Here is a 49,804-nt window from a genome sequence, read left to right as displayed (position 1 = left end):
TTATTTATAGACAGAGTTAAGTCTTTAAAATAACTACAGGGGTGTAGCTCCAACTGGCAGAGCAGCGGATTCCAAATCCGCGTGTTGGGAGTTCGAATCTCTCCACCCCTGCCATATTAAAAAAGGCTCATATCGAAAGATATGAGCCTTTTTGATATCTGCAGTTTAAGAAAAGATCCGCGGATTCCGACCACCATAAGAACACGCGTGTAGGGAGTTCGAATCTCCTCATTTCTGCCATATTAAAGAAGGCTCATATTGAAAGGTATGGACGACTTTATATGTCACCTACGTCCTATAATATTACCAACACCCTGAACTATTACTTAAACCCACACCACCAGCATTTAAAGTTAAAGTGCCACATCTATCATTATTCTGGCCAAGAGTAGGTTGTGGAGTGGCTGTTAGAGTATAAATATTCATACCAGAATCAGTTAAACTGTAAGAAAGAAGGTATCTATTATCATCAATTTTACAGATATCTTCTTTTAGGCAAGAACCATTATTTTTATCTATGGTCTTTTCTAATAATGCTTTATATTTTTCCTTTGAAGTACTTTCTGCTGTGGTTGAGTAGAGGCTTTCTATATGAAGTTGAGTTTTCGTTAGCGCTTCAAGAGCTTCTGTTCTATAGCTTTTTAATACATAGGAAGTATAGCTTGGATAAGCTATTGAACTTAGGAGTGCAATGATTGAAGTAACAATTAGTAATTCGACTAATGTCACGCCGTGATGAAACTTGTATGTCTTTACTTGGTTAAAAATTCGAATCATTACGATAACTTATTGAAATAAAATATACCTATTTTTAATCGGTGTTACTCTCTGTAGCAAGATGAAATTTCCATTATGGAATGTTGCAAAGGAAATTGCGAAATGCCTCGCGGGTTTACTCTGTTTGAATTAGTTATAGTTATTGCTGTGCTTTCTACTTTATTGGTAGCAGCAGGGCCTAGTTTTTCACATCTATTAGAAAATCAAAGTATGAAGAGGTTTGCAGGTGAAGTTGAAGGTTTTTTTATTCAAGCAAAATCAGAGGCTGTATTACAAAATAAAGAATTAAAATTATTTTATCTTAATGAATCTACAGATTGGATTATATCTTTAAACCCCGTAGGTAGTACCGCAACAACAATTTCAGGCATAAAATTAACCTCTTTATCTTATATTGATTCAATAAATCATCCTAATATAAAAATCTCCTCGAGTGTGTCATCAATTATTTTTGATTCAGTTAGGGCAACTCCTAACTTATCAAGAAGTTTCTATTTTTATAAAGATAATGGTAAGCAATTAAAACTATCAACTCATAATATTACAGGGCGTATTAAATTATGTGGAAATGGAGGTACTTTTTATGGTTACAAGGAGTGTTAATCATAAACAATCAGGTGCATCTTTAATTGAACTTCTTGTTGCATCAAGTCTTGGTTTAATTGCTTTAATGTTAATTGGTAATGTTTTTGTTGAGGGACAAAAAATATCAGCAAATAGAAGTCAAAAGTTATTATTAATTCAAGACTTAAATGATGCATTACGTTTTATAAAAGAAGAGAGTCAGAGGGCTGGTTATAATCGTTCCGGTTCTTATTCTGAAATATTGTCAGGAGCGAATGATGTTATTCATATATCAGGTGCTCAGCTAAGTTTTATTTATCAATCTGAATCAGGTTCACCTTCTGAGTGGCGCTTTGCTCGTTTTAAATATGAATCTGAAACATTAAAAATATGCTCAAGGAAAAATATATCATTTATCCCTGATATATATTTTTCACCACAATGCTTGTCACTTGTTGATAATAATCTTATTAAAGTAACTGATTTTACATTGAACTATACAGCACTTGGTAGTTCTGTAAGTTCTGCATATTTATCTATATTAACAACCGCAGAATTAAAGAATACAACTCATCAGTATTCTTCTGAGATCAACATTAAGCAAAGGAATTGGAAATAATGAAAAACCAAAAAGGTGCAATAACCCTTCTTGTTTCTAGTTTCATTTTAATGGCATCACTTATTTTTTCTTTAGGTAGTTATAAACATATTTTTTATCAAGTGAAACGGGCTCAGAATGAAGTAGAGGCGAGAAAAGGATATTGGGCAGCAGAAGGCGGTGTTGAATGTGCATTTACAAAGGTATCGACGACAGGATCTGTTCCTAGTACCCCAATTCCTGAATGTGCCTCTTTAAAGCTAACTGATTTGCAGATTACACAAGAGATGAATTATCAAATTAAAGCAGATAAATTATCACAAGTCGTAAAAAAAGATTTTACAATAGGAGGTTCTGGTGGGGATGGTGCGATTCAATCGGCTTCTAATTTGTATTTTTATTCAAGTATTACTTTCACATCTCCTGATCCTGTAAAATTGGGGGCAGATGGATGGGAATGTGTAGCTGTAAGGTATAAAGATAAAATTGGCGCTTTTGGTTCAGTTAGCAATGCAGGGGTGAATCATAGCATTAAACCTAGTAGTGACTTTGATAATCAAGGTAAAGACTGTAGCCTAGAGCATAAAACAAATTCTGCAGCTGGCAGCTCTAATTTTAAATCTGATTTTTTAAGAGATGATAAGATATCACCGTTTAAAGATCTATTTGGTATAGAACCAAGTGACCATAACACGATTCGAGATAATGGAAAGTTTGATATTTTGTATGGTTCAGGGAGTGAGAATGATAAACGTTTATCTGAATGTGGTACCAAATTAAAAAATAGAATTAATGCAGGTGAAGTATATATTTGGGTTGAAGGTAGTTGTGAAATCACTTCGGCGCAATATGAAGGTTTTTCAGAGGCTATGAATAATAGTTTGAATGGAGCTTTTATTGTTATTCATGACGGTTCTTTATCAATAATGGGGGCTCCTTCAGGTGCGATTGCCAAAGATATGAAAGGTGTTATTTTTCATTTTAATCATGATTATTCAGTTCCTACAGATGGGAGTAATTGGGATGGGAGTGATGCATATAGTAAGTTATATCCTCATGGAGGAAAGCCTAACTCATTATATCCATCAGAATTCTTATCTACGGCCTCTTTTTATCAGCATGGAGCATTTACTCTGTTAGGCGGGCAATTTTTTGATACGAAAGATCAATCTGCTATTTTTTATACTAGTTCAAATTTTAAATATAACAGTGATATTGTAAATGAGTTAGTTTCCGGTCTTGTACAACCACGTTGGGTAAAAGGATCTTGGCATGATTTCTAAACAAAATGGATTTAGTTTACTTGAAGTCCTTATTTCATTTGTATTGCTGGTTGTAGGTGTTATGGGGCTGATTAAACTACAAGTTTACGTTGATAAAAAATCAGAATATGCAGCAAATAGTATTCAAGCATTGTATGCGGCGGAATCTAAACTTGAATATTTTAGGACTCGTTCAATAGATGGTGAAGATGGGACAATTCAGTTTAAGACGATAGTTACTCAAGCTATACCAGAGGTTATTAATGGCTATAAAGTTAGTTGGGATGTGATTGATAACATGCCAATTGTTGTTTCGGGTGCAAATGTAACTACATTAAAAGAAATTAATATTAAAGCTGAGTGGAGTGACAGATGGAATGAAGTTCAAGAAGTTACTTTGCAAACAATGGTATCAAGATACAGTGAATTTTATTAGGTTCAAACATTTGCTTGAACCTAATTTATTATAAATCACCCAACAAAAGGCAGTACAGCACCAACAGCAATAAAGAAACTCACTAAACCTACAATCGGTAGTTTAAGTACCTTCAACAATGCAAAGCCAACAATAACGAGTGCGATATCTAAACCAGAACCTACAGCGCTGGTAAATACAGGGTTATATAATGCCGCTATAAGTAAGCCGACTACAGATGCATTAATCCCTGTAATTGCTCCTGCTAATGCTGGTTTTTGAGCAAGAACCTGCCAATGACTAAATACTCCAAGTACTAATAAAAAACCCGGTAAGAAGATAGCTACTGTTGCAATTAAAGCACCAAGAACCGGTTGCTCACTCCACAATTCATAGCCTAAGAATGTCGCAAAGGTAAACATTGGACCAGGAACCGCTTGTGCAGCAGCATAGCCAGTTAAAAAGCTATCAGTGCTAATTTGGTCGCCAACAATATTTTGCAGTAATGGAAGTACTACGTGACCACCGCCAAAGACTAAACTACCTGCTTGGAAAAAATCAGAAAAAAGCACAAACAAAGGTGAATGATTAACAATAGCCGGTAAAGCAAAGAAACAAAGACCAAAGATAACTAGCGGTATCCAATTAATACCTTTAGATTCTTTCTTAACGTCAGTTGATTGGTCTGATTTTAGATAAATTCGTCCAACGATAGCGGCAATTAATAAGGCCATTAATTGAGTGCTTATTGAAGGAAGTATTAATAACAAGCTCGCCGTCATAATACATAAAAGTACGGTGATTTTGTCCTTACAAAAACTCTTATACATTCCCATGATTGCATCAGCAACGACAACAACCGCTAATAATTTTAATCCATGAATAATGCCTTTAAAGATGTCATTGCCAAAGAATGAATGGCTTATGTTTGCTAATAAGACCATGATAAGAATAGAAGGCAATGTAAAACCAATTGAGGCGAGTAGAGCGCCAAAGAGCCCTTTTCTGTGATAACCCAAAGCAAAACCTACTTGGCTTGAACCTGGTCCTGGTAAGAACTGGCTTAAAGCGATCAGTTGAGCGTACTCTTCTTCACTTATCCAACCTCGCTTTTGAACAAATTCATTGCGGAAGTAACCGATATGAGCGGCAGGTCCACCGAAGCTAACCCAACCTAATAAAAAAAATCGCTTAAATATTTCAAACATAATCTACTCAACTTTTGACGTATCATCCAAATTCGGACATTCCATTTTGATGGGATAAAGATTACGAGTTACTATCCAATTATTCAAATCGATTAAATTACTACTAACTATGAATGAAATTAATTGGAAGGCGGTAGATCTTAATTTATTGGTCGTGTTTAGTGCATTAATGGACACAAGAAGTGTTTCATTAGCAGCAAATAAATTATTTGTTGGGCAATCAGCGATGAGTCATAGTCTTGCTCGTTTACGTGAATTATTAAATGATCCTTTGTTTGAGCGACAAGGGCATAAAATGATCCCGACAGCCAAAGCTAATCAGCTATATCCAATGATCACTCAGGTATTACAGACAATCTCAGGGGATATTTTAAAAGTAGATACGTTTGAAGCGAATGAGTTTACTGGTACGTTTAAAATAGGAATGACAGATTACGCAGAGCTTCTTTTTGCTGCTGATATTTTTGATGCTATTCATCAGTTAGCACCAAATGCACAGTTATGTTTTACCACAGTAGATAAAGCCAATTACCAAGATAGATTTGATTCAGAGCCACTTGATTTAGTGATTGGTAGTATGAAGCCTGAGCAAAAAGAGTTTCAATATCAAACCTTATATAGAGAAAAACACGTATGTATGTGGGATGGCATGAGGCATCAATTTAAAGCACCAATTAGTCTAGCTGATTACATTTCTTTGCCCCATGCGCTAGTGAGTCCTGATGGCGCATTAAAAACAGGCGTAGATAAAGAGTTAAAAGCGTTAGGGGTGAATCGTGCTGTTAGCGTGGCATCTAAACATTTTTTAACCATTAGGCACTTAATGAAAAAAAGAGATTTGATTTGTGTGGTTCCAGAACTTATGGCTCAGCTCGATCTTTTTTCTGAAAAACTCGTGCACTCAGAGCCTCCCATTAATGTTGGTGAGTTTGATATTCAATTAATTTGGCAAACAAGAAATAAAGAAAACAAACGTTATCAATGGCTCAAAGAACTACTCATTCAAACCATTGAAAAAAGCGTTATAGCCTATAGAACTGAGGGTTAGGCTGTTTTTTTGAGATAAGTGTAGTTGAACTCTATCGTCCTAAAGCGTCTTTAATTTTCTCATCTGTTCTATATTGACTTAGTGCATAAACCGACCAAATGGCGGCAGGGATCCAACCGATTAATGTTATTTGTAAGATAAGACAAATGATGCCGCTAAATGGACGACCTATAGTAAAAAACTGTAACCAAGGCAGTAATAAAGCAAGTAATAGTCTCATTGAGTTTCCTATATAAATAAAAATGGCCAGTAACAATTAAGTTACTGGCCATCATATTATCTTGGTCTCTATGAATGGAGTATGAACATACTCAGATCATTCAATCAAAAATTAGTTATTACTGTGTAATTCGCTGTTTAGTTCAACTGCAGATTTATTTGTTAAACATTCGATTTGACCAGTGATAGAGTTGCGACGGAACAGAAGATCTGTTTTGCCAGCAAGATCGCGAGCTTTCGCAATTTCAACTTCTTTACCTTGGTTATCTAGCATGCTTACTTTTGTGCCAGCAGTAACGTATAAGCCAGATTCAATCGTACAACGATCACCCATTGGGAAACCAAGACCAGCATTTGCGCCAAGTAGACAGTTCTCACCAATAGAGATAACCATCTTACCGCCACCAGAAAGTGTACCCATGATAGAAGCACCACCGCCGATATCAGAGCCATTACCCACAACAACACCCGCAGAGATACGACCTTCAACCATGCTCACGCCAGTAGTACCTGCGTTAAAGTTGATGAATCCTTCATGCATCACTGTAGTTCCTTCACCTACATGAGCGCCTAAACGAACACGTGAAGTATCAGCAATACGGATACCAGTAGGAACAACGTAATCAACCATTTTAGGGAATTTATCAACACAATCGACAGTCAGTGTTTCGCCAGCTAGACGAGCTTCGATTTGACGATCAGCAAGTTCAGGAAGATCGATAGGACCTTGATTAGTCCACGCAATGTTGTGAAGAAGACCAAAAATACCATCTAATACAGTGCCATGTGGCTTAACTAAACGGTTAGAGATAAGTTGAAGCTTTAAGAAACCTTCAGCAACAGATTGAGATTGCTCATCAGTCGCTAGAACAACAAGAACAAGAGGTTGTTTAGATTGAACTGCTTTTTCTGCAAATGCTGCGTTTGCAATATCGCCGTTTGCTGCAAATGCATTAGCAAGTTCAGTACAAACCTCAGAAGAAACTTCGATAGCTTGATTGCCTTCAGCATAACCACTTGCTTGAGCAATAGAATTAACTAGCGCTTCAGAAGGGTTTAATACTGGGTGTGGGAAAAATGCTTCAATGATTTTATTGTCGCGGTTTTTTGTTGCAGTACCAAAGGCAAGAGCAAAATGAGCCATGTAATGATTCTCCATTTCCATATAAATATTAGTATTTAAAAGTAAATCTTACTTCACATCATAAAGAGAGTTGCTGTGATATAGAAGGGCGAAAGTAAGAAATATTTACTAAGAATGAAGAAAGAGTGTAAGAAAAGGCAATTAATAGATAGGGAGCAGAAAATAAAATAGCAGCTCATTAGGCTGCTATTTGTATTTTAATGTATTTTCTTTTTAGAATTAAGCCGCGTCAGATTCTTCGTCTTTTACTGCTTCAATTTTTGCTTTTTTAGGTGCAGGCTTACGTTTAGCACCTAAAGCAACTAAGACATCTTCTTTATGTTTCGCTAAGTAAAGAGACAACTCTTCTTGTTTCCCTTCATCTTCAATTAAATTACTTTCGTTTAGCAGAGTAAAAAGCTCATCTGCAACATCCAGCATTTTGTCATAAGCATCGGCTTCAGTCTTAGAGGTAAAAGTCATCTTCTCTTCTCCGTTGCGCTCAACTACATATTTGACGATAACAGCCATGGTCGTCTCTCCTATTAAATTAACTGGTATTTTATACAGTAATTGAGTTTTTTTGTCCACTTTCACCAGTTAAAGTCAGATAGAGTTAACATTTAATAAAATGATTTTATTATTTTTTAGTTAAAAAAAGTTGAGTAACTAGACTTAAAGTTGTATTTTAAATGCAACTTTAGAAAAGAGTATGCAGCTATGTCAAATTTTGAATTGAAACATAAAGAAACGACAAAAATTTCAGAACGTATTGCTTATAAAATTACACAGTGCTTAAAATTTCTTTTGAATATTTTTTATGGTTCACAGTATGCGAAGAGAGCCGTTATTCTAGAAACGATAGCGGCAGTTCCTGGCATGGTTGCAGGGATGTTTAATCACTTAAAGGCATTGCGTCGAATGAAAGACGATGAAGGTTGGATCTGTGAGTTATTAAGTGAAGCTGAAAATGAAAGAATGCACTTAATGATATTTCTAGATATAGCTAAGCCACGTTGGATAGAACGAACATTAGTTTTATTAGGCCAAGGTGTCTTTATGGTGGTTTATAGTTTTATTTATCTACTTTCATCAAAAATAGCACACCGTGTCGTTGGGTATTTTGAAGAAGAAGCATGTAAAAGCTACACAGAATATTTAGCTAAGATTGATGAGGGAGAGGTTGAGAATGAAGCCGCGCCACAAATCGCGATAGATTATTATCAGCTGCCACAAGATGCGATGCTACGAGATGTGATTCTTAAGATCCGCGATGATGAAGCAAAGCATCGAGATCGTAACCATTCATTTGCAGATGCTTATGAAACTCACGATCTTCCTGCTCATCAACGTTAAGATTGATTTGAAATGAGGCGAAATAGCCTCATTTTTGTTGGATGAAACTCATAAAATATTGCAGTAATGGTGTTTGGTATTTTTCTTTATGTACTAGTAACCAGTATTGTCGAGCTAAATCTTTGTCATAAGGCAATTTAACCAACCGACCGTCATTAATCGCATTTTGAGCGGCAAGTTGAGATAAACAGGCTAACCCCATGTTTTGTGAACAACAATTAATTATTGCTTCAGTGGTATGCAGTTTTAATGATTCATGCCAATCGTTCAAATTAGCTGCGATATGATTAATAAAATATTCTCGACTACCAGAGCCTTCTTCGCGTAATAACCAAGTGGAATGTTCTAAATCATCTAAGCTAATTTGATTCTTAGTTGCCAACGAATGAGAAGGGGCGCACACTAAATACATCTCATCACATTGCCATTCAATTATATTTAATTTTGGATGATGTACTTTACCTTCAACTAAACCTATATCTAATTGAAACTCCAATAATCGATTTATGATTTGTGCAGTATTGGAAATTAATAATTGTTGGATATCACAAGGATGTTGTTGTTGAAATTTATTAAGTAATACTGGTGCTATATGATTGCCTATCGTATCACTGGCACCAATATTTAATGAACCAGTTAGTTGGCTGTCTACAGTAAATTGATGTTCAATAGCTTCTGCTCGTTCTAGTAATTCGTCAGCTAAAGGAAGAAGTTGACGGCCTTCACTATTTAGCACTAAACGATTATTTACGCGATCAAATATTTTGTAACCCAAGTTTTTTTCAAGTTCAGATAATGAAAGACTAACCGCTGGCTTTGTAATAAAAAGTCTTTCAGCCGCTTTTGTCATTGTTTTTTCTTGAGCGATTGCTGTAAATACATTGAGCTGTTTTAGTGAAATTCTCATGACAGGAAGTCCTAAATTATTATTGTTAAATTTATTTTAACTTAGCATTTATTTTATTCAAATTTTATTAATGAAAAGAAAGCGATAAAATAGCTTCATCGTTAAATAGTAAAGAGAACAATGTCATGCTTAATTACACAAAACAAAAAGTAGCGGGTGCTCCAACGCCAATGGCAGGGTTAGCTCTTGGGATTGCGAGTTTAGGTTGGTGTTGGGAGAATGCTCTTCCTTTCCATGGATATGCTCAATGGACTTCAGCAGCAATAGCTTCTGTATTGTTACTTGTTTTAGCGATTAAATTTTTATTACACCCTGCGGTATTATGGAGCGAACTTGCTCACCCTGTTGTCGGCAGTGTAGCTCCAACATTTGCGATGGGCACAATGGTTGTATCAAGCAGTCTTGGGCATTTTTATCCAGCGGCTGGTGATGCTTTATGGCTTGCTGCAATTGCACTTCATCTTATTTTCTTAATCTCTTTTATTTATCATCGAGCAAAAGATTTTGAACTACACCACATGGTGCCAAGTTGGTTCGTTCCACCTGTTGGGTTAGTTGTGGCGGATGTTTCTTTTTCTGGTAACCCTACATTAGCACCAGTAGCGCATTGGATATTAATGTTTGGATTAATCATTTATGCCATCATGCTACCAATTATGATTTATCGTTTAATGTTTTGTAATGAAGTACCAGACGCTGCAAAACCAACGATTGCAATTATGGCTGCACCAGCAAGCTTATCTTTAGCAGGCTATTTAACTGTAACAGCATCTCCATCACCAGTGATTATTGCACTTTTGTTTGGTATTGCCGTATTAATGACAAGCGTAATTTATATGGCTTTCTTTAAATTAATGAGACTTCCATTTAGTCCAGGCTATGCAGCATTTACCTTCCCAATGGTGATTGGTGCGACAGCATTATTTAAAACGGCGAACTGGATGTTATCTCAAGGTGTAGTCGCAGATTATGTTTACCAAGTAAGAACATTAGCGGTTGTTGAGTTAGTTGTTGCTACTTGTGTGGTGAGTTATGTCGCAGCGCATTATCTAGCACATTATCGCCCAATAACACGTATGGCTAATCGTTTAGCAAACCCTAAACACGCACACTAAATTCGTAATCTTTTTCTCTTAAAACACATCCAGTTACGTTAAGCTATAGAGACTTTCATTTCTTTATAAGCGAGCTGGGTGTGTTTACTGTTTATCATTCAAATCAACTTGATGTTCTTAAATCTCTTGTCGTTGAATTAATTCGTCTAAACCCTCTTGATAACCCATTTGAGCAAGAACAAATTCTCGTTCAAAGCCCGGGTATGTCGCAATGGCTTAAAATCGAACTCGCCAAAGAGTTAGGCATTGCCGCTAATCTTACTTTTCCACTTCCTGCTACTTTTATTTGGGACTTGTTTACTCAGGTTCTGGATGACGTGCCAAAGCGCAGTGCTTTTAATAAAGAAGCCATGACGTGGAAGATAGTGACGTTATTACCAGAGTTATTAAAACAAGATGAATTTGCGCCACTGCAACGCTATTTAGAAAATGATGACAAACAACTGAAGTGCTACCAACTCGCTGCAAAAATTGCCGATATCTTTGACCAATATTTAGTATTCCGCCCAGAATGGATCCAAAAATGGGAAGCGGGTGAAGAGGTTATAGAATTAGAAGGCGAACATCCTTGGCAGCCTATTTTATGGCAAGCGCTGTATGATCAAACCCTAGCGCTGGGTCACTCTCCTTATCATCGTGCCAATATGTTCGAGCACTTTATTGAAACCTTAGAAAATTATTTGCAAACGGGAACCTTGCCAAAAGGCATGCCTAAGCGTTTATTTGTGGTGGGTATTACTTCATTACCTCCTCGTTATTTAGATGCGCTAGCGGCTCTTGGGCAACACATTGATGTGCATTTAATGTTTACCAATCCTTGTCGTTATTACTGGGGTGAAATTCGAGATAGAAAGTACCTCGCTCGTTTAGAGGCGCGTAATCGTCTGCAAGTAAAATGGTTAGATGATCACAGTGAGCAAATCGGTGATACGGAGCAATTAAAAGGCTCGCTTGATGCAAATTTTGAAGATGAGCTGCACACTTCAGAAGTAGGTAATTCACTGCTTGCATCATGGGGGAAATTAGGTCGAGATAATCTTTGTCTATTATCAGAAATGGAAGCGCAAGAGATTGATGCTTTTGTTGATGTAAATAATGACAACCTCTTACATTCTATCCAATCTGATATTTTAAATTTAGAAGAACGCAGTCGTGATGATGTGCTTGATAACAGTGAGCACAAACAACCAATCAGCGCTGATGATCGTTCGATTCTTTTACATTCATGTCATAGCCCAATGCGTGAAGTAGAAGTATTGCATGATCAATTATTGGATATGTTTGCTAATGATCCAGAATTAAAACCTCGCGATATTATTGTGATGGTGGCAGATATCAATGTGTACAGTGCGGCGATCCAAGCCGTCTTTGGTAACGCAGCATTCGATCGCTACATTCCTTTTGCTATTTCCGATCAAAGTGCTGAGCAAGAAAATCCAGTGTTATTGGCCTTCATGAACTTAATGGCGTTACCTGAGAATCGTTGTGGTTTATCAGAGCTATTAAGTTTGTTGGAAGTTCCTGCGGTCATGTCACGTTTTAAATTTAATGCCGAGCAGTTTGAAATAGTAAAACGATGGGCAGAAGAAACCGGTATTCGCTGGGGATTGGATAACAGCACCTCTGCACATTTTGATCTTCCTGAACATAATCAAAATTCATGGTTATTTGGTATTCAGAGAATGTTGCTTGGTTATGCTATGGAGCAAGATGCTGGTTTATTTGAAGGCATGGCGAGTTACGAACAAGTGCAAGGCATGAATGCCGAAATTGCAGGTAACTTAGCGCACTTTATTGATCAACTTTTGACTTATCAGATCACCCTAGGCCAAGCGCAAACAATTAATGCATGGCGCACCATTATTAACCAACTAATGGACGATTTTTTACTTGTCGAATTAGAAGGTGAGCTGGTCGTTAAAAGCATTCGAGATCAATTGCAAAAACTGGAAGAAAATTTAGAAGATGCGGGCTTTGAAGCGCCAATTTCAGCAGCGATCATTAATAATTACCTAAAAAATAATTTATCTGGTGGCAAAGCAAGTCAGCGTTTCTTAGCGGGACAAGTAAATTTCTGTACCTTGATGCCGATGCGTTCAATCCCATTTGATGTGGTCTGTTTACTTGGGATGACAGATGGGTCTTATCCGAGAACCATGCCGGTTGAAGGTTTCGATTTAATGCAAAAACGAATGAAGCCGGGTGATCGCTCTCGTCGAGATGATGATAGATATCTGTTTTTAGAAGCACTGCAATCGGCGAATAAAGCGTTTTATCTCAGCTATATAGGTCGCTCTATTCGAGATAACACAGAAAAAGCCCCTTCTGTTTTGGTGAGTGAACTGCTTGAGTATTGTCAGCAAAGTTATTGTCTAGATGGCGATAGTGAGCTGAACCCTGAAGAGTCAGCTAAACGCTTAGTTAAAAAATTAACAATAGAACATCCTTTGGTTCCTTATAGCCAACAGAGTTTTGTGGGTGATAACACCAGTTATGCCAGTGAATGGCTGCCAACCGCAAAACTCGAAGGCCAAGCCGCGCCAGAATTCCAAACTGAACCTTTAGTATTTGCACCAGAATCAAAAGAGCTTGAATTAACCGAACTACAACGCTTTTGGCGCTTACCTGTCGCCTATTTCTTTAATCGTGGTTTAAAAGTATTTTTTGAAACGGTAGAGAGTCGAGTTGAAGATGATGAACCGTTTTCTATTGATGGTCGTACTGGCTATGGAATGAAATCAGAATTGCTAGAAGAGTTATTGGCCTATGATGATCCTAACCAAGTATCTCAACTAAGTCGTGAGTTTTATCAGCAACAAAAAGCGCAAGGAAAATTACCTATTGGTAGCTTTGGTGAGATCGCGGCAGACAAAGAAGTGAACACGGTAAAAGAGTTAGTGGCTCATATTCAGCCATTAACGACATCGCCATTAAAGGATCAAGAAGTGCGTTTACGCTTTACTTTTCATCATGGTGAAATGGAATTGCAAGGTTGGCTAAAACAGCGTTATCAAGCGGGAATGCTGCGTTATCGTGGGGGTAAAATTCGTTCACATGAAATCCTAGCAACGTGGATTGATCATCTTTGTTTGTGTGCGATGAAGCAACAGCAATTTACTCATCTCTTTGGCACCGATGCGATTTATCATTTTGAGCCAATCGAAACAGAAAAAGCGTATCAACATTTAGAAGTTATATTGAGCCTTTATATTTCTGGTAACTGTGCGCCATTGCCTTATTTACCAAAAGCTGCGTTGGCCGGGCTAGAAGCACACATTGATAAAAAAGGTGTGTGGAATGACGATGAAGAAACTCATGAAAAAGCACTGAAAAAAATGGCTGATGAATATAATGGAACTCGTTACGCGGGTGAAAACAGCAATGATTATGTCATGCGTATGTGGCCCGAGTGGAATGACGAATTAGGTCAGACTATTTTTGATAACGCGAAAAACGTATTACATGATGCCTTGTTACACAGTGAGAAAGAAAAGCTGTAGTTTAAAACAAAGTAATGCTTAAGAAAGAAGGTATTGAAGAAAAAGCACGGAAGAAAAAGCACGGAAGAAAAGAGTAGGGTGGCCGCCAGTAAATCATTTTTAGTGTAGGGCGTTCGCTGTACGGCCACAGGTCAGAGGTTGACCGAATCCTTTAATACAAATGCACATTTAATGAGCTCTTTGTAAGTGCGCAGAGTGTAACAAAGCATAAAAAGTGAACCGTGAGAAAGATCTCACATTGGTCGCTTTATTAATTTTATTATCGTTGTTCCTAATGAACTACGATATGGGTCACACAAATAGTCTGTAAAAACAGAGTGTTGATGATAAATAAAAATGGTGATGTTCGATGACGACAATCGCAGCTCCAAATCAATTGAATGCAATGACGTTTCCTTTACATGGGACACGTTTAATTGAAGCTTCCGCAGGTACAGGTAAAACCTTTACCATTGCCAGTTTATACCTACGTTTACTATTAGGGCATGGTGATGAGAACAGTCGCCATAGTGAAGAATTAACCGTAGATAAAATACTGGTAGTGACTTTTACGGAAGCGGCAACCGCAGAATTAAGAGAGCGAATTCGAGCTAAGATCCATGATGCTCGCTTAGCGTTTGCTCGTGCTGTGCATAAAAGTGATTATAAGAGTGGCGATCCCGTTATTGATCCGTTATTAGCTGCTATTTCTGATCATAAGTCAGCAGCTCACATATTATTGAATGCTGAGCGCAGTATGGATGAAGCCTCAATCTTTACTATTCATGGCTTTTGTCAGCGTATGCTAACGCAAAATGCATTTGAATCTGGCGCTCAGTTTGAAAGTGAATTTGTTACCGACCAAGCCAAATTAATGCATCAAGTGGCCGCAGATTTTTGGCGCCGTAGTTTTTATCATCTTCCTAAAATGGTGGCTGAAAGTGTTTATGATTGTTGGCCAAGCCCTTCTGCATTATTAGGTGATATGGGCAATAGTCTTACTGGTGTCCCAAAGCATTTAACGGTTGAACCACTAGAAAGTTCATTGGAAGAGTTTTGTCAGCAGGGCATTGCACGAATAGATGAATTAAAGCAGCAATGGTCGTCACATTGTGCTGATTTTGAAGCCTTAATTTCAGGCTCAGGTGTTGATAAACGCAGCTACACTAAAAAGAATTTACCAAACTGGTTAGAGCAAGTGTCATTGTGGGCCAATAACCCAACAACCTCATTGCAAGTACACGATAAGCTTGAAAAATTTTCTCAATCGTTATTAATTGATAAGACCAAAAAAGGCGAAGCACCAGAACACGCGGTATTTAAATTAATTGATGACTTTTTAGCGCAGCCATTAGAAATAAAACAGCCATTGTTATCTTTAGCCATTCATCGCTGTCGAGACACCTTACAGCAAGCAAAAGAGCAGAAGAACTGGTTATCGTTTGATGACTTGCTGACTCAATTATCTCAAGCGACTGAAAATCAAGAGAACGCTTTACTGCTAGAAAAGATCCGCGAGCAATACCCAATTGCCTTGATTGATGAATTCCAAGATACCGATCCACTTCAATACTCTATTTTTAATACCATCTATCAAGATCAATCACAGTGTGGTTTGTTCATGATTGGCGATCCAAAGCAGGCTATTTATGCTTTCCGTGGCGCAGATATATTTACCTATATTCAGGCTCGTCGCCAAGTGTTGGATCACTACACTCTTGATACTAACTGGCGATCAACTGCCGATATGGTGTCGTCAGTGAACCGTATTTTTGAGCATGGTAAACAACCGTTTTTATACGATGAGGATATTCCGTTTTATCCGGTGAAATACAACCCTGTTAATGCAGAGAAAAAATCGTGGTCGTTAGATAATCAAACTCAGCCAGCAATGACGTTTTGGTTACAAGAAAGCAAAGATGGTAACCCGATAAATAAAGGCAATTACCAACGAGTAATGGCGGAATCGACGGCGGCGCAAATTCAAACCATTTTGACAGGATCTCAACAAGGGTCTGCGCACCTAAAAAATGGAGAGAAAAAAGAAGCGATTAAAGCTGGGAATATTGCGGTTCTGGTTCGTACTGGTAAAGAAGGTAAATTAGTTCGTGAAGCGTTATCAAAACAGGGTATTGCCAGTGTTTATTTGTCGAACCGAGACAGTGTATTTTCTTCTCCTTTAGCTAAAGACATTTTGCGTTTATTGCAGGCTGCAATGACGCCAACGGATGCACGAGCGGTTCGTTCTGCATTAGCCTCGTCTTTGTTTGCTTATACGGCCGATCAACTACATCAATTTAATGTCGATGAAATGCAGTGGGAATTAGCCGTTAATGAGTTCCGCGCCTACCGTAAGCATTGGTTACAACGTGGCATCATGCCTATGTTGCATCAAATTATTACTCAACAAGGTATTTCAGAGCGTTTACTGGCTGAAAATGGCGGTGAACGTCACTTAACCGATTTATTGCATATTGGTGAATTATTACAACAAACAAGCCAAACCCTCGACAGTGACTATGGATTGTTGCGTTGGTTATCTGATGCGATTTCTGAACCTAATGGCGATGCTGAAGAGCAAACGGTACGTTTAGAATCTGAGCGTAACTTGGTGCAGATCGTGACAATTCATAAATCAAAAGGGTTGGAATACGATCTCGTCTTTTTGCCTTTTGTTTGCTCCTATCGAGCCGTGGATAAAAAAGGCGAAGTTAGCTTTTATGATGAAGACAATCGTTACTCGGTGTTGGATTTATTAAAAGAAGATGATTCCGTTGAGAAGGCAGAAAAAGAACGCTTAGCCGAAGACTTACGTTTGATTTATGTTGCGCTGACTCGTGCTGTTTATGCTTGTTATATTGGCATGGCACCTATAGGTAAAGGCACGTCGAAAAAACCACCAACGGGTGTACATCTTTCTGGTTTAGGGTATTTGATCCAACAAGCGGATGAATGTGATATTGCTGAGCTTCAAGCGTGTCTTGAAAAATTAATAGCAGGCAATTCGCCTATGGTGATCCAATCACCCCAAACCTTGAGTGATGTGCTTTATCAAGAAGCAGACGATAACTCGTTAGCATTAACGGCCAACAAATTGAATCAGCCTGTAAAAAGTAATTGGTGGATGACCAGTTATTCCGGTTTGGTGAAACAAGGTAATCATCATAATGACACCTCGTTAGAATTAATTAATTTGGATTTAGATTCAGCTGAAGATAAAGATGAAAAAGAGTTAGATTTAGAGCCTGAACGCACTATTTTTACTTTCCCTCGCGGTGCGAGAGCGGGTACGTTTTTACACTCATTGTTTGAAGAGGTTGAATTTACTCAACCAATTAATAGCGAAGAAAATACACAAATAATCATCAAGCTATTAGAAAAAGAAAACTACGATGTAGAGTGGTTAGACGTCGTTCAAAGCATGATGCAACGCGTGCTCGATTGTCCGTTGGATGGTCACGATTTACGCTTGGCAACCAAAGATCCAGCTCAACGTTTGGTTGAAATGGAGTTTTTATTGCCGATAACGCTATTGAACTCAAGCTTGGTCAATAAAACCATCGCTAAACACGATGAAGTATCTGCACGTGCGGGTGAGTTAGGCTTTTCTACCGTGAGTGGAATGTTGAAAGGCTTTATCGATTTAGTGTTTGAGCATGAAGGCAAATATTACGTTCTCGATTGGAAATCAAATCATTTGGGAGATTCCCCAGAATGCTACGGCGGTGACGCTTTAATTGAAGCAATGCGAGATCATCGTTATGACTTCCAATATCAGCTGTATGCTTTAGCGTTGCATCGATTCTTGAAAAGCCGCATTGCAGATTATAATTACGACACTCATTTTGGTGGAGCGTATTATATTTTCTTGCGTGGTATTGAAGAAAGTCATGAGGGGCATGATAGCAATTCAAATGGGGTCTTTTATTCAAAACCAAGTGAAGTGTTATTAGAAGAATTAGAGTTATTGGTAGATGGAGTAGAAGTCGATGCTTAAGCAATTACAATACTTAATGGATCACGGTGTACTTCGCCCATTGGATCTACAGTTTGCTAAGTTTTTAGGTCAACAGGAAAAGAACAGCGATAAAAACTTAATCATGTTGCTCGCAGCAATGACTAGCCATGAGTTAGGTAAAGGCCATGTGTGTATTGATATCGAGCAAGTAGAGCAAGGTGATCTGTTTACGTTGCCTGCAAAATATCGTGATGCATTGTTAGCGTTAGTACCAGAGAAAAATCAGTGGATTAGTGAATTGTCAGCGGCATCGACAATATCTAATGGCACAGAAGCAACGCCACTAGCCTTTGATGGAACTCGTTTATATTTACAACGTTATTGGTCGTTTGAGCAGCGTGTTGCCAACCGTATAACTAAAGCGGCGCAAAGCGTGGCGGTAAACCCTCAGTTATCGAATACATTGGATGAGCTATTTGCTCGCCAATACCATTTTTTATTCAGTGGGCTTAAAAAATTAGAGAATAATAATCAAGTATCTCGTCAGCAATTAGTGTGCGATATGCTCGATGTTGTGGGATCTAGTGATTTAGATTGGCAAGCGATTGATGCTGTTTTACTTGCAGCCACTAAGTCTTCAGAATTAGAGGCGCTGGATAATTTAATCCCAACTAAACACTGTGTTAATTGGCAGAAAGTTGCGGCAGCGGTAGCGTTAACTCGTCGATTCTCGGTGATCTCTGGTGGTCCAGGAACGGGTAAAACAACCACGGTTACTAAGCTTTTGGCTTCCCTAGTGACTCAAGCTCAGCAAGACAATAAAAGCATCGCAATTAAGTTAGTTGCTCCTACTGGTAAAGCCGCAGCGCGTTTGACTGAATCCATTGGTCAAGCGGTGCAATCTATTGGTTTAGCACCAGAAGTAAAAGAAGCGATCCCAACTGATGCGAGTACTCTGCATCGATTACTGGGTTATATTCCAAACCAAGTGGATTTTCGTCATAACAAAAGCAATCCATTGCACCTTGATGTATTGGTGGTGGATGAAGCCTCGATGGTCGATTTACCTATGATGGCCCGACTGCTCGATGCGGTACCAGAACACGCGCGTGTTATTTTATTGGGCGATAAAGATCAGTTAGCCTCAGTTGAAGCGGGAGCGGTGTTAGGTGATATCTGTCAGTTTACTAAAATGGGTTACAGCCAGAATCAAGCACAACAATTATCTCAATTAACAGGCTATGCTTTGCCTGTGCAATCGCACAATAACGCGGTAGCCGATAGCTTGTGTATGCTGCAAAAGAGCTACCGTTTTGATGCGCGCTCAGGAATTGGACAACTTGCCAAAGCCATTAATGAAGGCAGTAAATTTAAAGTAGAAGCAGTATGGGCGAAAGGGTTCTCTGATATTCGGTTTCATGATTTAAGTAATGACAGCTATAACGCAATGATCACCATGATGGTGAATGGCTATCGCAGTTATTTAGGCCATATCCATGCGGGCGATAAACCAGAAGTGGCGCTAAAAGCCTTTAGCTATATTCAATTATTGTGTGCAATGCGCGAAGGCGACTTTGGGGTTGTAGGACTTAATCAACGAATTGAAAAAGGATTAAGAAAATCTGATTTGATTCCTCATGGTGATGAAGTATGGTACTCAGGTCGCCCGGTGATGGTGACTCAAAATGATTATGGTGTAGGTCTTTATAATGGTGATATTGGTATTGCGATGCCAGATCCTGTTGATCAACGTTTACGTGTTTATTTTGATATGCCGGATGGTTCGATTCGTGGAGTATTACCAAGCCAATTACCAGAGCATGAAACTGTGTATGCGATGACGATTCATAAATCTCAAGGATCTGAATTTGAGCATACCGTATTAGCTTTACCTGCTGAGTTCAGCCCAATCTTAACGCGTGAGTTAATTTATACGGGTGTTACTCGAGCGAAGAAAAAACTCGATCTGTTTGCAACAGAGAAAGTGGTGGCGCGAGGTGTAATGATTAAAACTCAGAGGAATAGTGGGTTAGCATCATTGATGAGTTAAATAAATACAGTGGTTAATAAAAAAGATTAACCACTGTATTATTTCATATACGTAATAGTCATTTTCTTTTTTTACTCTAGTAAATATGGAATAAATGATTATAATTGCGCCTCTAAAATTCGGAAGGAATACCGGATCTTTTTTTCTACCAATATCATTAATTAGATGATTGATATAGTTGGTATTAATATGGCTGTTCCGTTATATGTTTAAACTACTTGTTTCAATGCCACCAGCAATGGCGCTTATTATTGCTATTATTTCCGAAGTAATAGCGACCTCTTACATTCCCAAAACAGAACAATTCACGAAATTAACACCAAGCCTTATCGTTGGTGTGGGTTATGCTATTGCATTCTTTTTACTTTCAATAACAGTTAAAAGTATGCCAGTAGGAATTGTTTATGCGATATGGAGCGGGGCTGGGATTGTCTTGGTTGCAGGTATTGGATATTTTGCTTATGGGCAAAAACTAGATTTACCTGCTGTAGCGGGAATAGGTCTTATTCTATCTGGTGTATTAGTCGTTAATCTGTTTTCTAACACTGCTGCTCACTAAAGAGAAGCGAATATATTTTAGAAGGCCGCATTGGATAACACCAATGCGGCCTTTTTTATTTATAGATCTTTTAATACTAAGATCTTCGATTTCCGCTGATAGTTGTATAATTTCTGTTTTTTCATTGGTAGATGTAAAACATCGACCTCGACGAAACCTTGCTCTCTAAACCAATGAAGGCTGCGAGTCGTAAGAACAAATAGTTGTGACAGTTTAAATTGTTTGGCTTTAACTCGTAAGCGGTTAAGTAAGGTAACGCCACGGTCACCATCTCGGTAATCAGGATGAACAGCAACACAACCCATCTCAGCCATTTTGTCTTCAGGGAATGGATAAAGAGCAGCACAAGCGATGACTAAACCATCTTTTTCGATAATCGTAAATTGAGCTATTTCTTGTTCTAATTGTTCACGAGAACGACGAACTAAAATCCCTTCCTCTTCTAATGGGTGGATCAAATCCATGATGCCACCGATATCATCAATTTCAGCATCTCGTACTTGTTCTGAGCTTGCCATAACCACTTGAGTTCCAATGCCATCAAAAGAAAATAGCTCTTGAATTAATGCGCCATCTTCTTTGTAGCTAATTAAATGACTTCGTGGTACACCAGCTTTGCACGCAGTAATCGATCCTTTCAAGAATCGAATGGTTCCGGTGGAGTTACCATCGTTAGGTGATACGTCTTTTTCTAGTCGTTGAAGGATCTCTTCGGCTTCACTAGGAAAAAGTTCTGCTAATATTTGACCATTGTTATTAAGTACGCCTTGTTCAGAACAAAAGCCAATGAGTTTATCTGCGTTTAGTCGAATCGCTAATTGTGTGGCAACATCTTCAGATAAAAGGTTAAAGCACTCGCCAGTTACTGAGCTTGCAACAGGACCGAGTAAAACGATGGATTGTTGGTCGAGCATTCGATTAATACCATTAGTATCAATTCTTCTAACACGGCCACTATGACAGTAATCAACACCGTCATCGACACCAAGAGGTTGAGCAATAATAAAGTTGCCACTGATGACATTAATCTGAGCGCCAGCCATGGGGGTATTGTTTAAGCTCATCGAGAGGCGAGCGGTAATATCGAGTTGTAATTGCCCTGCAATTTGTTTAACAAGCTCTAAGGTTTGTTCATCTGTAACTCTGATCCCTTTATGAAAAGGCGCCTCATGTGATGTTGATTCAAGTTGAGCACGCATTTGAGGTCGAGTGCCGTAAACAATGACAATTCGTAATCCAAGGGAATTTAAGAGAGCAATATCATTAACAATATTGGCAAAGTTTGGGTCAGCAATCGCTTCTCCTCCTAGCATAATAACCACCGTTTTATCGCGGTGAGCATTTACATAAGGTGCGGACTGACGAAAGCCTTTAACTAAAGCAGTACTACGAAACTTCACATTATTCATCCATGAGTGGTTATCTATTCACATATAGTGACTAATTATTTCTTGTTGTACAAGTGTTTAGTAGAAGGTCACATAAGTTTTTCTTAATATTTTTAATAATTGCCGATATCCTTATATATAAGTTATTTTTAGTAGGCAACATAATGAGTCGTGCTCAAGAAAAAGAGTTAAAAAGAAGAAAAATTCGATTGTTAGTTTTAATTAGTTTTGTTGCTATTGGATTAGTTGCTTCTGTTATTGCCGCTATGTATAAATCGGGTGCGTTTGCTCAGATGCCAGCATCTCAATTGTATGGTAATTGGGTTGAGTTAGGCGTTCCTAGTTATGCTCAAGACAGCTTCACGATTAGTGAAGGAGGTATTTATACTCATGGTCGCTTAATTAGTACTAAATTCGAATTTGATGGCACTAAGTTAAGTTATAAACATGGTGAGACGCTGTATGTTTATATGGTTGAAGATAAGGATGGTGCGGAATTACTACGTGTTCAACCAACGCATTATAAGTCTAGTTTTAGCAAAAAATAATAACTAAACCTTCCAAGTAATTATTTTTCATTGTACTTACTTGGCGGGTGGCAGTAACTTTGTGTCAAGTTTTGTCAAAATTCTCCTTTTCTTACATTTATTCTAGTGTAAGGAATTGCTCTCCCTCTATTTGTTTGTCATTCTTCCCTCACTATTTATCAATAAGGCTTTATTGTGTTTCGTAAATTTTCTCTTGTGTGTGTTCTTTTGGCTTTAGCTGGTTGTGCCGATCGTCCTACGGATCGTGCTCAGCAATATCTTGATGGCGGATTCAGCAGTAACTTAAATGAAGTCAGTGAGATTCACTCAGATAACCCTTCTGATTTTAGTGCCTTCAAAAAACAAAGCGCAGAAGTTGTTAATCGTTCGGAATCAATGTCATTACGTTATGAAGAGCTGTATGTACAATTACAAAAGTGGATTGATGAAAGCTCAAATCCAGCAGAGCTTTCAGCTTATGGTATTCAATTTGCTCAAATGGGTGGTGGCGACAAACAAGGTAATGTAATGTTCACTGGCTACTTTTCACCAGTGATTGAAATGCGCCATACGCCAAACGAAACGTTTAAATACCCAGTTTATGATAAACCAGACTGTGGTTCTAATTGCCCTACAAGAGCAGAAATTAATGCAGGTGCTTTATCTGGCTTGGGTCTAGAACTTGGATATTCAGATAATATGATTGATCCGTTTATTATGGAAGTTCAGGGTAGTGGCTTTATTCATTTTGGTGATGATGACAAGCTTCAGTATTTTGCCTACGGTGGTAAAAATAATCACCCTTACGTAAGTATTGGTAAGGTGCTGATTGAGCGTGGCGAAGTTGAACGTAAAGATATGTCACTTAAAGCGATTAAAGAGTGGGTTGCTAAAAATGATGAAGCGACGGTTCGTGAACTGTTAGAAACCAATCCATCTTATGTGTTCTTTTCACCACGAGACGCTAACCATGTGTTAGGTACGGCTGGGATCCCTTTACTTGCTGGCGCGGCGGTTGCAGCTGATCGTACTTTATTGCCTATGGGAACCCCTATACTTGCAGAGGTGCCTCAATTAGATAAAGACGGTAAGTGGACAGGTAAGCATGTACTTAAAGTATTATTGGCATTAGATACTGGTGGTGCGGTAAAAGAAAATCATTTAGACCAATACTACGGCATGGGTCCAGAGGCTGGTATTGCTGCTGGTCACTTTAAACATTTTGGTCGAGTATGGAAACTTGGTTTAAAAGATTCTGAAACTGAAAATCCATGGGAAATGCCAAAAAAGAAATAGAACAGAAATAATTCTGATTTTCTTAAAGCTTGATCTTCTAAAAAAGAGTGCGTATAAATCGTGCTCTTTTTTTGTTTTTGAGTAAGGTAACCCCATGCGCGAATTAACCACTCCTGCTTCTGAAAGTTATGACCAACGTTTTGGTGGCACTCGCCGTTTGTATGGTAATAGTGAAGTAGAAATTATGCGTGCTGCACATGTTTGTGTTGTGGGTATTGGTGGTGTGGGCTCTTGGGCGGTTGAAGCATTGGTTCGTACAGGTCTTGGTGAGATCACCTTGATTGATATGGATGATGTGTGTGTGACAAATATTAACCGTCAAATTCACGCAATGACGGGTACGATTGGCAAAAGTAAAATTGAAGTAATGGCTGATCGCATTAAATTAATTAACCCTGAGTGTAAAATTAATTTAATTGATGATTTTATTACGCCAGAAAATCAAGCTGAATACATCTCTAAAGAGTTTGATTATGTGCTTGATGCGATTGATAGCATGAAGCCAAAAGCTGCGTTATTAGCATATTGTAAGAGTAATAAGATTAAAGTGATTACAACCGGTGGTGCGGGTGGCCAAACAGATCCAACTCAAATTCAAATCACAGATTTAACCAAAACAATTCAAGACCCATTAGCGAAGAAATTGCGTGATACTTTACGTCGTCACCATTATTTCACTAAGAATCCTAAGCGTAAATTTGGCATTGATTGCGTATATTCAACAGAGCATTTGAAATACCCACAAGCGGATGGCTCTGTGTGTGCAACTAAAGCAACTGCGGAAGGCCCTAAACGTATGGATTGTGCGAGTGGTTTTGGTGCCGCTACGGTAGTTACTGCGACGTTTGGATTTGTGGCGGTGTCGAGAATTGTAGAGAAGTTGATTGAGAAACATAGCAAATAGGAACTAGGCTTCAGGACGGTCGCAAGCTTCCTAAAGGTTTCAGGTATAGGCTCTATTATTCCAAGGCTCTCCCTGAATCCTTCAAGCGAAGCGGCCTTAAGCCTGCTCTATTAGTTCATTTATCGTTTCAATAATAGCTTTAAGCCCATTACCACGCGATGGGCTTAAATGTTCAATTAACCCTAATTGAGCAAAATAACCATCCATATCAAATACGCTAATATCTTTAGCTGTTTTATTATTAACAGCAGCCATCACTAATGCGATAAGCCCTCTAACAATACGCGCGTCAGAATCAGCACAGAAATAATAAACACTATCTATAACTTCATGTTGTAGCCACACTTTGCTTTCACAACCTGAAATCGTCACGTTCTCTTGCTGAAGATCTTCTGGCATTTTAGGCAGCTTTTTACCTAATTGAATCACGTTACGATAACGGTCTTCCCAACCTTTCGCTTCACTCATTAACTCCAATACAGTGGTGTGAGTGATGTCAAAACCAAAAGGAGATGAAGGGAATGTAGACATAAATAAAATACCTTTAATTTGAGCTTATAGCATATCTGCGGCTTTATTTAGCGCATCGATAAAACGTTGAACATCTTGCTTTGTATTATACAAGGCAAATGAAACACGTACAGTTCCGGTTAATCCTAGTGCATCTAGCATGGGATGAGCACAATGATTTCCAGAGCGAACGGCAATGCCTTGTTGGTCTAATAGCGTTGCAATATCTTGGTGGTGGACACCATCAATAACAAAAGAAAATAAACTCGCATTATCTTGTAAACCGATGAATTGCAAATCTTCAATATCTTTGATGCCATCAATAGCCATTTGGCGAAGTTCGTCGATGTGAGAATTTAGATCATCATGGGCGAATTGCTTAACCCAATTGATTGCTGTCGCAAAAGCAATCGCTCCGGCAACGTTTGGGGTGCCAGCTTCAAATTTTCCTGGTAGTTCTGCAAAAGTCGTTTTTTCAAACGAAACCTTTTCAACCATTTTACCGCCACCATGCCATACAGGCATAAATTCTAATAAATCTTGTTTTCCATATAGAGCGCCAATACCTGCAGGAGCAAATAATTTATGACCAGAGAAAACATAAAAATCAGCATCCATTGTTTGAACATCCACTTCATGATGAACAATACCTTGAGCACCATCAACAACGACAATGGCGCCAAATTTATGTGCCGTTGTAATGATGTCATCGATTGGATTTAATGTGCCAGTTACGTTGGTGACTTGAGCAACAGCTACAATCTTAGTGCGTTTGGTTACCAATGACTCAAATGCTTTCATATCTAATGTGCAATCTGGTTTCATTGGGATTTTTACAACGGTTGCTCCCGTTTGTTCTGCCACAATTTGCCAAGGAACAATGTTAGCGTGGTGTTCTAATTCACTGATTAGAATTTCGTCACCCGCTTTTAATGTACTGCGAGCGTAGGTTTGAGCGATCAAATTAATGGCTTCTGTTGCTCCGCGAGTCCAAATTATTTCTTTACTGCTTTTAGCATTAATAAAGTGTTGAACTATCTCACGAGCTTGTTCAAATTGCAGTGTTGCTGAGGCGGTTAGACTATGACTACCGCGATGCACATTAGCATTACTTTTTTGATAGTAATCTTGAATAGCATTTAATACCGACAATGGTTTTTGTGTCGTTGCGGCACTATCAAAATAGGCAATAGGTTGGCCATTAACGTCTTGAGCTAAAGCTGGAAATTGAGAGCGAACAGCGTCAACAGTAAATGCAGTCATAATGATTTTCTTTATAGGGTAAGCGGGCAGCGACAATGATGCGGATTTCTGGCAGGTAAGTCAAAATTACAGGCAAAAAAAAGCACCGTATTAAACGGTGCTAGAATCTTTTTTAACCAAAAGGTCAAAATGTAGTAAATAATTGGGTATTGCTAACAAATAATTTGAAATCAATACTCGGGGCTCTAACAGTCGAGCCAATATGCAAACACAACATTGGAGTCTAGAGGGTAGAAAAAGATACTCAGGGAGGAATATATGTCTTTCCTCTAAACAACGGAGCCAATATTAGGTTTTATCTGGTAGTTCGGCAATGGACAATTTATAATACTTAGCATTAAAAAAACTAATGGTTCAGAATGTGAGTTCTTATGTCTCGAAGATTACCACCTTTAAATTCTTTACGTGTGTTTGAAGCGGCTGCTAGACACCTAAGCTTTACTCGTGCAGCTGAAGAATTATTTGTTACACAAGCGGCAGTTAGCCACCAAATTAAAGCATTAGAAGAGTTTCTAGGCTTAAAGCTATTTCGTCGCCGTAACCGCTCTTTACTTCTAACAGAGGAGGGACAAAGTTACTTTTTAGATATTAAAGAAATCTTCTCTTCTTTATCAGAAGCAACAGATAAAGTATTGGAAAGAAGTGCGAAAGGCGCTCTAACCATTAGTTTGCCACCAAGTTTTGCAATTCAATGGCTTGTACCTCGATTATCTGATTTTAATAATCAAGAACCAGATATTGATGTACGTATTAAAGCGGTTGATATGGATGAAGGTTCATTAACTGAAGACGTTGATGTTGCGATTTATTATGGTCGTGGTAATTGGCCGGGTTTACGAGTTGATTTGTTATACCAAGAGCAGTTATTGCCATTATGTTCACCACAAGTTCTGCTAAATGAAAAGCCGTTAGCAACGATTGATGATCTACGTTTCCATACGTTACTGCATGACACGTCACGTAAAGATTGGAAGCAGTTTGTAAAACAGTTTGATTTACAAGGCATGAATGTTAACCAAGGGCCAATTTTTAGCCATTCAACTATGGTGTTACAAGCTGCGGCGCATGGACAAGGTATTGCTCTAGGTAATAATGTTCTTGCTCAACCTGAATTGGATGCGGGTCGATTAGTTGCGCCTTTTGAAGAGTTACTTATAAGTAAGAACGCGTTTTATTTAGTTTGTAGTGAAAAACAAGCAGACACTGGCCGTATTGCAACGTTTAGAGAGTGGATACTGAGTAAAGCACGCAGTGAGCAAGAGATAACGGATGATGAATAGTCGTTTATGTTTACTTATCGCCAGTATTAGTGGGGCAATAACCGTTGGGTTAGGCGCTTTTGGTGCGCACGGTTTAAAGGCTGTTTTATCTCCCTATCTACTTGATGTATATGAGACTGCAGTGCAATACCAAATGTGGCATACACTTGCTCTGTTTGGATGTGGAATTTTGTTGAGAAATTCATTTTCAAAAGGGGTATCATACGCCGCCTTGCTATTTACCATTGGAATGTTATTTTTCAGTGGTAGTTTATATGCATTAGTGTTCACTGGGATAAAATGGTTTGGGCCAATTACTCCATTAGGTGGACTCTGTTTTATTATCGGTTGGCTAACGCTGGCTGTTTCAACTTATCGTTTGACTGAGGTTTCAAAGTGAAACAAGTAATGTTCTATTGTCGCTCTGGTTTTGAGAAAGAGTGTGCAGGTGAGATCCAAGATAAAGCCACTCAACTTGAAGTGTTTGGTTTTCCTCGCCTAAAAAATAATACAGGCTATGTGCTATTTGAATGCTATCAGGAAGGCGATGCAGATAAACTGATCCGTGACATTAAATTTAATGAGCTTATTTTTGCTCGTCAAATGTTTGCGGTAGCTACTGAATTAAGTGATTTACCATCTGAAGATCGTATTTCACCAATTTTGAATGCATTAGTTGATGTTGAAAATTTACCTTGTTGTGGTGATATTCGTATTGAAACGCCAGATACGAATGAAGCAAAAGAATTATTAAAATTCTGCCGTAAATTTACAGTGCCAATGCGTATCGCATTACGCGGCAAAGAGATGCTAACAGCAAGAGATTCAGATCGAATCCCAGTTATGCATATTTGCTTTATTGCACCTGGTCATTGCTATGTAGGTTATTCTTACACCAACAATAACTCAAAATTCTTTATGGGTATTCCTCGTTTGAAATTCCCATCGGATGCACCAAGCCGTTCAACACTTAAGCTAGAAGAAGCGTTTCACGTATTCATTCCACGTGATGAGTGGGATACTCGTTTAGCTTCTGGTATGTGGGGCGTTGATTTAGGTGCATGTCCTGGTGGTTGGACATATCAATTAGTTAAGCGTTCTATGTTTGTTCATGCAATTGATAATGGCATGATGGCACAGAGTTTAATGGATACAGGACAAGTTAAACATCATATGGTTGATGGTTTTAAATTTGAGCCTGCAAGAAAGAACGTAACGTGGATCGTGTGTGACATGATTGAAAAGCCTGCACGAGTTGCACACCTTATGGGTGAGTGGTTAATTAAAGGTTGGGCTAAAGAAGCACTATTCAACCTTAAATTACCAATGAAAGGCCGTTACGATGAAGTACTTCAAGATATTGAAAACTTAAAAGAGTTTTTGAAGAAGAATAACTTCCAATACAAGCTTCAAGCGAAGCATTTGTATCATGACCGTGAAGAAATTACGGTTCATATCCAAGCAATTTCAAATATTTCTCCACACTAATATTGGTGTAATATCAATTATTGAGAGATAAAAAAACGCCCGCTGATGTTAATAATCAGCGGGCGTTTTTATTTAAGATTAACTAAGTATATAGAAGCTAACATGCTAGTCCCTAGTCCCTGATTCTGGCTTCTCATATCGAATATCTTGCAAATTAAACCCAAGCTCAATGTCAGTTCTTAATCCAGCCACTTTTCTACATAGAATTGCAGTTTCATAATACTCATCAAATTTCTTACGGTATTTTTTTGGTAATTCTTCAGATTCGTTTGCTGCTTCAATTGTTGGGAATTGAGTTAATATTTCTAATGCCGCTTTAGGGCCAATACCCGGAATGCCGGTTATTTTACTTGAGCTTATTCCTGCTAGTCCCCAATAATCAGCGAGTTGATCTGGTTTTAAACCGAATTCTTTTTCAATAAACGGAGCATCTAACCAACGATGTTGAAAATAATCTCGTATACGAAGCGTAGGGGAAAGTAACTGGCAATAGCCTTTATCTGTCGAGATGATGGTTACTTGTTCATTATGCGCAGCCACTTTATTTGCCAAAGTCGCAACTAAATCATCGGCTTCATCACCATCAGATAAAAGTGAATCTATACCGAGTTTCCACCATGCATCTTGAATACTGTCCATGCCTTGTTGAAGAGCTTCAGGCATTGGTTTTCTGTCTTCTTTGTATTTAGGTAAGACTTCTGCTCGCCACCCTCTATCTTGTAAATGATGATCAAATACGGCAATGATATGGGTTGGTTCGGTTTCTTTTAAAATACGATTTATTGTACGGCTAGTGGTGGTAATCACTGCTTGAATATCATCTTGGTTTGGTTGAGCTGAATGAACTCGACGAATAAGGTTTAATGCGTCAATAATAACCAGATGAATTGCCATAACGTATTCATTCCTATATATAAAAAATAAAAAGGCCTACACAAAGGTGTAGGCCTATTATTGTACGTTAGTGAGTAGGGGAGATACCAGCCTTAATCTACGACGATTTCATAACAAGGAACATATTTAGAACCAGGAAGCTTCATTCGACCTTGCTTAACAAAATCTTGTAGTAGGCGATCCATTTTCTTCATTAACTTAGGATCTCCATGAAGCTTAAAGACCCCGTGTTTTTCTATTTCAGCAATGCCTTCAGCTTTTACATTACCCGCGACAATTCCAGAGAATGCTTGGCGTAAACTTGCTGCGAGGTTTTCTGTTGGTTGATCTAAATGTAAATCAAGTGCAGACATTGCTTCATGAGTTGGTTCGAACGGGTGTTGGAACTCAGATTCAATTTTTAGCGCCCAGTTAAAGCTGTAAGAATCATCCGTTGCTTTACGGTATTCTTTCACTTTTTTGATGCCATGATTAATCATCACTGCTGCTTTTTCAGGATCATCGACCACTATTTCATAATAATGTGTCGCTTCTTCACCCAGTGTTTCTCGTATAAAAATGTCGATAGCAAGGAAGTAAGCTTCACTCTCTTTTGGTCCTGTTAATACAATTGGCATTGGTTGCTGGCGATTGGCTGGGTTCATCATGATCCCTAAGATATACAGTAACTCTTCTGCTGTTCCCGGTCCGCCAGGAAAAATAACAATACCATGAGCCATACGAACAAACGCTTCTAATCGTTTTTCAATATCTGGCATGATAATCAATTCATTTACAATTGGGTTTGGCGGCTCTGCCGCGATAATCGAAGGTTCTGTTAATCCAACAAAGCGACTTTCAGAATAACGTTGTTTAGCGTGGCCAATAGCGGCTCCCTTCATCGGACCTTCCATTGCGCCTGGTCCACAACCTGTACAGATATTTAATTCACGTAACCCTAGTTCATGACCTACTTCACGGGTGTATTGATATTCGATAGGATTAATAGAGTGACCGCCCCAACATACAACGAGATTAGGCTCAATTCCGGTATGAAGTGCTTTTGCATTACGTAAAATACTGAAAACAAGATTCGTTAGGTGAGTATCTTTTGTTAGGTTTAGGCGGTTGTGATCTGCGATTTGCATATTCACATACACCATGTCACGTAATACAGAAAATAGGTGCTCTTGGATCCCTTTTATTATGGTTCCATCGACAAAAGCATGTTCTGGTGGGTTACTTAGTTCGAGTTTAATGCCTCGATCTCGACGTGTTACTGACACATCGAAAGATTCGTATTTTTCTAGGAGTTCTTTAGAGCTGTCAGTATGGCTACCTGAATTTAAGACGGCTAACGTACAATTACGGTACATTCTGTAGACATCACTAGAGGCTGTTTTTTTTAATTGGTCGACTTCTAATTGCGATAGCAAATCCATGCTACCTGCGGGACTAATATGAGTAATCATATAGTGCCTCCCTAGCTGTTTTTATTATTGTTTAGATATTTAACTTACACAGCAATGGGAGGTTTTGCGAGAAAAAAACGAAAAATTTGAGAGGTTTATAAGTATTTATTGTTGTAAATTTATTACGTAGCAGTGAGTTATCATAGATAGATAAACTGTTCAGTGCCTTTTGATTTTTGTTTGTAAAGTGCATCAATTGAGCGTTTAATTACTTTTTCAGGGATGTCGCTATTAGTAAATTCTGAACTGCAAATAGATACCGTTATTTGAACGTGATCATCTTTGAATTTGAAAGGCAGTTTAGAAATAGCTAATTGAATCGCTTTAAGTACTTTATCTCTTTCTTCTTTCTCGGTTTCAGTAAATAAAATCAAGAATTCTTCACCACTAAAACGAGCAACGAAATCGGTGTCTGATACTTTGTTTTCAATGGTTTTTGCGATAATAGATAATGCTTTATCCCCAGCTAAGTGACCAAACCTTTCATTAATACGTTTGAACTGATCGATATCTATCATTGTAAGGACAAGCGAATGTTGATGACGAACCCAACGTTTATATTCCAAGTCTAAACGTTCATGCATAGCAGCGCGGTTATATACTTTGGTTAATGGGTCTTTAAACACTCGTTGTTGTTGGTCACTAAGCTGGCGACGATATTCCAATGTCTCTTCGTATAAATTATTTAGCTTTTTGGTCGTATATTCATGACGCTCAATTAATGCAGCCTCACGAGATTGCATTGCTTTATTACGTTCTGATAAGTCATTCATTTCACTTAACAGCATCGCCATTTTTGTTTTGTATTCTTGTTCGCTACTTTTGCTTTCTAACACGCCTTCGGCTTGTTTAATTAGAAGAGAGTATTCTTCATTGAGTAAAGCGCGTTGCTCTAAATAAGATTGTCCTTGGTTTTGGTTTTGTTCACTGGTTTTGATGATCTGTGCTACCTGAGTATTCATATCACCAACAAAAGCTTGAGATGCTTTACGTTCGTTATTCGTTCCTTCTAACACCAGTTGCAGTGTTTGTAGTGCTAAATCAATCAGTGAAACAGCATCAACTCCCGTTAATAATTTATTACGGATACCAAGTAATTTATTGCCAGAGGTATTATCAAAGTCCAGTTCAGAAATCAGATGCTGCAATTCATGACTCAGTTGCTCTTGAGTATCAACATCAATAATTTCATTGGTGTTAATTTCAGACGAAATTTTACCGACAGAGATGAATTTAATTGCTCGCTCGTAAAGTTCGACTAACCGAACAATACGTTGGATATGCTTACTACCATCTTGGGAAGGGTATTGTAAAAGAGTTCGAAGATCTCTTTTTAGCCCAGCAGGCAAACCGACAACACGCTGAAGAGTTTCACCACAATAAGAAATGTGTTCTTCCATAACTGAATGTTCTTTTTGAACATCCATTTTGTAACGGTTAATTAAGCGTTCAAAGGTAGCAATTCGTACTGTTAATTCTGATGTGTTTTCGACCTGTTCAATACTTGTAGCAAGCTCTACGATCTCTTTATCGAGTTCTCCATTATGATGTTTACACGCAGCACAGAAGCGCAAAATAATACGTTTTAAAAGTAGTATTTCACGACGTGATTTTAATGTGGTATCACGATGCGATAAGCGTGTTTGATCTAGCTGTTGCTTTAACTGACTTAACTCAGAGGCAACGATAGAGACTTCAATCATAATAATTTAGAGAGTAATTCATATGTTATAAAAAGTATAAAAATATTGATAAGGCTAATTGTGCATAATAACAAATTTATAATTAACAGACTAAGAAAAGTATGCCGTTTGTTTAATTGATAATCATTCACCTGTGATTATTATTAAATTTGTGATGCATAATCCAAATCCTAAGTTTAGTGTTTGGATGTCATGACTTTAATTAGTCCTTGATTAATTGCTTGCTTACAGGCAGAAATAATATTATTGCTAGCAAAACTGGCTGCAGGTGCATTATCAATCGCTCTATAATGAACCCACTGGCTGCCGGAATCTTCAGTGCTAATATCGCAAGCTGTATTAGTCGCCATAAGTAAAATGTCGATTAATTCACGATCATTAATAGCGGTATAAGCACGTGGTAAAAATGGATATTCCACCATACCTATATTAACGGTTCTATCGGTCATTGTTTTTGATTTAAAATTGTTTATCCAAGATTGAACTGTTTCTGCCATTTCTTGAGCGTTTGATGTTGAATCAGATTTGTGTTCAATGTATAGAAAACTCGCATCAGAGAAATGGTAAATTCGACTTGGTAAGGTAACCACTGTCGATAAATAATCGCCAAATTCCTTCTCGATTGATAACCCTTCTTGATAGCCGTGGGTAAAGTACAACTCTTGCAGCATGGGTACATGAAAGAGTGTGAATCGAAGACGATCGCTCAATGGTTCGTTAATTAATTCACCCAAATGCCATTGCTCTATGTTTGAACTGCTTTGTTGTAAAGAAGAAGGTAGCCTTTCTGTTAGTAAACGAAAGTTGCGTAGTCCACTTCGTGGGTGAGTGTAATATTTATTTAAGAGTAAATGTAGACGCTTTTTCAGAAATCGATTTACCTGCTGCTGTCTAAAGGCATAGATAGAAATTAAGGTTAAAAGAACCAATAAAAATCCGGCTATTTTTTGTATTTTTCGAGTTTGTAAGTGGTTCTCTTTAAGTTGTTGCTCTAACCCCTGATAATGCAGTGATTGCTCAATGATGCTTTTTTGCTGTCTAAATACGTCTTCGTTGATTTCATTCTGTACTGCTTGGATTGATGAATTCAGGGTTTCATATTCTCTTTGGGCTTTTAACGCGAGCTGATATTGCCCCATTTTCTCATAGGTTTTTGATAGCAGTTTTTGTGACTGTAACTTTAAACGTAAGTCATTATCTTTCTTACTGTATTTGATTGCTTGCTGTATCTGTTGAACGGCAAGACCTGTTTTATTATTTACGAGATAAAGTTTCGCCTGTAAAAGGGAAGCGCACGCTTTTTGTTCTGGCAAATTTACGTATTCATTAAGGTTATTTGCTTGTTTAAGGTAATGTTCACTTAACGCATAGTTGTAAAGTAAGAAATAGGTATTCGCAATATCTAAACGTAATGAGATTAATTTATCTACGTTATTTTTTTCTTTTTCTTGGTCAAGAGCATTGAAGTACTGTACTAAGGCTAAGTTAAATCGCCCCTGTTTTAAGTGTATTTGAGCAATTAAAATTAGGACGTTAGAGAGTTGCTCGCTGTTATTGTATCGGCCATAGAACTCGGCAGATTGCGAGGCATGTTCTAATGCTTTATCTAACACTTGTCTTTGGAAAAATAACTGCCCAAGTAAATAGTTAGTGGTTGCTAATTGGCCACTTCTGTCCGCTTCAATTGATTGCCAGTAAGCACTTAATAACTCAGTTAATGCTTGATCAAATTGTTTGTTTTTTAAAAAGTACTTACCGTAAGAAATATGATAATAAATCATACTACTAGGGTCATTAAGTGCGCTTCCATGAGACATGGCTTGCTTATAATATTGTTGTGCTTGACTGTTATTGCCTTGAAATGATTCTACTTCGGCATGAATTAAAGCTAATCCAAAATAGAGTTTTTGATTCAGTGCTATTTGCTTATTATATTCATCTAACTCGACAGAGATTTCTTTTAAAATAGTATTTGTCTCATCAACATCTTGAGTTAAATTCCACCATAAGCTTGAATAGATAAGTTTTGATTCTAAGTAACCAGACTTTAAGTCAAAGTCTTTTGCTAGAGCGATTGCTTGTTTAATAGATTCAATAGATTCACGATTACGGTCAAGGCGTTTATTTGCTAATGCCTTAATTTGAAAAGCTTCAACGGTACTTATTGGAGTGCGGATAGTTCGTTCTGAATCATTGTTAATATGAATACGATTAGGGTCTTGCTCTGGAGATATTTGACGCTGTTCTAAATATTGTTCAGCAATAGATCGAGCTTGTTCTGGATTGGTATCCAATAACTGATAAGCGTCGTTTAAAATCGGCGCAGAGAAAAATTTAGCCCACGCAGAAAGCGGGAAAAAAACAAAAAGAATAAGAAGGCATTGACGCAAAGACATGTAAATGATCCACTAAAAGACAACCATTACATACTATCGATGTGGTGAAATTTGTCTACCAAGAATACGATTCAAAGTAGACAAAATACATCATTTTAAACGCTTTTAGTGTCTAAATTCTTATTGTCGAGCCAAACGTAGGTTATGTTCTGGTTTTGCTAAATGTGAACTACGGAATGGATTAATATCAAGTCCGCCACGGCGTGTATAACGAGCATATACTGTTAATGAGCCAGGTTTACAGTATTTCATAATATCGGTGTAAATACGCTCAACACATTGCTCATGAAATTCATTATGTTGACGGAAAGAGATTAAGTAACGAAGTAGTTTTTCTCGGTCAATTTTCTTACCGTCATAATTAATTTCAACACTGCCCCAGTCAGGTTGATTAGTGATAAGGCAGTTTGATTTTAATAAATGACTGTGCAAGGTTTCACTGACGTTTTCTTCTAATGTACTTGATTGTAAATAGTCAGCATCAAACTCGTAATCATCAATAATGATGTCTTGGTTATCAATACATTCACCTTTCATATCGATAATAGGTTGTTGTGAGTAAGCTTGTACTGGGTGTATTTCTACTTTTACATCTCCACCTGCACAGGCACTTAAATCTTTAATTAATGTACGAGTCACTTCATCCCATGAAGAGAATTTAGTTTGGTTAAAGCTATTTAAATATAATTTAAATGACTTTGATTCAACAAGGTTAGGGCTTGTTGCTGGTAGAGTGACATCGCCAATGGCAACTTGAGGCAATCCGTTCTGGTTTAACCAAGACAATTCATACAGTGTCCATACATCACAACCAACAAAAGGTAATTCATCACCTAACTCAAGATCATCTCGATTTAAGCTACGAGGAACGGCCTGTAATAATTCTGGCTCATAGCTATGTTTGTATTCAGTTTTCTGGCCAAGAGTCAGTGATTTTAGCTCATCAGCGTTAGTGTATTTAGTCATATTGAAAATGCCAAAAGTAGATTAGAATAGAGGTCGCTTAATAAATTAGCGCTATTTGATACAATTGACGCTAGTTTACTTGAATTTTTGTCTTATTAGGAGAATCGAATGCCACTTTCGGTAGAGCAAGCGCTTGCTAACTTTAGTCAACGTTATGTGGAAGCATGGAAAGCCAAACATGATAGCCTTCCGATAAATGAAGAATTAGTGGGATTAGCTTCTCCTTGTATTGATAAAACGCGTGATTTAGAGATCTCATGGCAACCTATTGCTCGTGAAGAGAGCATTCGGTTAGTTAATATCGAAAAAGGCATTGAATTAGATCTTCATGATGATTTTCATGCGTTTTATGGTGCTCAATTTAGCGCAGATATGACCGCTAAATTTGAGAATATGAATATTGAATTACTTCAGATTTGGAGTGATGAAGACTTAGATAATTTACAAGGCAATATGCTTGGCCATCTTGTGATGCAACGTAGATTAAAATTAGTACCAACATTATTTATTGCCGTGACTGATGATGAGATGGAAGTTATTTCTATTTGTAACCAGTCGGGCGAAGTAATTTTAGATACAGTTGGAACAAAGAAACGAAAAGTCTTGGCTGAGAATATGGCTGAGTTTTTAGGAAAACTTGAACCGGTTGTTGCTTAATCCATCGGTTGATATGCCCTAGAAAGATCATGATTAAATGAATTCCGATAAAGGTATGCTTATCGGAATTTTTATTTTAAACATTGTAGTAGGAAATAGGCGTTAATGTTTGTAACTGAGTTAGATTTTGAAATTTACTGCGATACTTCAATGGCTGCAGTAGAAAAAGCGATTAATTATTGTTTGGATTGTTTACGTTATAACGGACAAGTGATTGGTCGTGAATTACCGGTGGTAATGAAGGGAACTAATTTTGTTGCACGTGTGATTTGCCCCGAAGAAGATTCTCTTCATCCTGACAACCATAGCCCACAAGTGAATCTAGCGTTTAAACAATTAAGTGATTTCGGTTTATTACAACCAAAAGTAAAAGTTGTTGGTCAAGACATGAACTCTGATCCAAGTGATGAGAGTGATAAAGTGAGTTGGCAAATATTGTATACCAGTCATTTACATACTTGTTCGCCAATTCGTCATGGTGAAACATTTCAACCCATTCCACTTTATCGCTTACCTCCAGTAGCTAATGGCGATCAAAAGCAATTTATTAAATGGCAAGAAGATTGGAGTGCGTGTGACCAATTACAGATGAATGGTTCTGTCGTGGAGCATCCATCACTTCATGAGATAAGCTCAAGTAAGAGTCATTTATTTAAGCGTGGTTGGGATTTGTGCCGTCGTATGGCGGTAGTCAGTGGCATTCCAACGTATTTGTATATTTATCGTGTTGCTGGTGAAAGCAAAGAAAAAGAACTCGCGCGTAAATGTCCTGTATGTGACGGAGAGTGGGCTTTAGAAGAGCCAATTCATGAAGTGTTTGATTTTAAATGTGATGAATGTCGATTGGTCAGTAATCTGTCTTGGGATTTTAAAGACTGATTATTAAAAGATATAACTATTGATAAAAAATGGGAGCCCGTTATGAGCTCCCATTTTTTATTTTTAATCTTCTATTTTTTAGCTATTTATTTTTTAAATTTAGCAAGAATACGATCTAGTTGATTAGCAAATTCACGTCGGTCAGTCTGAGATAGTGCAGCAGGGCCTCCTGTTTGAATGCCACTGGCACGCATTGTTTCCATAAAGTCTCGGATATTTAGACGTGCTTTAATCGTTGCTTCTGTATACAACTCGCCACGCGGATTTAGCACCTGTACTTTTTTAGCAATTAATTCGGCAGCCAATGGAATATCCCCACTGATCACTAAGTCTCCCGCTTCTGAGCGTCTTACTATTTCGTCATCTGCAACATCAAAACCAGATTCAACCTGTATTGATTTAATATTGAACGCTGTTGGTACTGGAATGTAGTGGTTTGCAACAAAAGTCAGTTGGATACCAGTACGCGTCGCTGCGCGGCAAAGTACTTCTTTTACGACTTTTGGACATGCATCTGCATCTACCCAAATTTGCATTATTTATTCTCCAAAGCGTTTAAACGCTGGGTTAATTCTTTTACTTGTTGTTCAAGCTGAACAATACGCTCATCGGCAGTTAATGTACTTTCACGTACTTCAATTTTAGGTACGTGAGCACTGGCTTGAAATGATTTAATTGCAGTAATAATCGCAGGCATAGGAACTTGAGTGCTTAAGCGAGATTTAACTAGGGCTGTTGTTGGTTTTTTCCCCTCATTGATCAAATCTTGCATTATTTTTTGCAGTTCATCCGTTACATTTTTCATCATGACTTCCTATATTTCATCTGTGGGTATCATAACGAATAGTTTCATTATCTACCATAACGAAAATAAAGTGAGCAATGTCTCGTTTTATGATTCGAGGAAATATTTGTGGATAGCTAAAGTGGTAATGAGTTGTGAGAGATCTCTTACAGAATTAGTGAGTAATTACACTTTCTTAATGGTGAATTGTTTATTTTTTGACTTTAAGTTATTGATTATTAATCGCTTGGTAATTTATTTTCTTGAGCTTAACTTTCGTTAAGATAAAAATCTCCACTTAGAGCCTTGTTCTAAAAAGCCAAAAGCGTAATCTTATTGGTGTCGGAAGGATGCTGACACGGAATAGGAACAACCAAGGATTTGGTACGCTTCAGGATGAAGCTCTCGGTTACTTAGGATAAGTAATTGGCATGGAAAACAAATTTGGACATTGAATGGATTCAATAGTAACTAGGATTGTTACTACTAAGGAAGACAATGGACACCTCTAGGATAGAGGAAGGATAAAACATCAAGATGATGTAAGGGACACCGCTTAAGGATAAGTGAAGAGAGTTAGCGAAGGATTGTTAACGGATCAGGATTAGATCATGGACACCGCTAGGATAGCGTGAAAGGAATACGCTGATGGATTCAGCATACTATCAAGGATTTGATGCATGGAGCATACGGGTAGCCGGATTGCTGCAAGTAAGGTTATAACCCCATTAGGCAAAAGCTTAGTGGGGTTTTTCTTTTTTACCTGCCTTAAAAAATCATTATCTTCATAACTTCATTAATAAATTACGCAGATCACATTTTTATTATTCGTTTAATTAATAAGCGTGAGTTGAATCAAAGTTGCTCAATCATGCAATGTAACCGGTTACTGAAACCGGTTACATTGGTTTCAGTTTATGATTTCGCATGTTTAAAATTCAATTCAGGGGTGAAAAATGAGTACGCAAGCGGCAACGATGCAAAGCACAATAATGGAGAAGGTAAATAAAATCCTTCCTAAGCTTTTAAAGGTAGTAAATTCAAAACCAATTGTAGCCATTAAAGAAGGCTTCATGTTAACCATGCCATTAACGATCATTGGCTCGGTATTCTTATTATTGGCCTTTGTTCCTATTGATGGCTACGACCAATTTATGGCGGGAATTTTTGGTGCTGAATGGTCAACACCATTGTTTCAAGTTGTTGGCGCTACTTTTGATATTTTGGCACTGATTGGTGCTTTTGGTATTGCGTATACCTACGTGAAGTATGAAGGACATAATGGCGTAAATGCGGGGGTATTAGCCATTGTTTCTCTACTCATCGTAATGAACGCTTTTGTGGTTGCGCCAGATGGTGTAACGCATATAGGTGGAGTGATACCGAAAGCCTTCCTTGGTGGTAAAGGCATGATTGCAGCTATCGTTATTGGTTTAGTTGTTGGCATGATTTATTCAATGGCCTTTAACCGTAACTGGGTTATTAAATTGCCAGACAGCGTGCCAGAAGGGGTATCAAATGCCTTTAAATCTCTTATTCCTGGCTTTCTAATTATCACACTTGCTTTCTTAACATACATCTTTTTTGAGGTGGTTTTTGAAAGAACGTTTATTGAGACTATTTACCATATTATTCAAACACCACTGCAAAGCATGTCTGATTCTTTCTTTGGTGCCGTAGGTATCGCATTACTTATTTCTCTGCTTTGGTGGTGTGGTGTTCATGGGCCAGTCATTGTTATGGGTATCATGGGACCTATCGTCACGGCGAATGCGCTTCATAACCAATCAATTGTAAATGCGGGCGAAGCACTTATTGCTGGTGAGAATGGAAAGATAGTGACCAACCAATTTGTTGACCAATTCATTACTGTTGGTGGTTCAGGTCTAACGTTTGGCTTAGTGTGTTGTATGGTGCTATTTGCCCGCTCTGTTCAGTTTAAGCAGCTAGGTCGTCTCTCTTTTATTCCAGGCATCTTTAATATCAATGAGCCTGTAATTTTTGCAACACCAATCATCTTTAACCCAATTATGTTCATTCCATTTGTTACTGCACCAGTGCTGTCTGCAATCATGGTTTATACCTCAATTAATATGGGATTTGTTGGACCATTCACGGCAGTTCAAGTGCCATGGACAACACCAATGGTATTGAGTGGATTTATTGTCGGAGGATGGAGTGCCGCAGTATTACAGGTTGCAGTGTTCTGTATGACAGTGTGTGTGTACTTTCCATTCTTCAAGTATTTAGACAAATTAACGGCGCAAGAAGAAGCTAAATCAGCGGCGCCAGAAACAGAAGTGGTAACAACTACAGCAACAGCTTAATTAAAACAGATTAGATTATTATCGAGGTTATTATGAAAAAGATTTTATTATTATGTGCAGCGGGTATGTCTACATCAATGGTCGTTAAAAAAATGCGCGAATCAGCAGAGAAAAAAGGCATTAATGTTCATATTGAGGCTCACGGTGTTGAGACGATTCAAGATTATTTAGCAGAGTATGATCTGTTTTTATTAGGTCCTCAAATTCGCTTTAAGAAAGATGAACTTCAGAAGCTTGCTGATGATGTTAATAAGAAAGTTGAAGTTATCGACATGATGGATTACGGCATGATGAAAGGCGAAAAAATCTTAGATGATGCACTCGCGCTTTTAGCTTAAAAACATCTATAGGCCTAGGTCATTACTTAGGCCAAATTAAAATAATACTTCAGTTGGCTATCTTTACACTACTGTTGAAGTAAAACAGGAATTCGATATGAAATTTGCAAATGACTTTTTATTTGGTGCCGCAACCGCTTCTTATCAGGTTGAAGGTGCATGGGATCAAGATGGTAAAGGCCCAACTAACTGGGATGAGTTTACTAAAATTCCAGGGAAAACCTTTGAAGGGACAAATGGAGATGTTGCGGTTGATCATTACAATCGCTACAAAGAAGACATCGCATTAATGGCTGAAATGGGGTTAGAGTCTTACCGTTTTTCTATTTCTTGGGCTCGTATTTTTCCTAATGGAACAGGAGAGATTAATCAAAAAGGCATTGATTTTTATAACAACCTGATTGATGAATGTTTGAAGTACGGCATCGTTCCATTTGTAACACTTTACCATTGGGATTTACCGCTTCCTCTTGAAAAGGAAGGCGCATGGCTAAATAAAGCAACCGGTGATGCATACATTGAGTTTGCCAAACTTTGTTTTAATGAATTTGGTGATCGGGTTAAACATTTCATTACTTTCAATGAAACGGTTGTGTTTTGTGCACTAGGTTACATGGCTGGTGCGCATCCACCAGGCATTAAGAATGATCCAAAAAAATATTTCCAAGCAACACATAATGTATTTTATGCTCACGCTAAAGCGGTCATTGAATATAAAAAATTAAATTTATTTGGTGAGATTGGTTTGAGTCATGTGTTTAGTCCTGCGTTTGGGGTAGATGATACAGAAGAGAGCCATTTTGCAGCGATGCATGCTAATCAATTCAGTATGAATTGGTTCTATGATCCGATTTTACTGGGTAAATATCCTGAGTATGTGGTTAAGCAATTACAAGAAGAAGGCAATCTTCCTGATTGGACGGAAGAGGAATTACAAACGCTTTTAGAAGCGGCACCGCTGAATGATTTTATGGGGCTGAATTACTATCAACCACAGCGTGTTGAGAAAATTAAAGGTGATGTTGAAACTCGAGTAATTACTCGTGAAAACTCGACAGGATCTCCAGGTAACCCAAGTTATGACAATGTGTACCGCACAGTCAAAATGGAAGATAAAAAATACACTAAATGGGACTGGGAAATTTCACCAGAAGGGTTTGTTGGCGGGCTTGAAATGCTGAAAGAGCATTACGGTCAAATTAAACTTTATATTACCGAAAATGGGTTAGGTGATGAAGATCCAATCATTGAAGGTGAAGTGTGTGATATTCCAAGAATCAATTTCATTAAAGAGCATTTAGGTGCAGTAAAAGAAGCAGTTCGTCGTGGAGTACATATTAAAGGCTACTACGCTTGGTCAGCGATTGACTTATTAAGCTGGTTAAATGGCTATAAAAAGCAATATGGTTTCATTTATGTTGACCATCAAAATGGATTAGAGCGTAAGAAAAAAGCGTCTTTCCACTGGTTTAAAGATGTTATTGCGACTCGTGGTGCAGATATCTAGTGTTAGATTAGAAGTGGGAAAGTCGAATTATGGCAACGTATTTATCGTTTGATATTGGTGGGACAGACATTAAGTTTGGCGTGTTGAATGAACACGGCCACATTCTAGAACAAGGCAAGGTGCAAACTGAGCCAAGTGGGGAGCAAATCATTCAAACCATTGTTGATATAAAAGAACAGTGGTCTACACGATACACGTTTGATGGTGCGGCTTTTTCATTACCTGGTTTTGTTGATGTAAATACGGGGTATTTAAAAACCGGTGGAGCCATTGATGATTTTTACGGATTTCAATTTAAAGAGGTAATGATTGAAAAATTGTCATTACCGGTTGAATTAGAAAATGACGTTAATTGTGTGGCTTTAGCTGAAAAATGGCTTGGTAAAGCACAATCGGTTGATAATTTTATTTGCATTACGATAGGTACTGGTATTGGTGGTGCTATCTATATCAATAATCAAATGGTTCGAGGTCATGGTTTCATGGCGGGAGAATTTGGTTATATGTTCACAAAGAATATATTTGATACTGAAGATAAAGCCACTGCAACAATGAGTTTTACTGCATCAGTAAGAGAAGGCCTTAGACGTCGATATTCTAAGTTAAAGAATATTAATAGTATTGAAAACTTATCAGGCAAAGATATATTTATATTAGCGGGAGCTGGCGATGATATTGCAATTAATGTTGTTGATGATTTCTATAAAAATATAGCTATTGGTTTATATAATTTAACGTTTATTTTAAATCCAGAGAAAATTATCGTTGGTGGTGCAATAAGTAATCGAGATGATTTGATTTTAAATATAGAAAATAAATTTGAAGAAATTATACAAACACAATCATCAATAAAGAAATTTAATGTTAAAGAGTTAGTCACTATTGAAAAAAGTACGTTTAATAATGACAGCGGATTAATTGGCTCTGTTTATCACTTTTTATCAATGACCAATCAAATTAAATAGGAATAAAGCGATGTTAGTCGGTGAAGAATTAGAAAGCACAGTAATGGAACTGATCATTAATGCGGGTGAATCAAAATCATGCGCAATGGAAGCCCTTCGTGCTGCAAAATCGGGTGAATGGGATAAAGTTGATGAGTTATTAAAACAATCAGCAGAAGCATCAAAAAGAGCCCATGATGTGCAAACACAATTAATTGGTCTTGATGAAGGTGAAGGTAAAGTTCCGGTAAATTTAATTATGGTCCATGCTCAAGATCATATAATGACATCTATGCTTGCAAAAGAAATGATTCAAGAGTTGATAGAGATCCATCGAGTTTTGCAGAATAAATAATAAAGTGTATTTAGCGTAATAACTTAGCTATTATTACGCTAATTCTTTTTGGGTGTATTTGGTGGGTGAATGGCAACAATTAATGATGTATGTAAGCTTGCTGGTGTTTCTAAAGCGACTGTTTCTCGTGTAATGAATGGGAAAGGGCCGGTAAAAGAAGAAACCAAAAAACTGATTTTTGATGCAATGGAAACATTGAACTATAAACCGAGCCTTGTCGCTCAAGCATTGGCAACAAATAGTTCAAATAGCATTGGTCTTATAGTCTCTTTCTTTGATGGTTATTATTTTGGTATTTTACTCAAAGAAGCGACAAGAATTGCAGAAGAATCAGGTAAGCAGTTAATTGTTACTGATGGTCACAACCAACTTGAAACCGAAATAGAAGCCATTAATTCATTAGTCGCTAGAAAGTGTGATGCTATTTTAATTTATAGCCGAACCATGACTGCGACTGATTACTGTAAGATTCAAGAAACACTACCTATTCCTTTAGTTGTTATAAATAGAACATTACCTGATGGGTTAGGGCATGCCGTTGCTTTTGATCAATATGATGCAAGCCGAATGGCAATAGAACACCTTATTGAATTGAAACATAAAAACATTGCAATTATCACTCTTAGTCTAGCTTCAAGTACAGGACAAATAAGATTGCAAGGTGCGAAAGAAACACTAGAAAAGCATGGTGTATATTACGATGAGAGCTTAACAATCGTGAAGCACGGTAAGTTGGAAGATGGTTATCAAGCGTGTAAAGAACTACTGAGTAAATCAGATAAAATTACCGCTATATTTTGTTTTAATGATCATTTAGCGCTAGGGGCAATAAAGGCATTAAAAGAAATGAACTTGCGAGTACCTGAAGACATTTCAATTGTAGGTATTGATAATGATGAGATATCAGCGTTCTTATCTCCTGCATTAACAACAATTAATGTACCAATACAAGAAATAACACAACTAGCAATGAATAAAGCATTAGCGTTAATCTCGGATAAAGAAATAAAACCAACTACCGAAGTATTAACTGGGGATCTTATTATTCGTGATTCTAGTATGGAAAATAATAAATAATAAATAATAAATTAACTAATATAAATACCTGAGTAAATTTATAATAAATTCGGGTGTTTTTAAATATCTTCCTTAAATTATACTGAATAAAATATATATAAATATAAAAGTCATGTGATTAACTTAATAGTTAATACTTCCTGTATTTGAATGTATTTAATTAAGTGCTTAATAATTAAATAGAGAATAAATGAATAACTTTAATTAGTGCGTTTTTGCATTGATTTGAATTTTGCTGTCTAAATATTTAAAGGAATATAAAATGAAGTTATTACCTGTTGCTTTTGCTGTTACAGCTGCACTTTCTTCACCAATGATTTTGGCTGAAACAGAATCGCTAGATAATATCCAATTAGATGACCAACAACCCTTAGTTATTTCGCCTGAAACTGACATACCTGATGGAATTGTATTTTCAGGGTACGCTCGTTATGGTTTTCACTTTTCAGATGACACAGAGAAATACGTTTCTGCTGACGGTCAATTGATTGGGAATGCTACGGGTCGTTTAGGTAACGAAAGCAATGGGGGAGAATTTCAATTTGCTAAAGGATTTGTTTCTGATAATGGCACTATTTGGGATGTCGTTTTAATGTTAGAGCATTGGGGTGATGAAGTTGGTTTGAAAAAATTCTATGCGGGGGCTACGAATGTTTTTGAATCACAACCTAATGCTTATATTTGGGCGGGTAGAGATTTCCATAACCGTCCTCAAACAGGATTGAACGATTATTTCTGGATGCAGAATGATGCTCAAGGTGCTGGTATTAAAAATCTTGAATTTGGCAGTGTAAAATTCGATATGGCAGCGGTAGCACAAGTTGATGATAATGGTGGCACTGGCGATAGCGGAAATTATGCGATTACCTCTAAATTGCATGATATTAACCTGACAGATGCATTAGCCTTATCATTGTATGCTAACTATGGTTTCTCTTCTAAAAATACAGAGACAGATAAAGATACGCAAACATGTACGGGGACTGGGTTGGATAAACAGTGCTATGTAGATGATATCGATTCATATCAATTAGCAATTCAGCTTGATCATACTTATGGTGCAATGACGAATCAGTTTGTTACTCGTTATGGTAACAATGTCGATAATAATATCTTTAATAAAACAGAAGACCTCACTACGTTGCTTATGCAATTAGAAGGTAAATTCGTTATTAGTAATCAGACTAATATTGAATATTTAGCAGGTTATCAATCGTTAGAAGATAAAAGTGCAAGTAAGGATGACCGAGCGAACTACAGCGCCATTGTTCGACCAACGTATGCATGGAACAGCATTCATTCAACTTGGTTAGAAGCGGGTTATTCTGTGGTTGATTTTGATAATCAAAGTGGACAAAACGACGCGTGGAAAGTCACGCTATCTCAAAATATCAGCTTTGATATGGACTCTGGAGCACGCCCAATGTTGAGATTCTATGCAACGGTTGGTGATTCAAATACAGAGGTAGATTTAACTCGTGGAGAAACGGGTAAGCAAGATACATTTGCTGTAGGGGCTATGTGGGAAGCGTGGTGGTAATCTCAAGCTTATAAAATAAGGGGAGGGTTGAGCGGGTAGCTACGTTAGTACCTGCTCAATTTTCAAAATTTATTAATGTAGTAATAAACGCGACTAATATTCTTGAGCCATACGATATGGAGGTAAATTAAACTTCGCAGCTTTAAAACCGATCATGATTAATTTCCCTGTATAATGATCATCACCAATGGATGAAAATTCAAATTCATAAGTCGTATATAAACGCTTTTTACCACTAGGTAATGTAAACCCATAAGATCCTCTTGCGACACTTAATAGCTGCAATTCCATTTTTTTACAATAATGTTGAATTGCTTGGTGTGCATATTCTGATTGTCTTCGTTGCTGCCAAAAAAGAAAGCAGAAAAAGGTTAAGCCAAGTATCGCAAAAAGATTATCCATATCATTAGCTCTTAGTCGTTTGCTGTAAAGTTAATAGTGCATCTGCTAACTTAGGATCTGCTTCTCCATGAAGGATCTGTAGCATACACATACGTAATTTAGGTTGCATAACTAAATCAGCAAACAGTTGATTGAACAGTTGTTGATCGCCTGTTTGAGCTAAACGTAGTAAGAATAAATTTGCAGTTACTATATCTTCTAATCCAGCCCAACAACGGCCAGCTACCGCCACTAATACTTCTGGATGACTTAATCGTTCGCTTGATAGAACGTTTGTTAATGCCTGAGTTAAGATAGGATTTGAAGCACCTGAAAGGGCGCGGATATGTGCCGACAGTAAAAATAGGTCAGCATTATCATCAGCACAAAGATCAGTGACAATATCTAGCTGCTTTTGTGCTAATTTTTCTGGTAGATCTACATGCTCTAAACAACCAAGAGTGGCGTATAAAACGGTGGTAGGTAAATGAGATAATGCTTTGCGTAATACTGTGCCATTGTTTTCTTTATTTAGGTTTGCGCATACATCAGCTAAGCCCTGAACACCAACAAACTGCCAGTTATCCCAACCATTCTTACCTGAAAGGTAGGTTTGGGCATGTTCATAATACTGACTCATGGATTGCTTTAAATCAGAACGTAATAAGCTATGAAACATAGCCATTTTGTCGTCTTTAGGCTTAAAAGTATAAGGGTTATTAGCCAGCTTTTGTTGTTGCTCTTCGTTTAAATCGCCACTTAATGACACACCAATCGCTTCAACAACATATTTAATAAAGTTACCAATATCGCCTTGTTGTAATAAACCGCGTTCATCTAATGGTAGTTTTAAAAACCAAATCCAAGGTTGCTGAGTTTTATTCCAGTAAGCTATCGCTAGATGGGCATGGCGCTGAAGAGGAAAAGGATAAGGCTGCTGAGCTGCTTCTATGGATTCAAATTGTTTATTTGAAATAGGTTGTACACGACGACCTAAATCATAAATTGTGTATTCACAGTCTGATTGTTGTATCAGTTGGCTAAGCGTATAAATCTGGTCCATGATATGTCTTATTCTATGGTTAATATCGTGATTATACCCAAGCCTTGATAAGATGGTATCCTTTGTCATTAAAAGTATCAGAGAGTGCGAGTTCAATCGGTTATGACAGCATCGTTAGTATTATCAGAGTTACTAGAGCAGCTAGCTCAACAATTGGAATATCATGGGCACTGGCAAAGTACAGCACCATCGATAGCTGATTTATCAAGTACAGAACCTTTTTCAATCGACACCTTATCTGCTACTGAATGGCTACAGTGGATTTTCATTCCTAAAATGAATCAGCTAATTTCTCATGGTCAACCGACACCAAAAGGGTTTTCGATTGCACCTTATATTGAAGAAGCATTAAAAGATGTTGATGGTTACATTGAAATAGTTCGTTTATGTCACGCCATTGATGTATTAGGTAAATAAAGTGAATACAGAAGAAAACGCAGTGACTTACGATGAGTTATTGGAAGAGCAGGTTGAGCCAATTGAGCTTGAGATCGTTTATCGTGACGAGCACTTAATTGCGATTAATAAACCAGCAGGCATGTTAGTTCATCGTTCGTGGTTAGATAAGCATGAAACGGTTTTTGCTATGCAGACATTGCGAGATCAAATTGGTCAGCATGTTTTTCCATTGCACCGTTTAGATAGACCTACATCAGGTATATTGTTTTTTGCATTATCAAGTGAGATTGCCGCTCAAGTTTCACCGCTATTTGCGAGTCGAGAAATTAAGAAAACTTACCATGCGATAGTGCGTGGTTGGATAGAAGAAGCTGACACACTAGATTATCCGTTGAAAAAAGAACTGGATAAAATTGCTGATAAAAAAGCATCAAAAGAAGTGGAAGCGAAAGAGGCTATTACGGAATACAAACCATTAGCTAAGGTAGAGTTACCTTATTCAACCGGTAAATTTCCAACCAGTCGTTATTGCTTAATGGAACTTAAACCTCATACCGGCAGAAAACATCAGCTTCGTCGTCACATGGCACATTTGCGTCACCCAATCGTAGGGGATACCAGTCATGGTGATGGTAAGCATAATCGATTATTTAAAGAAAATTTAGACAGCCATCGTTTGTTATTACATGCATCAGAGCTGAGCTTTACTCATCCAATTACGGATGAAAATATTGTAATAAAAGCAAACGTTGATGAAACGTGGCAGAGATTAATGACAGAGTTTGCTTGGGATATAGAGTTATAGAAAATAATGTTAAAGATAATAAAAAAGGGAAGTGAGATAAACTCACTTCCCTTTTTTTAATCAAG

At 37.7% G+C, this 49,804-nt stretch carries 46 protein-coding genes and 1 tRNA gene; 29 read left to right on the top strand and 18 right to left on the bottom strand.

From position 1 onward, the window contains the following. Positions 1 to 37 precede the first annotated feature (37 nt). Positions 38 to 114: transfer RNA gene (locus tag BTO23_RS09165), tRNA-Trp, on the top strand. A gap of 189 nt (positions 115 to 303) precedes the next feature. Here BTO23_RS09165 and BTO23_RS09160 read toward each other — a convergent pair. Further along, positions 304 to 777: a type IV pilin protein gene (locus BTO23_RS09160; protein ID WP_060993704.1), complete on the bottom strand. Its 474-nt coding sequence runs from the start codon at positions 775 to 777 to the stop codon at positions 304 to 306. Between the two features lie 102 nt (positions 778 to 879). Between BTO23_RS09160 and BTO23_RS09155 the strand changes: the two genes are divergently transcribed. From BTO23_RS09155 to BTO23_RS09140, 4 genes are read left to right on the top strand one after another with little or no spacing between them, the layout of a single operon-like run. Beyond that, positions 880 to 1,380 carry a pilus assembly FimT family protein gene (locus tag BTO23_RS09155; protein ID WP_060993703.1) on the top strand — a complete coding sequence of 167 codons (501 nt, stop codon included), beginning with the start codon at positions 880 to 882 and terminating at the stop codon, positions 1,378 to 1,380. Beyond that, positions 1,346 to 1,960, top strand: coding sequence for a PilW family protein (locus BTO23_RS09150; protein ID WP_245922101.1), 615 nt, complete (start codon positions 1,346 to 1,348; stop codon positions 1,958 to 1,960). Before BTO23_RS09155 ends, BTO23_RS09150 begins: the two co-directional genes overlap by 35 nt. Then, the gene (locus BTO23_RS09145) at positions 1,960 to 3,222 is read left to right on the top strand and encodes a hypothetical protein (protein ID WP_245922091.1); all 1,263 of its coding nucleotides are present in this window, start codon (positions 1,960 to 1,962) and stop codon (positions 3,220 to 3,222) included. The genes BTO23_RS09150 and BTO23_RS09145 overlap by 1 nt, the downstream gene beginning before the upstream one ends. Further along, positions 3,212 to 3,637, top strand: a complete 426-nt coding sequence (locus tag BTO23_RS09140) for a type IV pilus modification PilV family protein (protein ID WP_060993701.1) — start codon at positions 3,212 to 3,214, stop codon at positions 3,635 to 3,637. The genes BTO23_RS09145 and BTO23_RS09140 overlap by 11 nt, the downstream gene beginning before the upstream one ends. Before the next feature lie 35 nt (positions 3,638 to 3,672). Here BTO23_RS09140 and chrA read toward each other — a convergent pair whose 3' ends face one another. Next, entirely contained in the window at positions 3,673 to 4,824 is a 1,152-nt protein-coding gene (chrA, locus tag BTO23_RS09135; RefSeq protein WP_105063398.1) for a chromate efflux transporter, read from the bottom strand. A 109-nt stretch (positions 4,825 to 4,933) separates the two neighbouring features. Between chrA and BTO23_RS09130 the strand changes: the two genes are divergently transcribed. Beyond that, positions 4,934 to 5,872: a LysR family transcriptional regulator gene (locus BTO23_RS09130; protein ID WP_105063397.1), complete on the top strand. Its 939-nt coding sequence runs from the start codon at positions 4,934 to 4,936 to the stop codon at positions 5,870 to 5,872. 31 nt (positions 5,873 to 5,903) lie between these two features. On the opposite strand, the gene BTO23_RS09125 is transcribed toward BTO23_RS09130, so the two are convergent. The 3 genes from BTO23_RS09125 to BTO23_RS09115 form a co-directional block, all read right to left on the bottom strand. After that, a complete protein-coding gene (locus tag BTO23_RS09125) occupies positions 5,904 to 6,092 on the bottom strand; it encodes a YqaE/Pmp3 family membrane protein (RefSeq protein WP_060993698.1) in 189 nt (62 codons plus the stop codon). A gap of 111 nt (positions 6,093 to 6,203) precedes the next feature. Further along, on the bottom strand, positions 6,204 to 7,235 hold the full coding sequence (dapD, locus tag BTO23_RS09120; RefSeq protein ID WP_060993697.1) for a 2,3,4,5-tetrahydropyridine-2,6-dicarboxylate N-succinyltransferase: 1,032 nt from the start codon (positions 7,233 to 7,235) through the stop codon (positions 6,204 to 6,206). A gap of 219 nt (positions 7,236 to 7,454) precedes the next feature. After that, positions 7,455 to 7,745 (bottom strand): YebG family protein, encoded by a 291-nt coding sequence (locus BTO23_RS09115; RefSeq protein WP_060993696.1) that lies wholly within the window; start codon positions 7,743 to 7,745, stop codon positions 7,455 to 7,457. A 189-nt stretch (positions 7,746 to 7,934) separates the two neighbouring features. Here BTO23_RS09115 and BTO23_RS09110 point away from each other — a divergent pair, with 189 nt between their 5' ends. Beyond that, the gene (locus BTO23_RS09110; protein WP_060993695.1) at positions 7,935 to 8,570 is read left to right on the top strand and encodes an alternative oxidase; all 636 of its coding nucleotides are present in this window, start codon (positions 7,935 to 7,937) and stop codon (positions 8,568 to 8,570) included. Positions 8,571 to 8,598: 28 nt separating this feature from the next. Here BTO23_RS09110 and BTO23_RS09105 read toward each other — a convergent pair whose 3' ends face one another. Further along, positions 8,599 to 9,477: a LysR substrate-binding domain-containing protein gene (locus BTO23_RS09105; RefSeq protein WP_061030596.1), complete on the bottom strand. Its 879-nt coding sequence runs from the start codon at positions 9,475 to 9,477 to the stop codon at positions 8,599 to 8,601. Positions 9,478 to 9,602: 125 nt separating this feature from the next. Between BTO23_RS09105 and BTO23_RS09100 the strand changes: the two genes are divergently transcribed. The 5 genes from BTO23_RS09100 to BTO23_RS09080 all read left to right on the top strand — a co-directional run bounded on the left by BTO23_RS09100 (position 9,603) and on the right by BTO23_RS09080 (position 20,638). After that, the gene (locus BTO23_RS09100; protein ID WP_061005259.1) at positions 9,603 to 10,592 is read left to right on the top strand and encodes a TDT family transporter; all 990 of its coding nucleotides are present in this window, start codon (positions 9,603 to 9,605) and stop codon (positions 10,590 to 10,592) included. Positions 10,593 to 10,672: 80 nt separating this feature from the next. Then, on the top strand, positions 10,673 to 14,092 hold the full coding sequence (gene recC, locus BTO23_RS09095) for an exodeoxyribonuclease V subunit gamma (RefSeq protein WP_105063396.1): 3,420 nt from the start codon (positions 10,673 to 10,675) through the stop codon (positions 14,090 to 14,092). A gap of 349 nt (positions 14,093 to 14,441) precedes the next feature. After that, complete coding sequence (gene recB, locus BTO23_RS09090) at positions 14,442 to 18,068, top strand: exodeoxyribonuclease V subunit beta (protein ID WP_105063395.1); 3,627 nt, start codon at positions 14,442 to 14,444, stop codon at positions 18,066 to 18,068. After that, positions 18,061 to 20,079, top strand: a complete 2,019-nt coding sequence (gene recD / locus BTO23_RS09085) for an exodeoxyribonuclease V subunit alpha (RefSeq protein WP_105063394.1) — start codon at positions 18,061 to 18,063, stop codon at positions 20,077 to 20,079. The genes recB and recD overlap by 8 nt, the downstream gene beginning before the upstream one ends. 226 nt (positions 20,080 to 20,305) lie before the next feature. Further along, positions 20,306 to 20,638: a DMT family transporter gene (locus BTO23_RS09080; RefSeq protein ID WP_172794780.1), complete on the top strand. Its 333-nt coding sequence runs from the start codon at positions 20,306 to 20,308 to the stop codon at positions 20,636 to 20,638. A gap of 59 nt (positions 20,639 to 20,697) precedes the next feature. Here the strand turns inward: BTO23_RS09080 and argA are convergent, their stop codons facing one another. After that, complete coding sequence (gene argA, locus BTO23_RS09075) at positions 20,698 to 22,038, bottom strand: amino-acid N-acetyltransferase (protein WP_061005252.1); 1,341 nt, start codon at positions 22,036 to 22,038, stop codon at positions 20,698 to 20,700. A gap of 152 nt (positions 22,039 to 22,190) precedes the next feature. Between argA and BTO23_RS09070 the strand changes: the two genes are divergently transcribed. From BTO23_RS09070 to tcdA, 3 genes are all read left to right on the top strand, one after another. Beyond that, on the top strand, positions 22,191 to 22,574 hold the full coding sequence (locus tag BTO23_RS09070) for a DUF2850 domain-containing protein (RefSeq protein WP_060993687.1): 384 nt from the start codon (positions 22,191 to 22,193) through the stop codon (positions 22,572 to 22,574). 174 nt (positions 22,575 to 22,748) lie between these two features. Further along, the gene (gene mltA / locus BTO23_RS09065) at positions 22,749 to 23,849 is read left to right on the top strand and encodes a murein transglycosylase A (protein WP_060993686.1); all 1,101 of its coding nucleotides are present in this window, start codon (positions 22,749 to 22,751) and stop codon (positions 23,847 to 23,849) included. A gap of 94 nt (positions 23,850 to 23,943) precedes the next feature. Further along, positions 23,944 to 24,753 carry a tRNA cyclic N6-threonylcarbamoyladenosine(37) synthase TcdA gene (gene tcdA, locus BTO23_RS09060; protein WP_105063393.1) on the top strand — a complete coding sequence of 270 codons (810 nt, stop codon included), beginning with the start codon at positions 23,944 to 23,946 and terminating at the stop codon, positions 24,751 to 24,753. Positions 24,754 to 24,849: 96 nt separating this feature from the next. On the opposite strand, the gene csdE is transcribed toward tcdA, so the two are convergent. Together csdE and csdA are read right to left on the bottom strand one after the other, a co-directional pair. Next, positions 24,850 to 25,284: a cysteine desulfurase sulfur acceptor subunit CsdE gene (csdE, locus tag BTO23_RS09055; RefSeq protein WP_060993684.1), complete on the bottom strand. Its 435-nt coding sequence runs from the start codon at positions 25,282 to 25,284 to the stop codon at positions 24,850 to 24,852. Positions 25,285 to 25,308: 24 nt separating this feature from the next. Continuing rightward, a complete protein-coding gene (gene csdA / locus BTO23_RS09050; RefSeq protein WP_060993683.1) occupies positions 25,309 to 26,526 on the bottom strand; it encodes a cysteine desulfurase CsdA in 1,218 nt (405 codons plus the stop codon). A gap of 371 nt (positions 26,527 to 26,897) precedes the next feature. Here csdA and BTO23_RS09045 point away from each other — a divergent pair, with 371 nt between their 5' ends. The 3 genes from BTO23_RS09045 to rlmM are packed head-to-tail and all read left to right on the top strand — an operon-like array spanning position 26,898 to position 29,273. After that, the gene (locus BTO23_RS09045) at positions 26,898 to 27,806 is read left to right on the top strand and encodes a transcriptional regulator GcvA (protein WP_060993682.1); all 909 of its coding nucleotides are present in this window, start codon (positions 26,898 to 26,900) and stop codon (positions 27,804 to 27,806) included. Beyond that, entirely contained in the window at positions 27,799 to 28,185 is a 387-nt protein-coding gene (locus BTO23_RS09040; RefSeq protein WP_060993708.1) for a DUF423 domain-containing protein, read from the top strand. Before BTO23_RS09045 ends, BTO23_RS09040 begins: the two co-directional genes overlap by 8 nt. Further along, positions 28,182 to 29,273 (top strand): 23S rRNA (cytidine(2498)-2'-O)-methyltransferase RlmM, encoded by a 1,092-nt coding sequence (rlmM, locus tag BTO23_RS09035; RefSeq protein WP_060993681.1) that lies wholly within the window; start codon positions 28,182 to 28,184, stop codon positions 29,271 to 29,273. The genes BTO23_RS09040 and rlmM overlap by 4 nt, the downstream gene beginning before the upstream one ends. Positions 29,274 to 29,378: 105 nt before the next feature. Here the strand turns inward: rlmM and xni are convergent, their stop codons facing one another. The 5 genes from xni to queF form a co-directional block, all read right to left on the bottom strand. Further along, the gene (gene xni / locus BTO23_RS09030) at positions 29,379 to 30,167 is read right to left on the bottom strand and encodes a flap endonuclease Xni (RefSeq protein WP_060993680.1); all 789 of its coding nucleotides are present in this window, start codon (positions 30,165 to 30,167) and stop codon (positions 29,379 to 29,381) included. 92 nt (positions 30,168 to 30,259) lie between these two features. Further along, complete coding sequence (gene ppnN / locus BTO23_RS09025) at positions 30,260 to 31,618, bottom strand: nucleotide 5'-monophosphate nucleosidase PpnN (RefSeq protein ID WP_105063392.1); 1,359 nt, start codon at positions 31,616 to 31,618, stop codon at positions 30,260 to 30,262. Positions 31,619 to 31,758: 140 nt separating this feature from the next. Continuing rightward, positions 31,759 to 33,321 (bottom strand): GGDEF domain-containing protein, encoded by a 1,563-nt coding sequence (locus tag BTO23_RS09020; protein ID WP_060993678.1) that lies wholly within the window; start codon positions 33,319 to 33,321, stop codon positions 31,759 to 31,761. 176 nt (positions 33,322 to 33,497) lie between these two features. Beyond that, entirely contained in the window at positions 33,498 to 35,717 is a 2,220-nt protein-coding gene (locus BTO23_RS09015) for a tetratricopeptide repeat protein (protein ID WP_061037285.1), read from the bottom strand. Between the two features lie 120 nt (positions 35,718 to 35,837). After that, on the bottom strand, positions 35,838 to 36,683 hold the full coding sequence (gene queF, locus BTO23_RS09010) for an NADPH-dependent 7-cyano-7-deazaguanine reductase QueF (RefSeq protein ID WP_105063391.1): 846 nt from the start codon (positions 36,681 to 36,683) through the stop codon (positions 35,838 to 35,840). 108 nt (positions 36,684 to 36,791) lie between these two features. Between queF and syd the strand changes: the two genes are divergently transcribed. After that, a complete protein-coding gene (gene syd, locus BTO23_RS09005; RefSeq protein WP_105063390.1) occupies positions 36,792 to 37,340 on the top strand; it encodes a SecY-interacting protein in 549 nt (182 codons plus the stop codon). A gap of 105 nt (positions 37,341 to 37,445) precedes the next feature. Continuing rightward, positions 37,446 to 38,219: a Zn-ribbon-containing protein gene (locus BTO23_RS09000; RefSeq protein WP_060993674.1), complete on the top strand. Its 774-nt coding sequence runs from the start codon at positions 37,446 to 37,448 to the stop codon at positions 38,217 to 38,219. Between the two features lie 86 nt (positions 38,220 to 38,305). On the opposite strand, the gene BTO23_RS08995 is transcribed toward BTO23_RS09000, so the two are convergent. Further along, complete coding sequence (locus BTO23_RS08995) at positions 38,306 to 38,755, bottom strand: YaiI/YqxD family protein (RefSeq protein ID WP_061005246.1); 450 nt, start codon at positions 38,753 to 38,755, stop codon at positions 38,306 to 38,308. Next, a complete protein-coding gene (locus BTO23_RS08990) occupies positions 38,755 to 39,024 on the bottom strand; it encodes a hypothetical protein (RefSeq protein ID WP_060993672.1) in 270 nt (89 codons plus the stop codon). The genes BTO23_RS08995 and BTO23_RS08990 overlap by 1 nt, the downstream gene beginning before the upstream one ends. 935 nt (positions 39,025 to 39,959) lie before the next feature. On the opposite strand from BTO23_RS08990, the gene BTO23_RS08985 reads away from it, so the two are divergent. The 7 genes from BTO23_RS08985 (at position 39,960) to BTO23_RS08955 (ending at position 47,091) form a co-directional block, all read left to right on the top strand. Beyond that, on the top strand, positions 39,960 to 41,330 hold the full coding sequence (locus BTO23_RS08985; RefSeq protein ID WP_105063389.1) for a PTS sugar transporter subunit IIC: 1,371 nt from the start codon (positions 39,960 to 39,962) through the stop codon (positions 41,328 to 41,330). Between the two features lie 32 nt (positions 41,331 to 41,362). Then, positions 41,363 to 41,668, top strand: coding sequence for a PTS sugar transporter subunit IIB (locus BTO23_RS08980; RefSeq protein WP_060993670.1), 306 nt, complete (start codon positions 41,363 to 41,365; stop codon positions 41,666 to 41,668). Positions 41,669 to 41,765: 97 nt separating this feature from the next. After that, complete coding sequence (locus tag BTO23_RS08975) at positions 41,766 to 43,175, top strand: glycoside hydrolase family 1 protein (protein WP_060993669.1); 1,410 nt, start codon at positions 41,766 to 41,768, stop codon at positions 43,173 to 43,175. 29 nt (positions 43,176 to 43,204) lie between these two features. Further along, entirely contained in the window at positions 43,205 to 44,140 is a 936-nt protein-coding gene (locus BTO23_RS08970) for an ROK family protein (RefSeq protein WP_105063388.1), read from the top strand. A gap of 10 nt (positions 44,141 to 44,150) precedes the next feature. Beyond that, the gene (locus BTO23_RS08965) at positions 44,151 to 44,474 is read left to right on the top strand and encodes a PTS lactose/cellobiose transporter subunit IIA (RefSeq protein WP_060993667.1); all 324 of its coding nucleotides are present in this window, start codon (positions 44,151 to 44,153) and stop codon (positions 44,472 to 44,474) included. Positions 44,475 to 44,543: 69 nt separating this feature from the next. Then, positions 44,544 to 45,551, top strand: coding sequence for a LacI family DNA-binding transcriptional regulator (locus BTO23_RS08960; RefSeq protein ID WP_060993666.1), 1,008 nt, complete (start codon positions 44,544 to 44,546; stop codon positions 45,549 to 45,551). A gap of 262 nt (positions 45,552 to 45,813) precedes the next feature. Further along, on the top strand, positions 45,814 to 47,091 hold the full coding sequence (locus tag BTO23_RS08955) for a carbohydrate porin (RefSeq protein ID WP_105063387.1): 1,278 nt from the start codon (positions 45,814 to 45,816) through the stop codon (positions 47,089 to 47,091). Between the two features lie 93 nt (positions 47,092 to 47,184). Here the strand turns inward: BTO23_RS08955 and BTO23_RS08950 are convergent, their stop codons facing one another. Continuing rightward, a complete protein-coding gene (locus BTO23_RS08950; protein ID WP_060993664.1) occupies positions 47,185 to 47,493 on the bottom strand; it encodes a DUF3301 domain-containing protein in 309 nt (102 codons plus the stop codon). 4 nt (positions 47,494 to 47,497) lie between these two features. Further along, the gene (locus BTO23_RS08945; protein ID WP_061037279.1) at positions 47,498 to 48,535 is read right to left on the bottom strand and encodes a DUF3549 family protein; all 1,038 of its coding nucleotides are present in this window, start codon (positions 48,533 to 48,535) and stop codon (positions 47,498 to 47,500) included. 102 nt (positions 48,536 to 48,637) lie between these two features. On the opposite strand from BTO23_RS08945, the gene BTO23_RS08940 reads away from it, so the two are divergent. Both BTO23_RS08940 and truC read left to right on the top strand, forming a co-directional pair. After that, a complete protein-coding gene (locus BTO23_RS08940; RefSeq protein ID WP_060993707.1) occupies positions 48,638 to 48,952 on the top strand; it encodes a YqcC family protein in 315 nt (104 codons plus the stop codon). 1 nt (position 48,953) lies between these two features. Further along, positions 48,954 to 49,739: a tRNA pseudouridine(65) synthase TruC gene (truC, locus tag BTO23_RS08935; protein ID WP_105063386.1), complete on the top strand. Its 786-nt coding sequence runs from the start codon at positions 48,954 to 48,956 to the stop codon at positions 49,737 to 49,739. The last annotated feature ends 65 nt before the right edge of the window (positions 49,740 to 49,804 follow it).

Source organism: Aliivibrio sifiae (genome assembly GCF_002954715.1).
Taxonomy (GTDB): Bacteria; Pseudomonadota; Gammaproteobacteria; order Enterobacterales; family Vibrionaceae; genus Aliivibrio; species Aliivibrio sifiae.
The sequence above is the reverse complement of the archived record's forward strand: the minus strand, read 5'-3'. Positions and strand labels throughout refer to the sequence as shown.

Coding starts and splice junctions, on each gene's coding strand:
- BTO23_RS09160 (WP_060993704.1), bottom strand. CDS start 777: ATGATTCGAATTTTTAACCAAGTAAAGACATACAAGTTTCATCACGGC.
- BTO23_RS09155 (WP_060993703.1), top strand. CDS start 880: ATGCCTCGCGGGTTTACTCTGTTTGAATTAGTTATAGTTATTGCTGTG.
- BTO23_RS09150 (WP_245922101.1), top strand. CDS start 1,346: ATGGAGGTACTTTTTATGGTTACAAGGAGTGTTAATCATAAACAATCA.
- BTO23_RS09145 (WP_245922091.1), top strand. CDS start 1,960: ATGAAAAACCAAAAAGGTGCAATAACCCTTCTTGTTTCTAGTTTCATT.
- BTO23_RS09140 (WP_060993701.1), top strand. CDS start 3,212: ATGATTTCTAAACAAAATGGATTTAGTTTACTTGAAGTCCTTATTTCA.
- chrA (WP_105063398.1), bottom strand. CDS start 4,824: ATGTTTGAAATATTTAAGCGATTTTTTTTATTAGGTTGGGTTAGCTTC.
- BTO23_RS09130 (WP_105063397.1), top strand. CDS start 4,934: ATGAATGAAATTAATTGGAAGGCGGTAGATCTTAATTTATTGGTCGTG.
- BTO23_RS09125 (WP_060993698.1), bottom strand. CDS start 6,092: ATGAGACTATTACTTGCTTTATTACTGCCTTGGTTACAGTTTTTTACT.
- dapD (WP_060993697.1), bottom strand. CDS start 7,235: ATGGCTCATTTTGCTCTTGCCTTTGGTACTGCAACAAAAAACCGCGAC.
- BTO23_RS09115 (WP_060993696.1), bottom strand. CDS start 7,745: ATGGCTGTTATCGTCAAATATGTAGTTGAGCGCAACGGAGAAGAGAAG.
- BTO23_RS09110 (WP_060993695.1), top strand. CDS start 7,935: ATGTCAAATTTTGAATTGAAACATAAAGAAACGACAAAAATTTCAGAA.
- BTO23_RS09105 (WP_061030596.1), bottom strand. CDS start 9,477: ATGAGAATTTCACTAAAACAGCTCAATGTATTTACAGCAATCGCTCAA.
- BTO23_RS09100 (WP_061005259.1), top strand. CDS start 9,603: ATGCTTAATTACACAAAACAAAAAGTAGCGGGTGCTCCAACGCCAATG.
- recB (WP_105063395.1), top strand. CDS start 14,442: ATGACGACAATCGCAGCTCCAAATCAATTGAATGCAATGACGTTTCCT.
- recD (WP_105063394.1), top strand. CDS start 18,061: ATGCTTAAGCAATTACAATACTTAATGGATCACGGTGTACTTCGCCCA.
- BTO23_RS09080 (WP_172794780.1), top strand. CDS start 20,306: ATGCCACCAGCAATGGCGCTTATTATTGCTATTATTTCCGAAGTAATA.
- BTO23_RS09070 (WP_060993687.1), top strand. CDS start 22,191: ATGAGTCGTGCTCAAGAAAAAGAGTTAAAAAGAAGAAAAATTCGATTG.
- tcdA (WP_105063393.1), top strand. CDS start 23,944: ATGCGCGAATTAACCACTCCTGCTTCTGAAAGTTATGACCAACGTTTT.
- csdE (WP_060993684.1), bottom strand. CDS start 25,284: ATGTCTACATTCCCTTCATCTCCTTTTGGTTTTGACATCACTCACACC.
- csdA (WP_060993683.1), bottom strand. CDS start 26,526: ATGACTGCATTTACTGTTGACGCTGTTCGCTCTCAATTTCCAGCTTTA.
- BTO23_RS09045 (WP_060993682.1), top strand. CDS start 26,898: ATGTCTCGAAGATTACCACCTTTAAATTCTTTACGTGTGTTTGAAGCG.
- BTO23_RS09040 (WP_060993708.1), top strand. CDS start 27,799: ATGAATAGTCGTTTATGTTTACTTATCGCCAGTATTAGTGGGGCAATA.
- xni (WP_060993680.1), bottom strand. CDS start 30,167: ATGGCAATTCATCTGGTTATTATTGACGCATTAAACCTTATTCGTCGA.
- ppnN (WP_105063392.1), bottom strand. CDS start 31,618: ATGATTACTCATATTAGTCCCGCAGGTAGCATGGATTTGCTATCGCAA.
- BTO23_RS09020 (WP_060993678.1), bottom strand. CDS start 33,321: ATGATTGAAGTCTCTATCGTTGCCTCTGAGTTAAGTCAGTTAAAGCAA.
- BTO23_RS09015 (WP_061037285.1), bottom strand. CDS start 35,717: ATGTCTTTGCGTCAATGCCTTCTTATTCTTTTTGTTTTTTTCCCGCTT.
- queF (WP_105063391.1), bottom strand. CDS start 36,683: ATGACTAAATACACTAACGCTGATGAGCTAAAATCACTGACTCTTGGC.
- syd (WP_105063390.1), top strand. CDS start 36,792: ATGCCACTTTCGGTAGAGCAAGCGCTTGCTAACTTTAGTCAACGTTAT.
- BTO23_RS09000 (WP_060993674.1), top strand. CDS start 37,446: ATGTTTGTAACTGAGTTAGATTTTGAAATTTACTGCGATACTTCAATG.
- BTO23_RS08995 (WP_061005246.1), bottom strand. CDS start 38,755: ATGCAAATTTGGGTAGATGCAGATGCATGTCCAAAAGTCGTAAAAGAA.
- BTO23_RS08990 (WP_060993672.1), bottom strand. CDS start 39,024: ATGAAAAATGTAACGGATGAACTGCAAAAAATAATGCAAGATTTGATC.
- BTO23_RS08985 (WP_105063389.1), top strand. CDS start 39,960: ATGAGTACGCAAGCGGCAACGATGCAAAGCACAATAATGGAGAAGGTA.
- BTO23_RS08980 (WP_060993670.1), top strand. CDS start 41,363: ATGAAAAAGATTTTATTATTATGTGCAGCGGGTATGTCTACATCAATG.
- BTO23_RS08975 (WP_060993669.1), top strand. CDS start 41,766: ATGAAATTTGCAAATGACTTTTTATTTGGTGCCGCAACCGCTTCTTAT.
- BTO23_RS08970 (WP_105063388.1), top strand. CDS start 43,205: ATGGCAACGTATTTATCGTTTGATATTGGTGGGACAGACATTAAGTTT.
- BTO23_RS08965 (WP_060993667.1), top strand. CDS start 44,151: ATGTTAGTCGGTGAAGAATTAGAAAGCACAGTAATGGAACTGATCATT.
- BTO23_RS08960 (WP_060993666.1), top strand. CDS start 44,544: ATGGCAACAATTAATGATGTATGTAAGCTTGCTGGTGTTTCTAAAGCG.
- BTO23_RS08955 (WP_105063387.1), top strand. CDS start 45,814: ATGAAGTTATTACCTGTTGCTTTTGCTGTTACAGCTGCACTTTCTTCA.
- BTO23_RS08950 (WP_060993664.1), bottom strand. CDS start 47,493: ATGGATAATCTTTTTGCGATACTTGGCTTAACCTTTTTCTGCTTTCTT.
- BTO23_RS08945 (WP_061037279.1), bottom strand. CDS start 48,535: ATGGACCAGATTTATACGCTTAGCCAACTGATACAACAATCAGACTGT.
- BTO23_RS08940 (WP_060993707.1), top strand. CDS start 48,638: ATGACAGCATCGTTAGTATTATCAGAGTTACTAGAGCAGCTAGCTCAA.